The organism is Pseudomonas sp. GW821-FHT07F01 (assembly GCF_059418825.1).
The window spans coordinates 225509-281312 of record NZ_JBWKQO010000009.1 but is presented as its reverse complement, the minus strand read 5'-3'; the positions used below and the strand labels follow the sequence as shown (position 1 = coordinate 281312).

At 63.1% G+C, this 55804-nt stretch carries 52 protein-coding genes (2 of these 52 cut by a window edge); 24 read left to right on the top strand and 28 right to left on the bottom strand.

Annotation, left to right across the window (positions count from 1 at the left end; all coding sequences use genetic code 11):
- A protein-coding gene (minC, locus tag AC07R1_RS29855) for a septum site-determining protein MinC (protein ID WP_011062649.1) crosses the window boundary here: on the bottom strand, positions 1 to 384 show its 5' portion. Its footprint begins 351 nt before the window's first position; the window shows 384 of its 735 coding nt (coding positions 1-384); it begins with the start codon at positions 382 to 384; the stop codon falls past the left edge of the window.
- 122 nt (positions 385 to 506) lie between these two features.
- Here minC and AC07R1_RS29850 point away from each other — a divergent pair, with 122 nt between their 5' ends.
- The 3 genes from AC07R1_RS29850 (at position 507) to AC07R1_RS29840 (ending at position 6102) form a co-directional block, all read left to right on the top strand.
- Complete coding sequence (locus AC07R1_RS29850) at positions 507 to 1439, top strand: lipid A biosynthesis lauroyl acyltransferase (protein ID WP_015636608.1); 933 nt, start codon at positions 507 to 509, stop codon at positions 1437 to 1439.
- 50 nt (positions 1440 to 1489) lie between these two features.
- Positions 1490 to 2656 carry a patatin-like phospholipase family protein gene (locus AC07R1_RS29845; protein WP_011062647.1) on the top strand — a complete coding sequence of 389 codons (1167 nt, stop codon included), beginning with the start codon at positions 1490 to 1492 and terminating at the stop codon, positions 2654 to 2656.
- A gap of 254 nt (positions 2657 to 2910) precedes the next feature.
- Complete coding sequence (locus tag AC07R1_RS29840; protein WP_495111218.1) at positions 2911 to 6102, top strand: autotransporter family protein; 3192 nt, start codon at positions 2911 to 2913, stop codon at positions 6100 to 6102.
- A gap of 76 nt (positions 6103 to 6178) precedes the next feature.
- Here the strand turns inward: AC07R1_RS29840 and denD are convergent, their stop codons facing one another.
- Both denD and AC07R1_RS29830 read right to left on the bottom strand, forming a co-directional pair.
- Positions 6179 to 7153 (bottom strand): SDR family oxidoreductase, encoded by a 975-nt coding sequence (gene denD / locus AC07R1_RS29835; protein ID WP_495111217.1) that lies wholly within the window; start codon positions 7151 to 7153, stop codon positions 6179 to 6181.
- Positions 7154 to 7168: 15 nt separating this feature from the next.
- Positions 7169 to 8479 (bottom strand): MFS transporter, encoded by a 1311-nt coding sequence (locus AC07R1_RS29830; RefSeq protein WP_011062644.1) that lies wholly within the window; start codon positions 8477 to 8479, stop codon positions 7169 to 7171.
- Between the two features lie 160 nt (positions 8480 to 8639).
- Here AC07R1_RS29830 and AC07R1_RS29825 point away from each other — a divergent pair, with 160 nt between their 5' ends.
- Positions 8640 to 9425, top strand: coding sequence for a FadR/GntR family transcriptional regulator (locus AC07R1_RS29825; RefSeq protein WP_019093447.1), 786 nt, complete (start codon positions 8640 to 8642; stop codon positions 9423 to 9425).
- A gap of 56 nt (positions 9426 to 9481) precedes the next feature.
- Here AC07R1_RS29825 and AC07R1_RS29820 read toward each other — a convergent pair whose 3' ends face one another.
- From AC07R1_RS29820 to puuE, 7 genes are all read right to left on the bottom strand, one after another.
- On the bottom strand, positions 9482 to 10267 hold the full coding sequence (locus AC07R1_RS29820; RefSeq protein WP_011062642.1) for an outer membrane protein OmpK: 786 nt from the start codon (positions 10265 to 10267) through the stop codon (positions 9482 to 9484).
- A gap of 638 nt (positions 10268 to 10905) precedes the next feature.
- Positions 10906 to 12264, bottom strand: coding sequence for a nucleobase:cation symporter-2 family protein (locus AC07R1_RS29815; RefSeq protein ID WP_019093448.1), 1359 nt, complete (start codon positions 12262 to 12264; stop codon positions 10906 to 10908).
- A 168-nt stretch (positions 12265 to 12432) separates the two neighbouring features.
- Positions 12433 to 13755 carry a urate hydroxylase PuuD gene (locus AC07R1_RS29810; RefSeq protein ID WP_015636602.1) on the bottom strand — a complete coding sequence of 441 codons (1323 nt, stop codon included), beginning with the start codon at positions 13753 to 13755 and terminating at the stop codon, positions 12433 to 12435.
- 51 nt (positions 13756 to 13806) lie between these two features.
- Positions 13807 to 14310 carry an ureidoglycolate lyase gene (locus AC07R1_RS29805; RefSeq protein WP_011062639.1) on the bottom strand — a complete coding sequence of 168 codons (504 nt, stop codon included), beginning with the start codon at positions 14308 to 14310 and terminating at the stop codon, positions 13807 to 13809.
- 83 nt (positions 14311 to 14393) lie between these two features.
- Positions 14394 to 15389, bottom strand: a complete 996-nt coding sequence (gene alc / locus AC07R1_RS29800) for an allantoicase (RefSeq protein ID WP_053153200.1) — start codon at positions 15387 to 15389, stop codon at positions 14394 to 14396.
- A 95-nt stretch (positions 15390 to 15484) separates the two neighbouring features.
- Complete coding sequence (gene uraD / locus AC07R1_RS29795) at positions 15485 to 16000, bottom strand: 2-oxo-4-hydroxy-4-carboxy-5-ureidoimidazoline decarboxylase (RefSeq protein WP_011062637.1); 516 nt, start codon at positions 15998 to 16000, stop codon at positions 15485 to 15487.
- Entirely contained in the window at positions 15997 to 16923 is a 927-nt protein-coding gene (gene puuE / locus AC07R1_RS29790; RefSeq protein WP_011062636.1) for an allantoinase PuuE, read from the bottom strand. Before puuE ends, uraD begins: the two co-directional genes overlap by 4 nt.
- 423 nt (positions 16924 to 17346) lie before the next feature.
- On the opposite strand from puuE, the gene uraH reads away from it, so the two are divergent.
- A complete protein-coding gene (gene uraH / locus AC07R1_RS29785) occupies positions 17347 to 17700 on the top strand; it encodes a hydroxyisourate hydrolase (protein ID WP_011062635.1) in 354 nt (117 codons plus the stop codon).
- A 237-nt stretch (positions 17701 to 17937) separates the two neighbouring features.
- On the opposite strand, the gene AC07R1_RS29780 is transcribed toward uraH, so the two are convergent.
- Entirely contained in the window at positions 17938 to 19287 is a 1350-nt protein-coding gene (locus AC07R1_RS29780; protein WP_015636600.1) for an NCS2 family permease, read from the bottom strand.
- Positions 19288 to 19574: 287 nt separating this feature from the next.
- The gene (locus AC07R1_RS29775; protein WP_011062633.1) at positions 19575 to 20018 is read right to left on the bottom strand and encodes a MarR family transcriptional regulator; all 444 of its coding nucleotides are present in this window, start codon (positions 20016 to 20018) and stop codon (positions 19575 to 19577) included.
- Between the two features lie 82 nt (positions 20019 to 20100).
- Here AC07R1_RS29775 and AC07R1_RS29770 point away from each other — a divergent pair, with 82 nt between their 5' ends.
- The gene (locus AC07R1_RS29770; protein WP_495111216.1) at positions 20101 to 21267 is read left to right on the top strand and encodes an aminotransferase-like domain-containing protein; all 1167 of its coding nucleotides are present in this window, start codon (positions 20101 to 20103) and stop codon (positions 21265 to 21267) included.
- Positions 21268 to 21277: 10 nt separating this feature from the next.
- Positions 21278 to 21880, top strand: coding sequence for a glutathione S-transferase family protein (locus AC07R1_RS29765; RefSeq protein WP_161466130.1), 603 nt, complete (start codon positions 21278 to 21280; stop codon positions 21878 to 21880).
- A 60-nt stretch (positions 21881 to 21940) separates the two neighbouring features.
- Here the strand turns inward: AC07R1_RS29765 and AC07R1_RS29760 are convergent, their stop codons facing one another.
- On the bottom strand, positions 21941 to 22834 hold the full coding sequence (locus AC07R1_RS29760; protein WP_123472858.1) for a LysR family transcriptional regulator: 894 nt from the start codon (positions 22832 to 22834) through the stop codon (positions 21941 to 21943).
- Positions 22835 to 22965: 131 nt separating this feature from the next.
- Here AC07R1_RS29760 and AC07R1_RS29755 point away from each other — a divergent pair, with 131 nt between their 5' ends.
- From AC07R1_RS29755 to AC07R1_RS29745, 3 genes are read left to right on the top strand one after another with little or no spacing between them, the layout of a single operon-like run.
- A complete protein-coding gene (locus AC07R1_RS29755; RefSeq protein WP_011062629.1) occupies positions 22966 to 24261 on the top strand; it encodes a CitMHS family transporter in 1296 nt (431 codons plus the stop codon).
- 1 nt (position 24262) lies between these two features.
- A complete protein-coding gene (locus tag AC07R1_RS29750) occupies positions 24263 to 25621 on the top strand; it encodes an acyclic terpene utilization AtuA family protein (protein WP_125062989.1) in 1359 nt (452 codons plus the stop codon).
- Positions 25618 to 25944 carry an AtuA-related protein gene (locus tag AC07R1_RS29745; RefSeq protein ID WP_011062627.1) on the top strand — a complete coding sequence of 109 codons (327 nt, stop codon included), beginning with the start codon at positions 25618 to 25620 and terminating at the stop codon, positions 25942 to 25944. Before AC07R1_RS29750 ends, AC07R1_RS29745 begins: the two co-directional genes overlap by 4 nt.
- Positions 25945 to 25962: 18 nt before the next feature.
- Here the strand turns inward: AC07R1_RS29745 and AC07R1_RS29740 are convergent, their stop codons facing one another.
- The 5 genes from AC07R1_RS29740 to AC07R1_RS29720 form a co-directional block, all read right to left on the bottom strand.
- On the bottom strand, positions 25963 to 26334 hold the full coding sequence (locus tag AC07R1_RS29740) for a glutathione S-transferase N-terminal domain-containing protein (protein ID WP_065365442.1): 372 nt from the start codon (positions 26332 to 26334) through the stop codon (positions 25963 to 25965).
- A gap of 103 nt (positions 26335 to 26437) precedes the next feature.
- The gene (folE, locus tag AC07R1_RS29735) at positions 26438 to 26983 is read right to left on the bottom strand and encodes a GTP cyclohydrolase I FolE (RefSeq protein ID WP_011062625.1); all 546 of its coding nucleotides are present in this window, start codon (positions 26981 to 26983) and stop codon (positions 26438 to 26440) included.
- Between the two features lie 77 nt (positions 26984 to 27060).
- Positions 27061 to 27618: a Smr/MutS family protein gene (locus AC07R1_RS29730; RefSeq protein ID WP_011062624.1), complete on the bottom strand. Its 558-nt coding sequence runs from the start codon at positions 27616 to 27618 to the stop codon at positions 27061 to 27063.
- Between the two features lie 75 nt (positions 27619 to 27693).
- On the bottom strand, positions 27694 to 28014 hold the full coding sequence (locus AC07R1_RS29725; RefSeq protein WP_401020329.1) for a hypothetical protein: 321 nt from the start codon (positions 28012 to 28014) through the stop codon (positions 27694 to 27696).
- Positions 28015 to 28143: 129 nt separating this feature from the next.
- Complete coding sequence (locus tag AC07R1_RS29720) at positions 28144 to 28734, bottom strand: cysteine hydrolase family protein (protein WP_011062622.1); 591 nt, start codon at positions 28732 to 28734, stop codon at positions 28144 to 28146.
- A 239-nt stretch (positions 28735 to 28973) separates the two neighbouring features.
- Between AC07R1_RS29720 and prmB the strand changes: the two genes are divergently transcribed.
- Positions 28974 to 29882 carry a 50S ribosomal protein L3 N(5)-glutamine methyltransferase gene (prmB, locus tag AC07R1_RS29715; protein WP_041119437.1) on the top strand — a complete coding sequence of 303 codons (909 nt, stop codon included), beginning with the start codon at positions 28974 to 28976 and terminating at the stop codon, positions 29880 to 29882.
- Positions 29883 to 29933: 51 nt separating this feature from the next.
- Here the strand turns inward: prmB and AC07R1_RS29710 are convergent, their stop codons facing one another.
- Both AC07R1_RS29710 and AC07R1_RS29705 read right to left on the bottom strand, forming a co-directional pair.
- A complete protein-coding gene (locus AC07R1_RS29710; RefSeq protein ID WP_065365443.1) occupies positions 29934 to 30725 on the bottom strand; it encodes a hypothetical protein in 792 nt (263 codons plus the stop codon).
- 99 nt (positions 30726 to 30824) lie between these two features.
- A complete protein-coding gene (locus tag AC07R1_RS29705; RefSeq protein WP_015636592.1) occupies positions 30825 to 31778 on the bottom strand; it encodes an alpha/beta hydrolase in 954 nt (317 codons plus the stop codon).
- 141 nt (positions 31779 to 31919) lie between these two features.
- On the opposite strand from AC07R1_RS29705, the gene aroC reads away from it, so the two are divergent.
- From aroC to AC07R1_RS29690, 3 genes are read left to right on the top strand one after another with little or no spacing between them, the layout of a single operon-like run.
- Entirely contained in the window at positions 31920 to 33011 is a 1092-nt protein-coding gene (gene aroC, locus AC07R1_RS29700) for a chorismate synthase (protein ID WP_011062618.1), read from the top strand.
- Positions 33012 to 33045: 34 nt separating this feature from the next.
- Positions 33046 to 34194 (top strand): MFS transporter, encoded by a 1149-nt coding sequence (locus AC07R1_RS29695; RefSeq protein WP_065365445.1) that lies wholly within the window; start codon positions 33046 to 33048, stop codon positions 34192 to 34194.
- Positions 34194 to 34739, top strand: a complete 546-nt coding sequence (locus AC07R1_RS29690; RefSeq protein ID WP_495111215.1) for a 1,2-dihydroxy-3-keto-5-methylthiopentene dioxygenase — start codon at positions 34194 to 34196, stop codon at positions 34737 to 34739. Before AC07R1_RS29695 ends, AC07R1_RS29690 begins: the two co-directional genes overlap by 1 nt.
- A gap of 73 nt (positions 34740 to 34812) precedes the next feature.
- Here the strand turns inward: AC07R1_RS29690 and AC07R1_RS29685 are convergent, their stop codons facing one another.
- Positions 34813 to 35091 carry a DUF3509 domain-containing protein gene (locus tag AC07R1_RS29685; RefSeq protein WP_019093389.1) on the bottom strand — a complete coding sequence of 93 codons (279 nt, stop codon included), beginning with the start codon at positions 35089 to 35091 and terminating at the stop codon, positions 34813 to 34815.
- Between the two features lie 681 nt (positions 35092 to 35772).
- Between AC07R1_RS29685 and AC07R1_RS29680 the strand changes: the two genes are divergently transcribed.
- The 5 genes from AC07R1_RS29680 to AC07R1_RS29660 all read left to right on the top strand — a co-directional run bounded on the left by AC07R1_RS29680 (position 35773) and on the right by AC07R1_RS29660 (position 41549).
- Positions 35773 to 37611: a long-chain-acyl-CoA synthetase gene (locus AC07R1_RS29680; protein WP_015636587.1), complete on the top strand. Its 1839-nt coding sequence runs from the start codon at positions 35773 to 35775 to the stop codon at positions 37609 to 37611.
- A 97-nt stretch (positions 37612 to 37708) separates the two neighbouring features.
- A complete protein-coding gene (locus AC07R1_RS29675) occupies positions 37709 to 38227 on the top strand; it encodes an ankyrin repeat domain-containing protein (RefSeq protein WP_011062613.1) in 519 nt (172 codons plus the stop codon).
- Positions 38228 to 38336: 109 nt separating this feature from the next.
- Entirely contained in the window at positions 38337 to 38867 is a 531-nt protein-coding gene (locus AC07R1_RS29670) for a hypothetical protein (RefSeq protein WP_011062612.1), read from the top strand.
- An 85-nt stretch (positions 38868 to 38952) separates the two neighbouring features.
- Positions 38953 to 39144: a PLDc N-terminal domain-containing protein gene (locus AC07R1_RS29665; protein ID WP_011062611.1), complete on the top strand. Its 192-nt coding sequence runs from the start codon at positions 38953 to 38955 to the stop codon at positions 39142 to 39144.
- Between the two features lie 317 nt (positions 39145 to 39461).
- Complete coding sequence (locus AC07R1_RS29660) at positions 39462 to 41549, top strand: LTA synthase family protein (RefSeq protein WP_011062610.1); 2088 nt, start codon at positions 39462 to 39464, stop codon at positions 41547 to 41549.
- 162 nt (positions 41550 to 41711) lie between these two features.
- On the opposite strand, the gene AC07R1_RS29655 is transcribed toward AC07R1_RS29660, so the two are convergent.
- Positions 41712 to 41864, bottom strand: a complete 153-nt coding sequence (locus AC07R1_RS29655) for a DUF3309 family protein (protein ID WP_007945780.1) — start codon at positions 41862 to 41864, stop codon at positions 41712 to 41714.
- A 307-nt stretch (positions 41865 to 42171) separates the two neighbouring features.
- On the opposite strand from AC07R1_RS29655, the gene AC07R1_RS29650 reads away from it, so the two are divergent.
- Together AC07R1_RS29650 and AC07R1_RS29645 are read left to right on the top strand one after the other, a co-directional pair.
- Positions 42172 to 42987 (top strand): SDR family oxidoreductase, encoded by an 816-nt coding sequence (locus tag AC07R1_RS29650; RefSeq protein WP_125062994.1) that lies wholly within the window; start codon positions 42172 to 42174, stop codon positions 42985 to 42987.
- A 65-nt stretch (positions 42988 to 43052) separates the two neighbouring features.
- A complete protein-coding gene (locus tag AC07R1_RS29645; RefSeq protein WP_011062607.1) occupies positions 43053 to 43385 on the top strand; it encodes a YnfA family protein in 333 nt (110 codons plus the stop codon).
- A gap of 36 nt (positions 43386 to 43421) precedes the next feature.
- Here the strand turns inward: AC07R1_RS29645 and AC07R1_RS29640 are convergent, their stop codons facing one another.
- The 5 genes from AC07R1_RS29640 to mnmC all read right to left on the bottom strand — a co-directional run bounded on the left by AC07R1_RS29640 (position 43422) and on the right by mnmC (position 50746).
- Positions 43422 to 43649, bottom strand: a complete 228-nt coding sequence (locus tag AC07R1_RS29640) for a YheU family protein (RefSeq protein WP_011062606.1) — start codon at positions 43647 to 43649, stop codon at positions 43422 to 43424.
- An 84-nt stretch (positions 43650 to 43733) separates the two neighbouring features.
- Positions 43734 to 44918, bottom strand: coding sequence for an osmoprotectant NAGGN system M42 family peptidase (locus AC07R1_RS29635; protein WP_015636583.1), 1185 nt, complete (start codon positions 44916 to 44918; stop codon positions 43734 to 43736).
- A gap of 126 nt (positions 44919 to 45044) precedes the next feature.
- The gene (ngg, locus tag AC07R1_RS29630; RefSeq protein ID WP_011062604.1) at positions 45045 to 46790 is read right to left on the bottom strand and encodes an N-acetylglutaminylglutamine synthetase; all 1746 of its coding nucleotides are present in this window, start codon (positions 46788 to 46790) and stop codon (positions 45045 to 45047) included.
- A 3-nt stretch (positions 46791 to 46793) separates the two neighbouring features.
- Positions 46794 to 48566 (bottom strand): N-acetylglutaminylglutamine amidotransferase, encoded by a 1773-nt coding sequence (locus AC07R1_RS29625; RefSeq protein WP_011062603.1) that lies wholly within the window; start codon positions 48564 to 48566, stop codon positions 46794 to 46796.
- 203 nt (positions 48567 to 48769) lie between these two features.
- The gene (gene mnmC / locus AC07R1_RS29620; protein WP_495111214.1) at positions 48770 to 50746 is read right to left on the bottom strand and encodes a bifunctional tRNA (5-methylaminomethyl-2-thiouridine)(34)-methyltransferase MnmC2/FAD-dependent 5-carboxymethylaminomethyl-2-thiouridine(34) oxidoreductase MnmC1; all 1977 of its coding nucleotides are present in this window, start codon (positions 50744 to 50746) and stop codon (positions 48770 to 48772) included.
- 148 nt (positions 50747 to 50894) lie between these two features.
- On the opposite strand from mnmC, the gene pap reads away from it, so the two are divergent.
- The 3 genes from pap to AC07R1_RS29605 all read left to right on the top strand — a co-directional run bounded on the left by pap (position 50895) and on the right by AC07R1_RS29605 (position 54803).
- On the top strand, positions 50895 to 52409 hold the full coding sequence (pap, locus tag AC07R1_RS29615) for a polyphosphate:AMP phosphotransferase (protein WP_011062601.1): 1515 nt from the start codon (positions 50895 to 50897) through the stop codon (positions 52407 to 52409).
- A gap of 102 nt (positions 52410 to 52511) precedes the next feature.
- Entirely contained in the window at positions 52512 to 53696 is a 1185-nt protein-coding gene (locus tag AC07R1_RS29610) for a thiolase family protein (RefSeq protein WP_011062600.1), read from the top strand.
- A gap of 147 nt (positions 53697 to 53843) precedes the next feature.
- Entirely contained in the window at positions 53844 to 54803 is a 960-nt protein-coding gene (locus tag AC07R1_RS29605; protein ID WP_019093385.1) for a DMT family transporter, read from the top strand.
- 73 nt (positions 54804 to 54876) lie between these two features.
- Here AC07R1_RS29605 and AC07R1_RS29600 read toward each other — a convergent pair whose 3' ends face one another.
- On the bottom strand, positions 54877 to 55804 hold the 3' portion of the coding sequence (locus tag AC07R1_RS29600; protein WP_011062598.1) for a class II fumarate hydratase. 467 nt of this gene lie beyond the right edge of the window; 928 of the gene's 1395 nt are visible here — the last part of the coding sequence; its start codon lies beyond the right edge, outside the window; it ends in the stop codon at positions 54877 to 54879.

Sequence of the window (55804 nt, the reverse complement as noted above, 5' to 3'; positions counted from 1 at the left end):
TTCCGGCTTCTTGATTTCACTTTCCGGTGGCTCCAGCGGCCGCTCCCGGGCGCCGGAAGGCGGCAGCACCGGCAGGTCGACGGCAATCGCCGCGGCAATGTCTTCGATGCGGCTGGCGCGGATCGCCAGGGTCCGCAGGCCGTGCTGGCGGCAGACGCGCATCAGCCCGGGCAGATCCACCGAGCCTTCGCCAGCAGGCAGCTTGTCCAGGGCCAGTACCAGCGGGGCGTTGCTGAAGAAGTTCGGCGCCTGGGCGACTTTCGCGGCCAGTTGGCGATCGAGGCCTTCGAGGTCGTTGCGGGCCAGTTCCAGCACGGTGATGGCGAGCATGCTGCCCTTTAACTGGAACACAGGATCTTGGTCTAGCGATTCGGTTTGGCTCATGGTCTGCAGAAGGCGGCTTGTCACTAAAAGTGCCGAGACTTATAACGAGATCGCCCGCGCCCCGCAAGCCAGGTCGAACCGATGTAGAATGCGCGACCTTGTTGTCTGTCCCGGAATCTGTAATGGATCGCCCGCGTTTTCGAGCTGCATTCTTGTCTCCACGTTTCTGGCCGCTGTGGCTGGGGCTTGGTGTGTTATGGCTGATCGTCCAGTTGCCCTATGCCGCATTGCTGCACATCGGTCGCGCCCTCGGGGCGCTGATGTACCGGGTGGCCGGTGAGCGCCGGCGGATTGCCAAGCGCAACCTGGAACTGTGTTTCCCGGAAAAATCCGCCGCGGAACGCAAACGCCTGCTCAAGGAGAACTTCGCCTCCACCGGGATCGCCTTCTTCGAGATGGCCATGAGCTGGTGGTGGTCCAAGCCGCGGCTGGCTCGGCTGGCCCATGTCGAAGGGCTGGACTACCTCAAGCAGGCCCAGCGCGACGGTCATGGGGTGATTCTCATGGCCCTGCACTTCACCACCCTGGAGATCGGCGCGGCGCTGCTGGGCCAGCAACACACCATCGATGGCATGTACCGCGAACACAAGAACCCACTGTTCGACTTCATCCAGCGCCGCGGGCGCGAGCGCCACAACCTCGATTCCCTGGCGGTAGAGCGCGACGACGTGCGCGGCATGCTCAAGCTGCTGCGGTCCGGGCGGGCGATCTGGTATGCGCCGGACCAGGACTATGGCGCCAAGCAGAGCGTTTTCGTGCCGCTGTTCGGTATCCAGGCCGCGACGGTCACCGCTACCAGCAAGTTCGCCCGCCTGGGCAAGGCGCTGGTGGTGCCTTTCACCCAGGAACGCCTGGCCGATGGCAGTGGGTACCGTCTGGTGATCCATGCTCCCCTGACGGATTTTCCCGGCGCCACCGAAGAGGAGGATTGCCTGCGAATCAATCAGTGGGTGGAAACTGCCTTGCGCGCCTGCCCCGAGCAGTACCTCTGGGCTCACCGTCGCTTCAAGAGCCGGCCGCCAGGCGAGCCCAAGCTCTATAAGAAGCGCGGTTGACCCTCTGGCCTTGATGAGCGGCCCTGGTACGCCATGGATGGAGTGAAGCAATGAGTGCTGGACCGGTAACAGGTTTGATTCTTTCCGGCGGTGGTGCCCGGGCCGCTTATCAAGTCGGCGTGCTGGCGGCGATTGCCGAGTTGCTGGGCCCGGGGGCGCGCAACCCGTTCCCGGTGATCGTCGGCACTTCAGCGGGGGCCATCAATGCCGTCAGCCTGGCCAGTGGCGCCGCGGACTTTTCTGCGGCGATCCAGCGCCTCACGGCGTTCTGGCGCAACTTTCGCAGTGATCAGGTAATGCGCAGCGACTGGCCCGGGGTCATTCGCCAGGCCAGCCGCTTTGTCGGCCACAGCCTGCTGGGGCTGGGTGCCCAGGTGCCGGTGGCGCTGATCAACAACTCGCCGCTGCGCGAGCTGCTCAACGAACACATGCACCTGTCGGGCATCAACGACGCGATTGCCCAGGGCCAATTGCACGCTGTGGCGGTAACCGCGTTCGGCTACGAATCCGGCCAGGCGGTGACCTTCTATCAAGGGGGCGGGGTGATCGATCCCTGGCTGCGGCATCGACGGATCGGCATTCCCACCCATCTGACGGTGGATCACTTGCTGGCCAGTTCGGCGATCCCCTTGCTGTTCGCGCCGGTGAAGCTCGACCAGGAGTATTTCGGCGATGGGGCGGTGCGCCAGTCGGCGCCCATCAGCCCGGCCCTGCACCTGGGGGCCAGCCGTGTGCTGGTGGTGGGCGTCAGCGGCAACCCACGGGGCAACGATCCGGAGAGCGCCGGGCAGCGGACCTACACCGGTCAGGAGCCGACCCTGGCGCAGATTGGCGGGCACATGCTCAACAGCACCTTCATCGACAGCCTGGAAAGCGATATCGAATTGCTGGAGCGGCTCAATCATTTCAGCCGGTTGCTGCCCGGCAGCGCGGCCGACCGCGCCCTGGGCATTGCTCCAGTGGAAGTACTGGTGATTGCCCCCAGCCAGCCCATCGACGAGATTGCCGCTCGTCATCGGCATGAGCTGCCGGCAGCGTTGCGTGTATTCCTGCGTGGGCCCGGGGCGACCCGCACCAGCGGCGCAGGGGTCTTGAGCTATCTGCTGTTCGAAGCGGCCTACTGCAACGAGCTGATCGAGCTGGGACGCAGTGACGCCCTGGCCAAGCGCGAGGAGCTGGCGCGCTTCCTTGGGCTGGCGCGCGCGCCACGGGCCTGAATCCGCTTGGGAGCATGCACGCGCCTGCGTGCGGAACAATGCGCGCAGCCCTTCCTGCTCTCTATTGCCGGCGCTGCCGAGTGCCGGTGCAGTCTTTTAAGATCAATCTGATTACAAAGGTTCGGGATCGCTTGGATGATGGTGGAGATCAATGTCGATCATCATCGCGGTTCCTCCTGCTTTCTACGGCCATTTGCTGTCAATTGTGGACATTGTCTTGAGGAGCCTGCGACGCAAATGTGGTAGGTAGTCTCATGCAACGATTGGTCCGCTCGACGCTGTCGGGCCTTTTTACGATGTCCCTCGTGGCTGTGTCGATCCAGGTGCGAGCTGCTGAGTACGGCCAGATTGATCTCTCCAATCCGGCTGGCGGTGATTCGATGAACCTGCATCCGGGCGACTCCGTGATCTATGACGGCCCGGGGGCGGCGATCAACATTTCGGCCAAGGGCAATAACCTGAATGCCGAAGGGGTTGATATCCAGGCCGGTTCCCCGGGCGGCAACTTCACGGTCGGGGTCAGCGCCAGCGATGGTGGACAAGTGACTCTGGTGGATAGCCAGGTACTGAGCCACCGCACTTACGCGCTCGAGGCCCGTGGTCCTGGCAGTGAAATCGTCGCCACCGGCACCTCGCTCACTTCCCGGCAATCATTTGGTGCCTACGCGTACGGTGGTGGCCGTATCACGCTTGACGGTGGCAGCATTACCACCCTCGGCATCTATGGCCATGGCGTGGTCGCCTCGGATGCGGGAACGGCCCTGGACGCTCGTAACCTGAGCATCTCTACCAGTAATGCCAACGGATATGGCGCCGAGGTGTCCCAGCGCGCCTCAATGACGCTGGAGGCGGTCACCATCGATACGGCGGGCGAGAACGCTTCGGTTCTGTATGTCAGGGGGGCCGGGTCAAGCCTGGCCTTCATCGACAGCCATGGCACTTCTGCCAGTTACTCCGGCGCCCGACTTTATGGTGGCAAATTCTCGATGCTTGGCGGCAGCCTCACTGCCCACGAGGACGCAGTATTTCTGGGGTACGACTTCGACGGCGTTGGTTCGTCAGCCGATATTCGCGATGCAACGCTGAGCTCCAGCAATGGCTATGGGCTCAACCTCAATGGCGACGCCGCCAGCGCCACGTTGAATAACGTCCGCATCAGCTCCTCTGGAGCTCAAGCAGGCGGAATATGGATGTTCATGCCCGAGACGAAGCTGGTGGCCGATCGCTTCAGCATCGACACCTACGGCGCCCAGTCTGCCCACGGGCTGGATAACCGGGCCGGCCAGGCGACGCTGAGCAACGGCAGCATCACCACTCACGGTGCGAATTCGCTGGGTTTGTACCTGTACAACCAGTTCGACAGCGATGCCTGCATTGAGGCGAGCAATATCAGGATTGAAACCTTCGGCGCCGGATCCTTCGGCGCCCTGGCACAAACTACGGGGGCCGACCTGCGCCTGGCACAGTCTGAGGTCGTCACCCATGGGCAAGCGGCCCATGGTCTGTTCGTGCGGGCGGACGATGCGCGTCTGGCCGCCAGTAGCACCGAGGTCATCACCAATGGCAACGGTGCGTCTGCCCTGGCACTGGGCAATGGTGCGGTGGCAACTTTGGAGAACTCCCGGCTGGCCACTCACGGGGACCTGGCGTCTGGCGTCTGGAGTTATGTCAACAGCGGGACGGCGAGCAATAGCCTTTCGCTGACCGGCAGTCAGATCAGTACCCAGGATGGCGCAGGCTTGCTGGCCAGTGGCGGCGATCATCAGTTCACCCTGATGAACTCGAGCATTGTTGCGCGTGCCGATGGGCAGGAGGCCCAGGGCATCTTTCTGCAGACCCGCCAGGCAATGTTGAACAATGTTCCCGTCGATACCGGCCAGGTCAGTGTCGAGGCCAGCGGCTCGACGCTGGTGGGCGATGTCCTTGCCCAGAACGGCAGTGTGGACCTGAGCCTCAGCGCCGGCTCGGAATTGACGGGGGCTCTGCGGGCCGAGAGCGGGGGGCGGATCAACAGCCTGCTGCTCGATGACAGCAGCCGCTGGAACATACGCAGTGACTCGACACTGGGCACCTTGACCAACAACGGTACGCTGGTGTTCGGCGCAGCCGGTTTCCAGACCCTGACCGTTAACGACTACATCGGTAATGGCACGATGGTATTCAACACCCACCTGGGCGGAGACACGTCCCCCAGCGACCGGCTGGTCATCGATGGTGGAACGGCCAGTGGCCGAACCGCAGTGCGAGTGCTCAACGCTGGCGGTAAGGGGGGGCTGACGCAGGAAGGGATCCCCCTGGTGCAGGCGATCAATGGCGGAACCATCGCAGCCGACGCCTTCTACCTGGACACGGGCTCCAGCGGTTATCGTTGGAGCGTCGGCAGCCTTTCGATCAATGGCTATGAGTACAGCCTGGTGCAAGGTGGCATCTCGGGCAACACGAATGACTGGTACCTGACCTCAGAAGCCAGCCAGGTGGCACCGGAAGGCGGGGCATATATCGGCACCCAGCAGGCCACCAGGACAATGTTCGACCATGGCCTGCAGGACCGTGCAAGCAAGCGCAGCCTGGGGGCCGACCGCCAGGATTCGGGACTCTGGATGCGGGCCCAGGGGCGGCATGACAAGGGCATGCGCATGGCCGAAGGCAAGGTCGATATCGATTCCAGCAGCGATGTGGTGCAGATGGGCGGGGCGGTGCTGCGCCGGCCGGTGGGCGCGCAAGGTGCGCTCTATGCCGGGCTCATGGCGGGCTATGGCGACGCGCGCATCGACTCGACCTCCACATTGATGCGCCGCGACACCAATACTGCTGTTCGCGCGAAGGCCCATGGCAAGGTCTCGGGTTATTCGGCGGGCGTGTATGGCACTTTCTATGCGGATGACGTGAACCGGCTGGGCGCCTATGTCGACACCTGGTTGCAGTATGGTCGCTATACCAACCGGCTGAGCAGTGAACTGGGGTCCGCCGATTATGATTCGAACCTATGGTCGGCCTCCCTGGAGTCCGGGTATGCATTGGCGCCATTTGCCGCTGATTCTCCCTTCCGGGCCTGGGTGGTGGAGCCTCGCGGGCAGCTGATCTATAGCCGTTATACCGCCAGCGCCGCAGACTTGCGGGATACGCGGTTGCGCAATGGCACTGCCGATGCCTGGCGTTCCAGTATTGGCGTGCGGCTCTACCAGCAGCCTGGTCAGGCAGCCGATGAATCGGTGCTGCGACCCTTTGTCGAAACCAACTGGCTGCATAGCGAGGCGGTGCCGTCGGTACGGATGGGGAGTAACAGCTTCGATGCCAGGCCATCGCGGGATGCTCTGGAATTGAAGGTAGGAGCCCAGGTGCGGGTCGCTCGGGATGTGGAGCTATCCAGTCATCTATTCGGCCATTCGGGAAGCGCCAGCGAGCACGGTTACGGCGGGCAGTTGAACCTGAGCTACAGCTGGTAGTGCTTGCAGGTCTTGTGGCAAACCCAGCGAGGACGGCCTCCAGCTCAAGGAGGCCATCCTGGGGGCGGTCCGTTGTTCAACGATGCAGATAATCCCTGATGAACTGTCGGACCACGCTGGCAAAGTCCGGGTCCGCGGTGAAGCCCAGTTGGTTTGCATAAGGTGTGCTGAACGCTCCCGGCCAAGAGCCGACGATGCGTTCGATGGCTGCATCCGGCCGCAATTGAACCTGCCGGGCCACTGCGTCACCGGCCACCTCGCGCAGCGCATCGATCATCTGCTCCACTGTCTGTGACAAACCGGGCATGTTGATCACTCGGCCCTGGTTCAAGCGCTCGGCGGCCAGCTCATGACCGTGAACCAGGTTGGCAATGGCCTGTGCCGGTGACATCAGCCATAGCCGGGTGTTCAAGGGCACCGGGCAGACACTGGCCTGACCGTTGAGGGGCTCACGGATGATGCCGCTGGCAAAGCTTGATGCCGCCAGATTCGGCTTGCCCGGGCGCACGACGATGGTGGGCATGCGCAGGCTGCGGCCATCGACGAAGCCGCGACGGCTATAGTCGGCCAGCAGCAGGTCGTTCATGGCTTTCTGGGTGCCATAGGAACTCTGGGGTGACCAGACTTGATCATCGCCGACGGTGTCCGGCAGTTGCCCACCGAAGACGGCCACCGAGCTGGTCATCACCCACTTCGGGCAAGTACCCAACTGTCGCGCGCGTTCCAGCAGTCCCTGGGTGGCGCTGAAGTTGACGCGCATGCCCAGATCGAAATCGCTTTCTGCCTGGCTGGAGACCACTGCGGCCAGGTGAAAGATGCTCTGGGTGTTGGCGTCGATCAGGTTCGCCAGGACCTGGGGATCGGTGATATCCCCACCCTTGACCTGGACCCGAGGGTCGTCGAGGCCTTGCACGGGTTCACGGTCGAACGCGGTAATCCGCTGAATGGGGCGCAACTGGCCGTGACGGTCGGTGAGTGAGCCGCGCTCGAGCAGGGCCTGGATCAGGCGGCGTCCGAGAAACCCGGCGGCGCCGGTGACAAGAATATTCATGAGTAACTCCAACTATCAGCGATTGACCAGTTTTCCGGGGATCTTGAAGACCAGCAGGGCTCCGACGAACAGCGCACTGGCCATCACGTACATGCCGATGGTGGTGCTCTGGGTCAGGTCCTTGAGAAAGCCCATCAGGTAGGGCGAAACGAACCCGGCGAGGTTGCCCCAGGAGTTGATCAGGGCAATCCCGGCTGCCGCTGCGGTGCCGCCGAGAAAGGCAGTGGGCAGGCTCCAGAACAGTGGCAGGGTGCTGAAGGCGCCCATGGCCCCCAGGGTCAGGCCGATCATCGACACTGTGAAGTTGTCGCTCCAGGTGGCGGAAATCATCAGCCCCACCCCACCCAGCACCGCGGTCAGCGCCAGGTGCCAGCGACGTTCGCGCAGGCGGTCGGCACTGCGGGATATCAGCACCATGGTCAGCGCCGCTGCGGCATAGGGAATCGCGGTGAGCATGCCGACCTGGAAGACGTCGCTGACGCCTGCCTGGCGAATCAAGGAGGGCAGCCAGAAACCGACGGTGTAGAAGCCGGCGATCATGCAGAAGTAGATGGCGGTCAGCAGCCAGATCCGCGGCTGCCCGAACACTTGGCGCACGCTGTGTACCTGGTGGCCGTCGGTTTCGGCCTCGATCCTGCTCTGCAGCAGGGTCTTCTGTTCCCGGGTCAGCCAGCCGGCGTCGGCGATCCGGTCGCTGAGGCAGTAGATCACCAGGCCGCCCACCAGAATCGAGGGCAGGCCTTCGAGAAAGAACATCCACTGCCAGCCGGCGAATCCGTGATGGCCATTGAGGGCGCTCATGATCCACCCGGATAGCGGTGCGCCGATCAGCCCCGAAAGCGGCACGGCGGTAGCGAACAGTGCGTACATCTTGCCGCGGCGGTTGGAGGGGAACCAGTACGACAGGTAGAGGATCACCCCCGGGTAGAACCCGGCCTCGGCGATGCCCAGCAGAAAGCGCATGACATAGAAGGAAGTGGGGGTGCTGACGAAGGCCATGCACGAGGAAATGAGGCCCCAGCTGATCATGATGCGCGCGATCCACAGCCGCGCGCCGACTCGATGCAGGATCAGGTTGCTGGGGATCTCCACCAGAAAGTAGGCAATGAAGAAGATCCCGGCGCCCAGGCCATAGACCGCTTCGGAAAACTGCAGGTCTTCGGACATCTGCAGCTTGGCGAAGCCGACGTTGACCCGGTCCAGATAGGCCACCAGGTAGCACAGCAACAGTAGCGGCAGGATGCGCCAGGCGACTTTACGGTAGGCCAGGTCCTCGAAGGAGGCGGTGACCGGGGCCGAGGCGGTTTGCGACAGTGATTCAGGCATGTCTTTACCCATCCTTGTTTCTTGTATTTGGGTGATTTTGTTTTTATCGGACTTGCTGACATGGCTTAGATAACATAATACATCATACGAATTCAATGGCAGGCTTCGGGCAGGACGGCGTGCCTGAAATGCAGTACCGTTAGCCAATTTGACTACCGAGATGCCCATGTCCAAGCCTGATAACGCTTTCCCCGCCGCCGATTCCCTGGCGACGCTCAAGGATTCGGCCAAGGGCACGCTGGCGGACCAGGTGACTGCGGCGCTCAAGGCACACATCGCCAATGGCGAAGTCCTGCCGGGAGCGCGCCTGCCCACCGAACCGGTTCTGTGCGAGCGTTTCGGCGTCAGCCGCACCGTCATCCGCGAGGCCATATCGCGCTTGAAGTCGGCGGGCCTGGTGGAGGTGCGCCAAGGCAGCGGCACCGTGGTGTGCGAGGGCGCCCATATCAAGGCGTTCACTATCGACCTGGACGTACGTGGCTCGATCGAGGCGGTGCTCAGGGTCACCGAACTGCGTCGTGGTATCGAAGGCGAGGCGGCGGCCCTGGCGGCCCAGCGCCATACCCCTTCGCAGTTAGAGGCGATTCATCAGGCGCTGCTGGCTATCGATAGCGCCGAGCAGGCGGGTCAGGATGGGGTGGAGCAGGACCTGGCGTTCCATCTGTCGATTTCCCAGGCCACGGGTAACCCGCTGTACCCCTCCCTGCATGAATTCATTGCGCAATTCATCAAGGAAGCGATTCGTATCACCCGCTCCAATGAGGAACGGCGCAAGGATCTGGCGCGCACGGTGCGTGCCGAGCATCTGGCGGTCTATCGGGCGATTGCGGCGCGGGATGTCGAAGGGGCGAGGCAAGCGGCGCTGAGCCACATCCATAACGCGGTGGAGCGGCTCAAGAGTGCCGATCCGGCATTCTGGCGGGATTCCGGTTCACGCATTGCCTGATGGAAAACACCGCCTGCGCCCCTCCATGGAGGGGCGCAGGCGGCATCAGCCAAGCATCAGAAGTGGTACTTGACCAGCAGGCTGGCGGTGTCCTGGTTGGTCTCGAAGTTGCGCGAGTCCTCGATACCGTACTTGTTCTTCCAGTAGTCGTACTCGAAGCCGACGTACAGCTGCTTGGCGCCCCAATTCAGCGCCTTGCCCAGGTCGTACTTGATCTGCGGGTTGAAGTGCAGGTTGGCGTGGTAGGTACCCTTGGCGTTCTGGTCGTTGTCCACCACCCAGTCCATGTAGCCGTCGATCAGGATGTCCGAACGGCCCACGGGAATGGTGTAGGACCACACTGGCGTGATCTGCCAGACGTTGTCGCCCGGGCGGCTGCCCTCGGTGTGGCGCTGGTAGAAGTTCAGCTGGAAATAGTCGAAGCCAGGGACTGCCAGGTCGAAGCCCGGGCCGATCAGGTAGGACTCGTTGTCACCTTCGCCAAACTCGTAGGTGAACGCCAGGAGCACGTCCTTGATCGGGCCGAATTCAAGTTTCTGGTCGAAGATCTTGCCGAACGACAGGCGTGGCGTGAACTCGCCGTAGTAAGTGTCCGGGCCGACGTTGCCGTCTTCCTTGCCGTTATAGAAGATGCGGTCGAGGAAGAAAAAGTTATCCCCGTACTTCCAGGCATCGGCATGTTCGAAAGTGACCGTCTGTTGAATCTGCGGGTTAACTTCGAAGTTCTTGCCATACAAGTAAGTCAGGCTGTTGTTCTGCCATTGCAACAGGTCGCCAGCCACGGCCTGCCCCCCGGCCAGCAAGCTGGCGGCCAACATCAGGCTCTTGCACATCGGTTTCATTCGGTTGCTCCCAAGTAGGTAGTTCCACGTTTTTTTGACTTGGCGCTCTGGTTTGGCGCCTTTTTTCGTTGCTGCAAAAAACCATCCGATCGGTCAGCTTTGTTGCTGTTAGCAAGAGCTGAGCCAAGGCCGAAAAAAAGCAAAAAACTCCCGTCCGGCTGTAGCGATACCGCCGGGCGAGAGTGTTTTTCGCGATGTTTTCTTGCGCCTTGTTACCTGTCCAGGCCGGGATAAGTTGGCTCTTGGGTCAGGTTTTTCATCCGGGCTTTTTTTTAGACCAGACTTGCGCGGCCGCGGAGAATACTGGCTCTCACGGCAGGGCTCAAGTGCTCCGCAACGGCGCACTTGCAACCACTTTGGGGCGGGTATGCGGGCCATCTCAGGCAAGCATCCGCATTGAAGGGCAATAGAGTCCCAATGACTGGCGGCCGTCAGGGGGATTGCATGGTGCTAATGGCCGTCCAGCGGCCACCGCCAGGAAAGCCTGGGCAGGCTGCATAGGTGTTGCTCCCTGTTTGTTCTTATTTTCAAGGCGCAGCGTCTAATGGGCAGCGCTCGATCCTGAGTGGGCGAGCGCTGCGGTCAAGCATGAACGGTGAAGCAAGGTCAGGGCGCCGAACCGGCACCCTGCTGGTGACTCAGTGCTGATGGGCGTGTTGCGCATTGCTGGCCGCGCGCTCGCTGCCCCCGAGAATGTTGAACAGCAGGTTCAGCACCAGCGCACTCAAGGTCGCCATGGCGATGCCACTGTGGGTGATGGGGCTCATCCACAGGGGCAGGTGGGCGAAGAACTCGGGGCGCACCACGGGAATCAGGCCCATGCCGATGCTCACGGCCACCAGCAACTGATTGCGCCGGTCGGCGATGTCGGCTTCCTGGAGGATCTTGATCCCGGTCGCAGCCACCATGCCGAACATGGCGATGGCCGCGCCCCCCAGCACCGCCGGTGGAATCGACGCCACCAGGAACGCCGCCTTGGGCAGCAGGCTGAGGACGATCAGCAGGCCGCCGGCGACCATGGTCACGGAACGGCAGCGCACGCCGGTCATCTGCACCAGGCCGATGTTCTGGGCAAAGGAGGAGTGGGTGAAGGTGTTGAGGAAGCCAGCGAAGAACGATGCCCCGGCATCACACAGCAAGCCGCGACGCAGCATGCGTGGGGTGACCTCCTGGCCGGTGATCTTGCCCAGGGCCAGGAACATCCCGGTGGACTCGACGAAGATGATCACCACCACCAGGCACATGGAGAGGATCGGGGCCAGGTGGAACTGCGGCATGCCGAAGTGCAGCGGTGTGACCACCTGCAGCCAGGGCGCCTGGGCCATGCCGCTGAGGTCGACCATACCGATCAGGCCACAGAGGATGTAGCCCAGGCCCATGCCGATCAGTACCGAGATGTTCACCCAGAAGCCGCGCATGAAGCGGTGGATCAGCAGGATGGTACCCAGCACCAGGGCGGCGATGGTCAGGTAGATGGGCGAGCCGAACTGGGCTGCGCTGCTGCCGCCGCCTGCCCAGTTCACCGCCACGGGAAACAGCGAGAGACCGATCGAGGTGATGACCGTGCCAGTGACCAGCGGCGGGAAGAAGCGCACCACCTTGGACATGAACGGCGCGATCAGCATGCCGAAGAAACCGGCGGCGATGGTTGCGCCGAAAATTCCCTGCATGCCGATGCCGGGCATGCCGGCCATGGCCACCATGCTGCCCACCGCGGCGAAGCTGGCCCCCATCATCACCGGCATGCGAATGCCCATGGGGCCGATGCCCATTGACTGGACGATGGTGGCGATCCCGGCAACCAGCAGGTCGGCATTGATCAGGAAGGCGATTTCTTCACGACTCAGGCCAGCGGCCTGTCCGATGATCAGCGGTACCGCGATTGCACCGCCATACATCAGCAGGACGTGCTGCAGGCCGACCAGGATCAGTTGCAGGAAGGGCAAGCGCTGAATGGCGGGCGCATCGGGGACGCACTGTTCGGATGAATCGGACATGCAACACCTCGGATCTTTTTATTCTTGTGATTTAACCGCTGCGTCTTTACGCGCAACGTGTTTGCAACAGGCGAATCTTCTGACTGATGGCAAGAAAGCCCGCTCCTACAGACAATTGCGGTTCTGTAGGAGCGAGCTTGCTCGCGAATCAGCCGGGTACCAGGCTGATCAGTTGGTCTGGGCTCCCTGGGTAATCCAGGCACCGACCAGCTCGCGTTCCTGCTGGGTCATCTGGGTGATGTTGCCCAGCGGCATGATCTGGCTGGCGACGGCCTGGGCCTGGATCCGCGCGGCTTGCAGGCGGATCTGCTCAGGAGTGTCGAACATCACCCCGGCAGGTGCTGCGCTGAACAGGGGGCTGGTGGGCTTGGCCGAATGGCAGACCGCGCAACGCTCCTGGATCACGCTATGCACCTTGTCGAAGGACGGGCCGGCATTGGCCGCCTGCGCCGGGGCGCTGGCCGGAGCCGTTGCCGCAGCGGCTGGAGCGGCCGGTGCCTCTGTCGCAGCCGAGGTTGCCGGCTTGCCGCCCAGGGCGGTTTCCGGCAATGGCTGGTACTGGGTCTGGGCCTTGGCCACTTCCGGAGCGCTTGGCGCTGGGGTCGGGCCGGTCACGTAGGCCAGGCAGATCATGCCCAGTGCCGCGACGGGCAGGGTCCAGGCGAACTTGTGGCTGTCATGACGGGTGTTGAAGTAATGACGCACCAATACCGCCAGGACCGCGATCCCGGCCAGGATCAACCAGTTGTACTGGCTGCCGTAGGTGCTCGGGAAGTGGTTGCTGATCATGATGAACAGCACGGGCAGGGTGAAGTAGTTGTTGTGACGCGAGCGCAGCAGGCCCTTGGCCGGCAGGGTCGGGTCGGGGGTGCGGTTTTCCGCGATCGCTGCCACCAGCGCGCGCTGGGCCGGCATGATGATGCGGAACACGTTGCCCACCATGATGGTGCCGATGATGGCGCCCACATGCAGGTACGCGCCACGGCCACTGAACACCTTGCTGAAGCCATAGGCAGCGCCGATCAGCAGGAGGAACAGGATGAAGCCGAGCAGGGCGGGTTTCTTGCCCAGTGGCGAATCGCAGAGGAAGTCATAGACGAACCAGCCGGCGATCAACGCACCGATACCGATGGCCACGCCTTCAGGGCCGGTCAGGCCGCTGCCGGGGGCAACCAGGTAGAGCATCGGGTTGAAGTAGAACACCAGGCACAGCAGGGCAATCCCGGACATCCAGGTGAAGTAGGCTTCCCATTTGAACCAGTGCAGGTTCTCCGGCATCGAGGGCGGTGCCAGCTTGTATTTTTCCAGGTGATAGATACCACCGCCGTGAATCGCCCAGAGGTCGCCGGACAGGCCGTCCTTGGGGTTGACGCGGTTGAGGTTGTTCTCCAGCCAGACGAAATAGAACGATGCGCCGATCCAGGCCACACCAGTGATCATATGTACCCAACGCACGCTCAGGTTGAGCCATTCCAACAGATGTGCTTCCACAGTCTTTACCTCTTGCCTGCCACCCTTGTTGTCGGGTGATCAGACCTTCTCTTATTGGTGGGGGGCGAGGATCAAACGCTCATCCTCTTTGAAGAAATGCTCATCGCAGTTATTGCCAGTGCCACTGCGATCAACCACCAGGAAGTCATCCCGCTTTTCGATCGTCAGCACCGGGTGGTGCCAGACGCCGCGATGGTAATTAATGCCCTGCCTGCCATTACTGACAAAGGCACGGACCAAGCCCGATACAGGTTCATCGCCAAGTGGCGCGACCACGATCAGAAAGGGATTGCCGAGCAGCGGGATGAAAGCCTGGCTGCCCAGCGGATGGCGTTCCAGCATGCGGATGGTCAGCGGCATGTCCAGCGCGTCGGCGCGGAAGATGCTGATGATGGCCTGGTCTTCCGGCTGAGCGGTCTCGACCGTTGCCAGGCGGTGGAAGCGCATGGTCGAACCGTTGTTGATCATGAAGTGATCGCTGCCGTCGGTCTCGATTACGTCACCGAAAGGGGCGAAGGCTTCTTTGCTCAGGGGCTCAATCACTAATGTGCGCATGCTGTTCTTCTTATCTCGAGTTCGTTGTTGTCTGGTCCGTGGCTACTGCGGGCAAACCGGTCGCCCGCGCGCTGCGCGACCCTTTATTTTTTGACCTTGCCCAGCAGTCGCAGGCGGCTGACGCCACCGTCCGGGAATACATTCAGGCGCACGTGGGTAATAGCCCCCAGTGCCCTGATCTGTTCGACGAAACTGTGTTCGGCGTGCATTTCCAACTTCTGGCTGGGTAGCAGTTCACGCCAGAACAGGCTCTGGGTTTCGATCTGGCTGTCGGTGCCACCCTTGACGAAGGCGCCCTGGATCGAACAGCTGTCCGGGTAGTTGCCCTTGAAGTGCAGGGTGTCGACGATGATCTTTTCGATTTCACCGGCATGGCCCAGGGCGATGATCACCCAGTCGTTGCCGGGAGTACGGCGCCGGGCGGTTTCCCAACCGTCACCCATGTTGATGCCGCGGCCGGGGTTGAGGAGGTTGCCCATGCGCCCGAAGTGCTCGTCGGAGCAGGCCAGGGCGCGGCCGCCGTTGAGGGCGGCAGCCAGGTCGACCTGTTCGTCGTCGCCGATGGCCGACCAGTCGCGGTAGGGAATGCCGTAGACCCGCAGCCGTGCTACGCCGCCATCGGGGTAGATGTTGAAGCGCAGGTGGCTGAACGGCTGGTGGTTGTGGATCTCGTGGTAGTGGTGGCTGTTGCCCTGCAACTCCACCGCCGGCAGCACTTCGGTCCACTGGGTGCTTTCATCCGGTTCGCCTGCGGCCAGGAAGCAGGCTTCCAGGGAGGCCGAGGGCGGGAAGTTGCCGGTGAAGAATGAAGTGTCGATGTCCACGCCCTTGATCGAGCCGGCCACGCCGAGGCGGATGACCGCACTGTCGTAGCCTTCGAAGCGCTTGCGGCGTGATTCCCAGCCATCCATCCACTTGCCGTTGTCATCGAATACGCCTTCCTTCCACACCGCCGGAGTCGGTTGGAACAGGCGGTTGGCGTCGGCGAACCAGTCATCGGTGACCGAGATGATCTTGGTTCCCAGCCGGGCATCGGCCAGGTTGACGAACTTCTCGAAAGCTACGGCGTTGGTTTTCATTCTTCTTGTCTGCCTTGAATTCAGTGGCCGGGGTGCTCGCGAGGCCCTGGGAAATGCATCGATGCAGATGCTTTCTCGGGCCAGGCGGGCAATCGCTACAGGGTCAGCAAGCGGAACAGGGCGATCTTGTTGATTTCAGCCAGTGCGCATTTGAACTCGGTGTCCACCGAGTTGTGGATGCGGGTTTCGAATGCGGCGAGGATCTGGTGCCGATTGCTGCCCTTCACCGCCATGATGAAGGGAAACTTGAACTTGGCCTTGTAGGCGTCGTTGAGCTCGGTGAAGCGCTGGAACTCTTCGGCGGTGCATTGGTGAATACCAGCGCCGGCCTGCTCATTGGTACTGGCTTCGGTCAACTGGCCCTGGACGGCGGCTTTGCCGGCCAGGTCCGGGTGAGCGTTGATCAGTGCCAGCTGGCTGGCGTGATCGGCGCTCAACAGGATGTCGCTCATGCGCTGGTGCAGGGTCTCGATCTGGTCGACGGAGGCGTCGAGCCCCAGTTCGTAGGCCTTTTCGGCAACCCACGGCGAGTGTTCGTAGATGTCGGCGAAGGCCTTGACGAAATCTTCGCGGCTCAGGGTCGAGGGCTTGAGGCTCTGGAAGGCAGTCATTTCGCCGCTCCCTGGTAAGGGTGGGTCTGTTGCCAGTGACGGGCGATGTCCACCCGGCGGCTGAACCACACCTGCTCGTGGCCCTTGACGTATTCGAGGAAGCGCTTGAGCGAGGCCAGGCGCGCCGGGCGGCCTATCAGGCGGCAGTGCAGGCCGATGGAAAGCATCTTCGGCGCTTCGGCACCTTCGGCGTAGAGCACGTCGAAGGCGTCCTTCAGGTACTGGAAGAAGTCGTCGCCCTTGTTGAAGCCCTGCACCTGGGTAAAGCGCATGTCGTTGGTGTCCAGGGTGTAGGGGATCACCAGGTGCGGCTTGCCGGTGGGGTTGTTGGGTTCCCAATAGGGCAGGTCGTCGTCGTAGGTGTCGCAGTCATAGAGGAAGCCGCCTTCCTCCATCACCAGGCGCCGGGTGTTCGGGCCGGTGCGGCCGGTGTACCAGCCCAGTGGGCGTTCGCCGGTGATTTCGGTGAGGATGCGGATCGCTTCGAGCATGTGCTCGCGTTCCTGGGCCTCGTCCATGTACTGGTAGTCGATCCAGCGGTAGCCGTGGCTGCAGATCTCGTGGCCGGCTTCGACCATGGCGCGGATCACGTCCGGGTGACGCTGGGCGGCCATGGCCACGGCGAAGATGGTCAGTGGAATGTCGAATTCCTTGAACAGCTTGAGGATCCGCCAGACGCCGGCACGGCTGCCATACTCGTATAGCGATTCCATGCTCATGTTGCGCTCGCCCTGCAGCGGTTGCGCCGAGACCATTTCCGAGAGGAAGGCTTCCGATTCCTTGTCGCCATGAAGGATGTTGCGCTCGCCACCCTCTTCGTAATTGAGCACGAAGGACAGGGCGACGCGGGCATTGCCCGGCCAGTGAGGGTGAGGAGGGTTGGAGCCGTAACCGATCAGGTCGCGAGGGTAGTCAGCGCTCACTGCAGTCTTCCTTCTTATTCGTGATAACGGTGGCGTGGCGGAACCTGAAGCCGGAAAGCCAGGTGGGCGTCACTGCGATGGAATGATTGTATACAAGTTTGTCTTCACTTTGTAAGCCTGATTTTTTGCATTTTTCCGCTTTTATCGCTATGGCTGTCACCTGCAAGAAACTTGCCTGGATGGTCAGCTAATGGATGACAAGTCGTCTGTCGCTATGGCGTTCAGGCAAATCCGCTGATGCATTCGAAGCGTCGCGGGGCCGGGAATATTTGCGATTATTATTGTGTACAATTTTTTTGAAAAATGTCTTAATCTTGCTCTCGCCGCAGCTTTTCACCGGTCGAAACGCTGCGGTCTCCTTCAATTACTGACTCCGGGAGGCGCGAGGCCTGAACGCTTGAAGGCGCCAGGCACGCAGAATCAATGGGACGTTTGACTACACACGTTTTGGATGCCGCACATGGCTGCCCTGGCAGCGCTATCAAGGTCGAGCTGTATCGAGTGGAAGGGGCCCAGCTGGAATTGGTCGCCAGCACCCTGACCAACAGCGATGGCCGTTGCGATGCGCCGCTGCTGCAGGGTGATGACTACCGTTCCGGGGTGTACCAGCTGCACTTCCATGCCGGTGACTACTACCGTGCCCGTGGTGTGCAACTGCCGCAGCCGGCGTTCCTGGATGTGGTGGTACTGCGGTTCGGCATCAGCGCCGAGCAGGACCACTATCACGTACCGCTACTGATCTCGCCTTACAGCTATTCGACCTACAGAGGAAGCTAGGACTTTCCCCCCAAGAATCCTGCGCAAATAGCTTCTTTGGTCCTTGCCCGCCCACACTGCGGGCTTTTTTTCGTCTGGCATAAAGCCTTCATTGGTCGTCGGCTCCACTAGATCCCGCTGGAGCCGGCTCGCCGCCGAAAGGGCCCTGTGACCGCCCCGGACCTGCTGGCCACAGCCGATCATCGGCAACGAAAAAGCCCCATCCAGCGGGATGGGGCCTGTGTGGAGCAGGGCGTCCTAGAGGAAAATGAACTTGGCGATGAAAATCGCGCACAGCACATACAGGCTGATGGAGATTTCCTTGTACTTGCCGGTGCCGGCCTTCAGCACCACATAGGTGATGAAGCCCAGGGCAATGCCATCGGCGACGGAAAAGGTCAGGGGCATCATGATCGCGGTGACGATGGCCGGAATGCTGTCGGTGGCCTCGTCCCAGTTGATGTGGGCCATGCCGCCCATCATCAGCATCGCCACATAGATCAGCGCGCCGGCGGTGGCATAGGCGGGGATCATGCCTGCCAGGGGAGCGAAGAACATTGCGGCAATGAACAGCACGCCCACGGTGACCGCGGTCAGCCCGGTGCGGCCACCAGCGGCGACCCCGGCGGCACTTTCCACATAGCTGGTGACTGGTGGTACACCGACCACGGCACCGAACACGCTGGAGGCACTGTCCGCCTTGAGTGCGCGGGAGAGGTTCTCGATCTTGCCATCGGCGTTCACCAGGCCGGCGCGCTGGGCCACGCCCATCAGGGTGCCGGCGGTGTCGAACATGTGCACGAAGAGGAACGCCAGGACCACGCTGATCATGCTGACGTTGAACACGCCGGCGATGTCCATGGCCATCCAGGTCGGCGCCAGGCTCGGCGGAGTGGACATGATCCCGTTGTAGTGCACCAGGTCCAGGCCCCAGCCGGCCAGGGTCACGGCGATGATACTGATGAGAATCGCGCCGAAGACCCGGTGATAGCTGAGCACTGCGATCATCAAGAAGCAGACGGCCGCCAGCAGTGGGCCGGGGTCTCGCAGGTTGCCGAGCTTGATCAGGGTGGCCGGGCTGTCGACGATGATGTTGGCCGTCTTCAGGCCGATCAGGCCGAGAAACAGCCCGACCCCGGCACCCATGGCGAACCGCAGGCTCACCGGAATGCTGTTGAGCAGCCATTCACGTACCCGCGACAGGGTCAGGATCATGAACAGCACACCGGAAATGAACACCGCGCCAAGGGCAGTTTCCCAGTGGTAGCCCATGGTGCCGACCACGGTGTAGGTGAAGAAGGCGTTGAGCCCCATGCCCGGTGCGAGGCCCACCGGCCAGTTGGCGTACAGGCCCATCAACAGGCAGCCTAGGGCGGCGGCGATGCAGGTGGCGACGAAGGCTGCGCCGTGATCGATGCCGGCGTCGGCCATGATGTTGGGGTTGACGAAGATGATGTAGGCCATGGTGATGAAGGTTGTCAGACCGGCAATCAACTCGGTCTTCACCGTGGTGCCATGCAACCTGAGTTTGAAGATGCGCTCCAGCCAGCCGCTGTTCAGCGACGGCGAGAGATCGAGCGTAGAGGCTTCGGATTTGCGGCTTTCCACAGCGAGTACTCCTCAAGAGTTTTATTGTTTTTTCCAGAGCCGGACACGCAAGGGTGGGCAGCGGCTCTTTGAGGCAGGTAAGGCGTGCGGGTTTTGTTGACCTGTGGGTCAAGAACTCGTCGGGCGAATTATGCGTTTGTATACAAAGAAAGCAAATAATGTTTTTGGGGTTGTGTGCGAAAAATCCGCGAACATGGCTATATCGCGGCCCCGACGTTGCGCCGGGGTGTGCAAGGGTTTGGGGCAAGGCCGGGGCCGGCGCACCAATGAATGGCGCCCGCAGGGGCTCAGTCTTCGACGGGTTTGCCGGCCAGCGCCTGGTTCACCGCCAGCCAGCCATTGACCGCACTCTCGCCAGCTTCGCTGAAGGCCCGTTGCAGGAGTTTGACCTGCTCGCGGCGCAGGGATTGCTCGAAGCCTGTGCCATCGGCGGTCAACTGCAACAGGCGCTTACGCTTGTCGCTGTCCGGGGCGACGCTGTCCACCAGATGCATTTCCATCAATTGGCGCAAGGGTGTGTTCAATGCCTGCTTGCTCACCCCCAGCAGATTGAGCAGTTCCTTGACGCTGAGCCCGGGATAGCGGGCGATGAAAAACACGATGCGCTGGTGCACCCGGCTCAGGCCCCGGCGTTCGAGCATTTCGTCGGCCTTGGCGGTAAACGCCTGATAGCCGAAGAAGAAAGCTTCCATGGCCGCTTGCTGCGAAGCCTGGTTTTTAAGGTCAAGCATATTGACGTATCTGCAAAGGTCGGCGTAATTTCGGTCAAGCAGTTTGACGTATTTTCCTCAGCCTTCGCTAGCGGTGATCTCCATGGCCTTCTCCGAACGTGTATCGCGTCTCAAAAGCTCTCTGATCCGTGAAATCCTTGCCGCGGCCCAGCGCCCGGAAGTGATGTCGTTCGCCGGGGGCCTGCCGGCCGAAGTGATGCTGCCCAAGGTGCAATGGCAGGACATGCCGTTGGCCATGGGCCAATACGGCATGAGCGAAGGCGAGCCGCAATTGCGTGAAGCCCTGGCGGCCCAGGCGCGCCAGCTCGGGGTGCCTTGCGAGGCGAGCCAGGTGCTGGTGGTCAGTGGTTCCCAGCAGACCCTCGATCTGGCAGCCAAGCTGTACATCGACAAGGGCACCCAGATCATGCTGGAAGCGCCGACCTACCTGGCCGCCCTGCAGATTTTCCAGCTGTTCGGCGCCGACTGCCTGACCGTACCGCTGCAGGCCGATGGGCCGGACCTGGTGCAGATGCGTGCGCGCCTGGAGCAGCACCGGCCGGCGTTCATCTACCTGATCCCGACGTTCCAGAACCCCTCGGCGGTGCGCTACAGCGAAGCCAAGCGTGATGCCGTGGCGGCTTTGCTGGACGAGTTCGGCGTGACCCTGATCGAGGACGAGCCCTACCGTGAGCTGACGTTCGATGGTGGCAGTGCCACGCCTATTGTCGGCCGCCTGGAAAAAGCCAGTTGGATCTACACCGGCACCGTGTCTAAAACCCTGTTGCCGGGCCTGCGGGTGGGTTACCTGATTGCCAGCCCGGACCTGTTTCCGCACCTGCTGCGGCTGAAGCAGTCGGCGGACCTGCACACCAATCGGGTTGGCCAGTGGCAGGCCATGCAGTGGATCGGCAGCGAGCAGTATCAGACGCACCTGGATCAGTTGCGCAGTTTCTATCGCCAGCGCCGGGATGAATTCCAGCGCGCCTTGCTTACCCATTTCGCCGATCTGGCGGATTGGCAGGTGCCCCAGGGCGGATTGTTTTTCTGGCTGAGCTTGAAACAGCCCCTGGATACCCGCACTTTGCTCAAGTCGGCGTTGGAGCACGACGTCACATTCATGCCCGGTGAGCCGTTCTTTGCCGATCCGGAACGCAACCCTGGGCATCTGCGGTTGAATTTCAGCCATATCGATCCGGCGCGGCTGGACGAAGGCCTCAAGCGGCTGGCCACCGTGATACGTCAAGCACAGGCTGCACAGGCAGCCTAAGGGGAGGGCCATGTACAAGGTTTATGGCGATTACCGTTCGGGCAACTGCTACAAGATCAAGCTGATGCTCAGTCTGCTGGGGCTGCCTTATGAATGGCAGGCGGTGGATATTCTCGGGGGCGATACCCAGACCGAGGCCTTCCTGGCAAAGAACCCCAACGGCAAGATTCCGGTTCTGGAACTGGAAGACGGCACCTGCCTGTGGGAGTCCAACGCTATTCTCAACTTCCTCGCCGACGGCAGTCAGTTCCTGCCCAGCGAACCGCGCTTGCGCACCCAGGTGCTGCAATGGCAGTTCTTCGAGCAGTACAGCCATGAGCCCTACATCGCGGTGGCGCGTTTCATCCAGCTTTACGAGGGGCTGCCCGAGGAGCGCCGCGAGGAATACCTGAAGTTGCACAAGCGTGGCTACAAGGCGCTGGACGTGATGGAGAAACAATTGAGCCGCACCCCGTACCTGGTGGGCGAGCACTATTCGATCGCCGACATTGCGCTCTATGCCTACACCCACGTGGCCGATGAGGGCGGTTTCGACCTGAGCCGCTACCCGGGCATCCAGGCCTGGATGCAGCGAGTGCAAAGCCATCCGCGACACGTGCCGATGCTCGACTGAGCGGGTGCTTTTATCCCCACTGGACCGGCCTTGTGCCGGTTCAGTGCGTTGTGGGGCCCGCTAACGATGTTTGCCGGCCAGGTTCTGGCGTAGCAACTCATAACAGCGCTGCGCCGCTGGGCTCAGTTGCTGGCCACTGCGGCGGATCAGGCCGATCTCGCGGCTGACCCCCGGGTGTTTGATGGCAATCCGGCGCAGGCCCTCACGGCCGTCATCGGCGGATTCCGGCAGCAGGGTAATGCCCAGCCCCTGGCGTACCAGCGCCAGCACCGTGCTCATGTAGTTGGCTTCCATGGCTGGAAGCAGGGACAGTCGGCTGTCGTCGAACAGCGCTTCGACCTGCTCGCGCACGCTGCTGTCGCGGCCGGTGAGAATGATCGGCTGGCAGGCCAAGTCCTTCAGCGTCACTGACTGGCGCTGGGCCAGGGGATGATCGGTGGCCACGAACAGGCACAGGCGATCCTCCAGCAGAGGTTGGAAATCCAGCCCGTGGCTGAGCCGGGCGCGCCCGCCGATACCGAAATCCACCTCGCCGGCCCGGACCTGGGCATGAATGCGGTGAGCCACCAGGTCCTGCAGGCGTACCTCGATTCCGGCAAATTGCTCGCGAAACTGGCGCAAGGCCGGCGGCAGCACCCCGGCGCAGACCGACGGCAGCGCGGCGAGGGTGACCACGCCCCGACGCAGGGCGGCCAGGTCCCGGGAACCACTGACGATGTTGTCCAAGTCCAGCAGCAGTTTCTCCATCGGTCCCCGAGCCTGCAGCCCAGCAGCGGTCAGGCTGACATGGCGCGGGCTGCGATCGAGCAGGGCGACCCCCAGCCATTCCTCCAGTTGCTGGACCTGCACGGTAAGGGCTGATGGCGACAGGTGCAGCTCGGCGGCGGCTTTGCTGAAGTTGCCGCTGCGGGCCACGGCGAGGAAGGCCTGGATATGCTGGATCGAGTTCTTCATTTTGTTTTTCCGAATGCAAGGCGCCGAATATTCCAATTTACAAAGACTAGCGCGATTTCAATACTCCAGAAAAACAATAACCGTCCGCCTTCCGGCCCCGGCTTGAAGAGGCGGCACACTGGAGTTGCTCCATGCTCGCCACCCTGGGTGTCATCACCATTCTCTGCCTGCTCGCGGCCGTCATGAGCAAGCGCCTGTCGCCTCTGGTCGCGCTGATTGCGCTGCCGATCATCGCCGCGCTGATCGGCGGCTTCGGTCTGCAGACCAGCGCCTTCATCGTCACCGGCATCAAGAACGTCGCCCCCGTGGTAGGCATGTTCGTGTTCGCTATCCTGTTCTTCGGCATCATGACCGACGCCGGCATGCTCGACCCGATCATCGACCGCATCCTGCGCACCGTCGGCACCCGGCCGACGCGGATCGTGGTCGGTACGGCGCTTCTGGCGCTGCTGGTGCACCTGGACGGTTCCGGCGCGGTGACCTTCCTGGTGACGGTGCCGGCAATGCTGCCGCTGTATACCCGGCTGGGCATCGATCGACGGATTCTGGCCTGTGTCGCGGCGATGGCCGCGGGGGTCAATTTCCTGCCCTGGACCGGCCCGGTACTGCGCTCATCAGCGGCCCTGCATGTGCCGGTGGCGGATCTGTTCCAGCCGCTGATCCCGGTGCAGATCGTCGGCCTGCTGTTCGTCTTCGCCAGCGCCTGGTGGCTCGGCCGCCGGGAGGAGCGCCGCCTGGGGCTCGGTGCCGATGCCACGGCCGGTGCAGGCATCCCGACCCGGGTATTGAGCCCCGCCGAAGAGGCGCTACGCCGTCCCGGGCGCTTCTGGATCAACCTGCTGCTCACGGTGCTGGTGATGCTGGTGATGATTGCCGGCTGGGTCGATCCGGTGGTGATGTTCATGGTCGGCACGGTGCTGGCGCTGTGCATCAACTATCCGGATGTCGAGGCCCAGCGGGCACGCATCGATGCTCATGCCAAGACGGCCCTGACCATGGCCAGCATTCTCCTGGCGGCCGGTGTGTTCACCGGCATCATGCAGGGCAGCGGCATGCTCAAGGCGATTGCCGAAGTGGCGGTGGCGCAGATTCCTGCCGGTCACGGCAAGCTGATTCCGACTGTGGTGGGGTTCCTGTCCATGCCCCTGAGCATGCTGTTCGACCCCGACTCCTACTACTTCGGGGTGATGCCGGTGATTGCCGAAGTGGGCAAGGCCCTGGGTGTCGACCCGCTGCAAGTGGCCCAGGCTTCGTTGCTCGGCGTGCACACCACCGGTTTCCCGGTAAGCCCGCTGACCCCGGCGACCTTCCTGCTGGTGGGCCTGTGCAAGATCGAACTGGCCGACCACCAGCGTTTCACCATCCCCTTTCTATTCGCTGCGTCAGTGTTGATGACCCTGACCGCGCTGCTGCTGGGAGTTTTTTAAGATGAAAAGCCTACGTATCGGCTCCGGCGCCGGTTACTCCGGTGACCGTATCGAGCCCGCCATCGAGTTGGCGCAACAGGGCGACCTGGATTACCTGGTGTTCGAATGCCTGGCCGAGCGCACCATCGCCCTGGCGCAGCAGGCGCGCCTGGCCGACCCGCACAGCGGCTACGACCCGTTGCTGGGGGCACGGATGCGCGGGGTGCTGCCCTTTGTCGGCGCCACGGCCTCGGGGCGGCGTTTGCGCATCATCAGCAACATGGGGGCGGCCAATCCGTTGGCGGCGGTGGCCGAGGTGCAACGGATCGCGGCCGAGCTGGGCTTGCCAGGGCTCAAGGTGATCGCGGTGCTGGGGGACGATGTGCTCGAGACTCTGCGGGCCCGGCCGGAGTGGGTGCTGGACAACGGGCAGACCCTGGGCTCGCTGGGGCAGCGGCTGATTTCCGCCAATGCTTACCTGGGCGCCCAGGGCATCGTCGAGGCGCTGCAGGCCGATGCCGATGTAGTGATCACTGGGCGGGTGGCCGACCCCTCGTTGTTCCTGGCGCCGCAGATCTTCGAGTTCGGCTGGGCCGAGGATGACTGGCTGCGCCTGGGGCGCGGGACCCTGGTGGGGCATCTGCTGGAGTGCGCAGGGCAGGTCAGCGGCGGCTACTTTGCCGATCCGGGGGTCAAGAATGTGGCCGGTCTGGCGCGCCTGGGGTTCCCCCTGGCCGAAGTGGATGCACAGGGCGCGGCGCTGATCACCAAGGTCAAGGGCTCCGGGGGGCAGGTCAGCAGCGCTACCTGTACCGAGCAGTTGATCTACGAAGTGCATGACCCCGCGGCCTACCTGACGCCGGATGTCTGTGCCGACTTTTCCGCGGTGGGCTTTGTCGAGGAGGCACCGGACCGGGTGCGGCTGCAAGGGGCGGCAGGCAGCCCACGGCCTGAGCGGCTCAAGGTCAGCGTCGGCTACCTGGATGGCTGGATCGGCGAAGGGCAGATTTCCTATGGCGGCCCTGGGGCTGTGGCCAGGGCGCGGCTGGCCCGGGATATCGTGCTCGAACGCCTGGCCCTGACCGGGGTACAGATGCAGGAAGTGCGCGCGGAGCTGATCGGCATCGATGCCTTGCACGGTGTTGAACTGGGCCAGCGAGCGCCTGCCGAACCCTGGGAAGTGCGCCTGCGGGTGGCGGCTCGCTGCACGGACAAGGCCGAAGCGGTGCGCGTCGGCAATGAGGTGGAAACCCTCTATACCAATGGGCCCGCTGGTGGTGGCGGGGCCAGTAAAAGCCTGCGGCAGGTGGTGGCGGTGGCTTCGCTGTTACTGCCCCGGGAGGCCGTCAGGGTCACCTTGCATCAGGAGGTACGGGCATGAATGAGGTCAAATTGCGTGACTTGGCGCACTCGCGTACGGGGGACAAGGGCGACACTTCGAATATTTCGGTGATTGCCTACCGCGCCGAGGACTTTGCCTTTCTTTGCGAGCAGCTTACCGCCGAGCGCGTAGCGCAATATTTCGCCGGCTTGCTGGGGAGCGATGCGGCGCCGGTACAGCGCTATGTCCTGGAGAATGTGCGGGCCTTGAACTTTGTCTTGCCGGGCATCCTGCGCGGCGGAGTGACCCGCTCCCTGGCGCTGGATGCCCACGGCAAGTGCCTGGGCGCGGCCTTACTTGACTTGCAGTTGGCCCGGGGCTGAAGAGCCCCGGGGAGGGCGTCAGACGGTCGCGAAGCGCTGGTTCAGGTAATCGATGATCACCTTGGATTCATACATCCAGGTGGTCTGGCCGTTCTCTTCGATGCGCAGGCACGGCACCTTGATCTTGCCGCCCTGCTCCAACAGGGCCTGGCGGTCCTGCTCGTTGTTTTTTGCGTCGCGCAGGGCCACCGGCACATTCAGGCGATGCAGGGTACGGCGGGTCTTCACGCAGAACGGGCAGGCGTGAAACTGGTACAGGGTCAGGCCCTTGGCGGCTTCCACGACTTGCGCCTGAGCGGCGGCGTCCCGCTGCTGCTTGCGTGGGCGGGTGATGAAGTCGATGAAAATGATGAGTTGGCCCAGGCCGACTCGCAGCGCTTTGACGATCACGGTTATTGCCTCTTGCCCATGAATGAAGGGGCGGCAGCTTACCTGATTTTTCCCGGGCGAAAAAAAACCGGCGATCAACGCCGGTTTTTTCGCCTGCAGCCTGTTACTTGATCAGGCTGAGGAATTCGCTGCGGGTCGCGGCATTCTCGCGGAACTCGCCCAGCATCACCGAGGTGATCATCGACGAATTCTGTTTCTCCACACCGCGCATCATCATGCACATGTGCTTGGCCTCGATCACCACGGCCACCCCGAGGGCGCCGGTCACTTGTTGGACGGCGTCGGCGATCTGCCGGCTGAGGTTTTCCTGGATCTGCAGTCGGCGGGCATACATATCGACGATGCGCGCGACTTTCGACAGCCCCAGGACCTTGCCGCTGGGAATGTAGGCGACGTGGGCCTTGCCGATGAACGGCAGCAGGTGGTGTTCGCACAACGAGTAGAGCTCGATGTCCTTGACCAGGACCATTTCGCTGTTGTCGGAGCTGAACAAGGCACCGTTGGTGACCTCTTCCAGGGTTTGGGCATAACCGCGGCAGAGGTACTGCATGGCTTTGGCGGCACGCTTGGGCGTGTCGAGCAGGCCCTCGCGGGAGACGTCCTCGCCCAGTTGGCCGAGGATCGCGGTGTAATTCTGTTCCAGGGACATGAAACTACCTGTGGGATTTTACGCAAAGGGCAAGGGTACGGTGGCGGACACGACGCTGCAAGCGTGATGCAGCGGCTTTATTCGTCACGGCCTTCCATCATGGTGCGCTTGAGCATGACGTACAGCGCCCCGGTACCGCCATGCCTGGCCTGGCAGGAAGTGAAGCCCAGCACCTGCGGATGCTGGCGCAGCCAGGTGTTGACGTGGCTCTTGATCATCGGTCGCTTGCCGTCCAGGCGCACGGCCTTGCCGTGGGTGACGCGCACGCAGCGGATTTCGAACTGGGTGGCTTCAGCGAGAAAGGCCCAGAGGGTTTCCCGGGCCTTTTCCACGGTCATGCCATGCAGGTCGAGGCTGCCTTCAAAGGGGATCTGGCCGATCTTCAGCTTGCGCATCTGGCTTTCCTGAACCCCGTCGCGGGCCCACATCAGCTCATCTTCCGGCCCCACGTCGATGACGAACTGGTCGGACAGCCCGTCCACCGTGGTGGTCTCGCTGCGTACGGTGGCCGCCTGGCGCAACTTGGCGATCTGCGCCCGGTCGCTCTTGGGTTTGCCTGTATCGGCACGATCGTGCTTGATCGGCTTGACGCCGCGGATCTCGTTTTTGAACAGGGAAAAATCGTCGTCTTGCATGTCAGCCTCCGCGAAGGGCGGCTAGTTTACCCAACTCGGAACACCTTAAGGCGCGCAAATCGCGCCTCGGGAATGTCAGTCGTGTTTTTTCATCAGGTGCGGCGCCATGTTCAGCGCCAGGGGCTGGCGCATGCGCCGCCGGCAGCGCCGCCACAAGCGTACGCCGACATACAGCAGCAACAGGCCGACCACCAGGATCATCGCCGAGCCCGCCGGGCTGGCATTCATTTCCCCCAGCGCCGGGGCACGGCCCAGCAGGCTCGCAGCACCGGCCATCGCCAGCAGCACGCCAAATGCCGCCAGTAGCGCGGAGAATCCCGCACCCAGGCGCAACCGCCAGTTTCGCGGGCTTTTGGGCCGCAATCGGCGTGCGTCAAAACCATCGGATATCTTCATTCCGACCTTCCTCAATGGGTATCGGCCCTTCGACCGGAAGTTGACCGGGTGGTTCCTGAGGCTAAGGCAATTGCTGCAAAGGCGAGGGGTTTATGGATGAGCGGCCCGCCAGCCGCTCACCAGGGCTGATCAGATCAGGCTTGCGGTCTGGGCGAGGGTGGCGAAGTTGTCGGCCATGATTGCCATTTCGGTTTGCTGAACGTGCTCGGCGCTGAGGATGCCACCCTTGTAGGGCAGGTCGCGGGTGGCGCAGGCGTCTTCTACCAGGGTGCAGCGAAAGCCCAGGTTCTTGGCCGCGCGCACGGTGGTGCTGACGCTGGAGTGGCTCATGAAACCGGCGACGATCAGGTCCAGGGAACCGAGGTCCTGCAGGCGCTTTTCCAGTTCGGTGCCGTGGAACGCGCTGGGCAGCAGTTTGCCGATGATGGTTTCGTCGCCTTGGGGTTCAAGGCCGGGAATGAACTCGCCGCGCTCGCCTTGTGGGTCGAACAGGCCGCCGACGGTACCGAGGTGGCGTACGTGCACCACTGGGCGACCGGCAGCCCGGGCCGCGGCCAGCAGTTGGCGGATGTTGGCCACTGCCGCGTCCATGCCGGACAGGGCCAGCGGGCCGCTGAGGTATTCTTTCTGGGCGTCGATGATCACAAGGGTCGCGTGGCTCAAATTGGCCGCTGCATAACCACGACCGCTGAGTTGAAACATCGTCTTTGGAACGGACATTCTGGGGCTCCTGTGAGTGGGGCTTTTGCGCCATTGTCCTCTGGCGGAGCGCTTCTGTGAATCGCTACTAACGTAAGGTGCGCCGTTGCTGGCCTGCAGCCTTGTCAAGTGGGGCAAGGTATGCAGCCTTCCCGAGCAAAAAACGCTTGAACACTATTGTCCGTCGCTGGTTTTTCATTCGTCGTCGGCAAGCGTTTTGGCTGTTAGAATCGCCGGTCGTTTTGTCAGGAGTCTGTCCCGTGATCACTTCCCGCCTGCGCACCTTGCGCGACCATATCCGCTGGGCTGTCAGCCGCTTTCATGGGGAGGATCTGTTCTTCGGCCATGGTACCGACAATGCCTGGGACGAGGCCCGTCAACTGGTGCTCGGCGCCTTGCACCTGCCTTGGGAAATTGCCGACAGCTACCTTGATTGCGCGTTGGAAGACGACGAGCTGGTCCATGTGCAGCACCTGCTCAAGCGCCGTATCCAGGAGCGCGTGCCTACCGCCTACCTGCTGGGCGAGGCCTGGTTCTGCGGCATGTCGTTCATTGTCGATGAGCGCGTGCTGATTCCCCGTTCGCCGATTGGCGAGCTGATCGAAAAACGTTTCGAACCCTGGCTGGGCAGCGAGCCGGCACGGATTCTCGACCTGTGTACCGGTTCCGGCTGCATCGGTATCGCTTGTGCCTATGAATTCCGTGATGCCGAGGTGGTGTTGGCGGACCTGTCCTTCGAAGCCCTCGAAGTGGCCAACCAGAACATCGAGCGCCATGGCGTCGATGAGCGGGTGTTCACGGTCCAGGGCGACGGCTTCGATGGCCTGCCCGGGCAGCGCTTCGACCTGATCGTGTCCAACCCGCCCTATGTCGATGCCGAAGACTTCGCCGACATGCCGGATGAATACCAGCATGAGCCCGAGCTGGGCCTGGCCTGTGGCGAGGATGGCCTGAACCTGGTGCGGCGGATGCTGGCCGAGGCGGCGGACCACCTGACCGAGAAGGGCTTGCTGATTGTCGAGGTGGGCAACAGCCAGGTGCATGTCGAGGCGCTGTACCCGGAGGTCGACTTCGCCTGGCTGGACTTCGAGCGCGGTGGCCACGGTGTGTTCATGCTGACCGCGGAGCAGTGCCGCGACCATCAGGCGTTGTTCGCGTCCCGGGTCTGAGCCGATTGCCGGCCCGCGCAACGCGGGCCTCTGGCGGTCAGGCGTTGCGGCTCAGCGATGAGTCGCAATCCAGATCAGCAGCCCGGCCTGGAACACCGCAAAGGCCACCAGGCAGGTGATGGTGAAGCGCAGACCGGTGTCCTCGCGCTTGTACTTGGTGACTTTCTCTTCCTGCTTGCGCAGCTTCACTTCCAGTTCTTCAAGATTCTGTTCGGCCTGCTGGAGCATCTGCGCCGCTTCCAGAATCTCCACGAACTGCAGCTTTTCGCTATTCCACTGGCCCAGCAGTTCACCCACCTGGACATCCTTGACGCTGCCCTTGAGGTGCTGGGCATCGGCATACACCACATCGAAACCCTGGGTGCGCAGCACGTGGTCGCGACGCAGGCGCGTGTCTTCGTTGAGGGCATCCTTGTTCGCCAGGTCGAAGCCGTCGACCCGGTAGTGCGGCCACTTCTTCTGGGCCCACTGCGCTGCCTGGGCCAGCAGGAAACGGCCGATCCCGCGGTTCAACGGTTCGACCTGCAGGCCGCCTTCGGGCTCGAAGTGCACCCGGCGAGTGTCGTGCTCGACCCACACATCCAGGTGATTCTGTTCCTTGCGCACCCGTTGGCCGGGGAGGCTGATGGTCATGCGCAGCAGGCTGCGCTCTTTGTTGTTGCGTTCGGCATAACCGAACTCGACAAAGCGCAGAGGCCGTCCGCCCGTGGCGCGGTCGGTCTGCAAGGGTGCCAGGCGCAGCATCTTGTGGTGCTCGGCCTGCACATCGGCCCACGGCAGCGGCGGCGCTTCCGGGGCGGCGGCTTCCTGCTCGGTGGCGGGTGAATTCGGGGTATCAGTCATAACGGCGAGATCCTGTCCAATCGCTGCGCGCCGACAGCAATTGAACGGCCGGCAAAGGCTTATCGGCCGTTTTTTTCAGGACTGGAGGGCAAAAACAGCCTAACGGGTGTGAAGTCCGTCAATAAAATCGATGATCGCGCTGCCCAGTTCCGCTGCCAGCGGCAATTGCGGGTCCTTGTAGGAGGCCAGCTGGCGCTTGAGGTCATTGGGCACGATGCGCATCACATGGTTCATGCCTTCGATCAGGGCCAGTTGCGCATCCGGTTTGGCGGCCTTGAGGACCCTGGCGTCATCGACGCTGACCTGGATGTCGTTGCTGCCCTGGATGATCAGCGCCGGCATCTTCAGGCGGGCGAAGGCCGCCGCCGGGTCTTCGCGAAACAGGGTGATCAGGTAAGGCTGCACGCTGGGGCGAAAGATGACTTGCAGGGCAGGGGGCACATCCGGGTCGACCTTGCCGGCCTTGAGGCTGTCCAGCAGCTCATTGCTGCGCAGCATCAGCGCCGGTGGCAGGCGGTAGCTCAACTGCTGGCGCAGGATCTGGTCCACCGGGCGGGCGGTTCCGGAGATCGAGATAACGCCTGCGGCATTCAGTTGCGGTGCCGCCAGCGTGGCGATCAGTGCGCCTTCGCTATGCCCCAGGACTATCAGTTGGCCCAGGCGTGGATCGGCCTTGAGCTTGTTGCCCCAGGCCACGGCATCCGCCACATAGGCGTCCAGGGTCAGGTTGCGTTCGTCCGGGGTCGCGGCGAGGCTGGCGGCCACGCCGCGCTTGTCATAACGCACGCTGGCGATGTTGTGCTTGGCCAGTACCCAGGCCAGGCGCTTGAGGCTGTCGTTGCGCCCGCCATCGGGGTTGTTGCCGTCGCGGTCAGTGGGACCGGAGCCGGAAATGATCAGCACCACCGGCACCGGCTGCTCGGACTTGGGTAGCAGCAGCGAGCCGTACAGCTCACCGTGCCCGGTGTCCAGGCTCACGGGGCGTTGCAGGACGGCCGCATGAACCAGGCCGGTGAACAGGGAAAGGCTCAAGAGAAGAACTCGCAGCATCATCGCGCCATCATGGATAAGGTGCCGGTTTGACTCGGTAACAGGCAGAAGGTTCGAGGATGAACTAGTTGGGTAGCCTGCGTATACTGGCGCACGCGCTAATCCAGATTGAGTTATTTCGGCTGATTTCACGGAGCTCCCTGCATGTCCGGCAATACCTACGGCAAGCTGTTCACTGTCACCACCGCGGGCGAAAGCCATGGTCCGGCGTTGGTCGCCATTGTCGACGGCTGCCCGCCGGGCCTGGAACTGACGCTGGAGGACTTGCAGCGTGACCTGGACCGGCGCAAGCCTGGCACCAGCCGCCACACCACCCAGCGCCAGGAACCCGACGAGGTCGAGATCCTCTCCGGGGTGTTCGAAGGCAAGACCACCGGCTGTTCCATCGGCTTGTTGATCCGCAACACCGATCAGAAGTCCAAGGACTATTCGGCGATCAAGGACCTGTTCCGCCCGGCTCACGCCGACTACAGCTACCACCACAAGTACGGCATCCGCGACTACCGTGGTGGCGGCCGCAGCTCGGCCCGGGAAACCGCCATGCGCGTGGCGGCCGGGGCCATTGCCAAGAAGTACCTGGCCAGCCAGGGCATCGTGATTCGCGGCTACATGAGCCAGCTGGGCCCGATCGAGATTCCCTTCAAGACCTGGGATTCGGTAGAGAACAACGCCTTCTTCAGCCCCGATCCGGACAAGGTTGCGGAACTGGAAGCCTATATGGACCAGTTGCGTCGAGACCAGGATTCGGTCGGAGCGAAGATCACTGTGGTGGCCGAAGGGGTGATGCCGGGCCTGGGCGAGCCGATTTTCGATCGCCTGGACGCCGAGCTGGCCCATGCGCTGATGAGTATCAACGCGGTCAAGGGCGTGGAGATCGGCGCCGGTTTCGCCTGCGTTGCCCAGCGCGGCACCGAGCACCGTGACGAACTGACCCCGCAAGGTTTCCTCAGCAATAACGCCGGCGGCATTCTGGGCGGCATCTCCTCGGGGCAGCCGATCGTCGCTCACCTGGCGCTCAAGCCGACCTCCAGCATTACCACCCCCGGGCGCTCCATCGATATCGACGGCAACCCGGTGGACGTGATCACCAAGGGGCGCCACGACCCGTGCGTGGGCATTCGCGCCACGCCGATCGCCGAGGCGATGATGGCCATCGTGCTGATGGATCACCTGCTGCGCCACCGCGGCCAGAATGCCGACGTGCGCGTCAGCACGCCGGTGCTGGGCCAGCTGTAATGCCGGTCCTGCCAGTCGCCACGGTCTGAAGGCCGTGGCGGCACTTCCCTACTGGCGGCTTTCCAGTTTCTACCTGTTCTATTTCGCGCTGCTGGGCTCGACCGCGCCATTCCTGGCGCTGTATTTCGATCACCTGGGGTTCTCCAGTGCGCGCATCGGCGAACTGGTGGCCATTCCCATGCTCATGCGCTGCGTGGCGCCCAACCTTTGGGGCTGGCTGGGGGACTACACCGGGCGGCGCCTGGCGATCGTGCGTTTTGGTGCGTTCTGCACCCTGGTCTGTTTCTCCCTGATCTTCGTCGACAAGAGCTATGCCTGGCTGGCCATGGTCATGGCCCTGCATGCTTTTTTCTGGCACGCGGTGCTGCCGCAGTTCGAAGTGATCACCCTGGCGCACCTGCAAGGCCAGGCCTCGCGCTACAGCCAGATCCGCCTCTGGGGCTCCATCGGCTTCATTCTTACCGTGGTGGTCCTGGGGCGTTTGTTCGAGTGGTTGAGCCTGGACATCTACCCGGTAGCGCTGGTGGTGATCATGGCGGGCATCGTCCTCAGCAGCCTGTGGGTGCCTAACGCCCAGCCTCGGGTGCAGGGGCCGCGGCACGCCGGGGAGGGTTTTGTCAGGCAACTGCGCAGCCCCGGTGTGCTGGCCTTCTACCTGTGCGTGGCACTGATGCAGATGAGCCACGGCCCCTATTACACCTTCCTGACTCTGCACCTGGAGCGCCTGGGCTATACCCGCGGGGTGATCGGCATGCTCTGGGCCCTGGGTGTGGTGGCCGAAGTGTTGATGTTTCTGGCGATGAGCTGGCTCCTGGCGCGCTTTTCCGTGCGGCGGGTGCTGCTGGCGAGCTTCCTGCTGGCGGCTCTGCGCTGGTTGCTGCTGGGCAGCCTGGCGGAACACCTCGGGGTGCTGTTGTTGGCTCAGGTGCTGCACGCGGCGACCTTCGGCAGTTTCCACGCCGCCGCCATTCATTTTGTGCAGCGCAGTTTCGGTGCCCGCCAGCAAGGCCAGGGCCAGGCGTTGTACGCGGCCCTGGCGGGAACCGGGGGCGCCCTGGGGGCCCTGTATTCGGGTTATAGCTGGAATGCCCTGGGCCCCACATTGACCTTTAGTATTGCCAGCGTCGCAGCCTTGGCCGCAGCCGTTATCATTGCCACCCGCATGCAAGAGGAGTTGCCGTAATGAGCAGCCTGTCCGTCTACCACGTATCCAGTCCGGACCTGCCGAACAAGGTCCTGACCCACTTCGACGATATCGCTTCAACCCTGGCCGAGCAGGGGATTCGTTTCGACCGCTGGCCTGCCACCACGCGTGTTGCACCGGGCACCAGCCAGCAAGAAGTGATAAGCGCCTATCAGGAGCAGGTCGATCGCCTGATGACCGAGGGTGGCTACGCCAGCGTGGATGTCATCAGCCTCGATGAAGACCATCCGCAGAAGGCCGAGCTGCGCGCCAGCTTTCTCGATGAGCACCGCCTCAGTGAGGATGAAGTACGTTTCTTCGTTGCGGGCCGGGGCCTGTTCAACCTGCACATCGATGACTATGTGTACGCCGTACTGTGCGAGAGGAATGACCTGATCTCGGTGCCGGCGGGCACCGCCCATTGGTTCGACATGGGCGAGCGGCCGAACCTGGTGGCCATCCGCATGTTCAACAACCCCCAGGGCTGGAACGCCAGCCTGACCGGCGACGCGATCGCCAGCCAGTTCCCGCGCCTGGACGATTGAGCGGGGAGCACAACGTCAACGGGCCGGACCCACGCAAGGTGGGGCCGGCCCGGACAGGTGCAGCGCAAGCGGCTTACGCGGAGTGGTAAGTCGGCAGGGCAAAGCGGTTCTGGCTTTGCAGCATGGAGATCTGTGGCAACTCACTGGCCTGTTCGGCCAAGTCCCGACGAATTGCGCTGATGACCCACGACAGTTGGTCGGCGGCGTGCAACTGTGCGTAGGAGATAGAACGCTTGAACTGTTTGCCTTCGCTGTTGCGCAGGGTCAACAGGATGCCACCGTCAGGGCGTGGCTGGGTGGTCACTTCGAAGTTGGAGAACAGGGAAGAAAATTTTTCTTGGATCAGGCTCATGTCTATCAGCTCCGTTAGCTCTTGAAGGGCAAGCGTGGAGTGATAGGTGCAGCGATTGTGCCAGTATTGTTTTTTTAAAATATCCTTTAAAAACAACAACTTATAAAAATCAAAAAAGCGCCTGTTCGTGCAAATTGCATGAATGGCCATCGTGCATCCTGCATTTTGCAGGTCCGCAGGGGGTGTTGGCGGGGGCGGTGGCAGTGTTGTGACCGCGGGCCAGGGTGGAAAATTCAATCGTTGAAGCGGGGACACGTACGCTGCGTGGGGAGACCGAGGGTAGATACAAAAGTTTGCAAAAACCCCGTGTACAGCGTCGCGAGAGCTGACGTATTTTCCAGCCAGTCACGTTGGTTCAACCTGGCCTCGGCGGCCCCGCGAAAGCGGCTTGAACGGCGTTTCTGCGACATGGAATGTGTTGTGGCGCGATCTTGCGATCCCGCCCGACCAATAATAAGAACATAGGACGCTCTCCATGAACCTTTCCTGCGCCTCATCGCCGGTGCTCTTTGCAGCCCTGCGCTTGTCCTGCCTTCATCCCTTTGCGAGAGATATCCACAGCTCCCGCGTGCCGCTCGCCGCACCCTGGATCGCTACCCCCGGTTGAGCCTTGCGCCGCTGTTGCCAACGCCCGGCCGGCCAGGCCCGGGCCCAGATCCTTGCTGTGCAACCGGAGCAACCATGAACAAGCACAAGAGCGACATGATCACCTGGGGCATGATGCTGCGTAAGGTGCCCTCCATTGCCAGGGCACTGCCGCGGGTGGTGCGGGGCATGAAGGCGGGCAATATCGACAACCCGGACCAGCCCTGCGGCCTGGGCTGGAGCTTTGAGCAGGCGACCCTGCGCAACCCCGAGGGGCCGGCCTTGCTGTACGGTGATCGGGTGCTCAGTTATGCACAGGTCAATCAATGGGCCAACCGCATTGCTGCCTACCTGCAGGAGCAGGGCATCGGCAAGGGTGATGTGCTGGCGATCTTCATCGAGAACCGCCCGGAATTGCTGGTCACGGTGCTGGCGGTGGCCAAGCTCGGAGGCATTTGCGCGATGCTCAACACCGCGCAGACCCAGGGCGTGCTGGCGCACAGCCTGGCGTTGGTGAAACCGGCGGCGATCATCCTCGGCGGCGAGCTGCAGGCCGCTTACTCGGCGGTACGCGAGCAGGTGGGCATCGATCCGCAGCGCACCTGGTTCGTGGCCGATCAGGACACCTTTGCCGACCCCGGGCCGACCCCCGAGGGAATGCGCAACCTGATGGCCGAGAGCGCCGGTTACCCATCGGACAACCTGGCGCAGACCCAGCGCATCTTCCTCAACGACCCTTGCTTCTACATCTATACCTCCGGCACCACGGGGCTCCCCAAGGCCGGGATCTTCAAGCATGGGCGCTGGATGCGCACCTCTGCCGGCTTCGGCACCATTGCCCTGGATATGCAGCCCGGCGACGTGGTGTATTGCACCTTGCCGCTGTACCACGCCACCGGTCTGTGCGTGTGCTGGGGCTCAGCGATTACCGGCGCCTCGGGCTTTGCCATCCGCCGCAAATTCAGCGCCAGCCAGTTCTGGGATGACGTGCGCCGCTACAAGGCCACGACCGTGGGTTATGTCGGGGAGTTGTGCCGCTACCTGATCGACCAGCCGGCTTGCGCACGGGATACCGAGCACGGGGTCTCGAAGATGATCGGCAACGGGCTGCGCCCGGGCGTCTGGAGCGAGTTCAAGCAACGTTTCGGCGTCGGTCATATCTGTGAGTTGTATGCCGCCAGCGACGGCAATATCGGCTTCAGCAACATCCTCAACTTCGACAATACCGTGGGCTTTTCCCTGATCCCCTGGGCGCTGGTGGAATACGCCCACGATACCGGTGCGCCACTGCGCAACAGCCAGGGCTTCATGCAGAAGGTAGCCAAGGGTGGCCAGGGGCTGCTGCTGGCGAAGATCGACGACAAGGCGCCCCTGGATGGCTACACCGACCCGGAAAAGAACCTCAAGGTGATTCTCAAGGACGTATTCGAGAAGGGCGACTGCTACTTCAACACCGGCGATCTGCTGCGCGATATCGGCTTTGGCCATGTGCAGTTCGTCGACCGGCTGGGAGATACCTATCGCTGGAAGGGCGAGAACGTTTCCACCACCGAGGTGGAGAACGTCCTCCTGGGGCACCCGCAGGTTGCCGAGGTGGTGGCCTATGGGGTCGAGATCCACAACACCAACGGTCGGGCCGGGATGGTGGCGATCACTCCGGCAGAATCCCTGGCGACCCTGGATTTCAGCGAGTTGCTGCAGTTCGCCCGGCAGCAGTTGCCGGCCTACGCAGTGCCGCTGTTCCTGCGGATCAAAGTGAAGATGGACACCACCGGCACCTTCAAGTACCAGAAGAGTCGCCTCAAGGAGCAGGCATTCGATCTGCAGCAAATCGGTGACGAGCCGGTGTATGCCTGGTTGCCGGGCTCGGATACCTACGTGCGGCTGACCCCGCAGATTCTCGCGGACATTCAGGGTGGGCGCCTGCGTTATTGATTCTGCCTATGGTGGCTCTCGGGAAAAAAGGGATGACAGGCTGGCGCCGGCTTGGGGAAACTAGCGCCTTTCCGAATTGCCGAACCTGGAGTTTCCGATGACCGACAAAAGCCGCCAGATGACTGAAGAAGAGGCCGCCCAGTTTGTCGAACAGGTGTTCAACGTGGCCCGCCAGGGCGACGCACAGATGCTCGACAAGCTGGCTGCCAGTGGCCTGCCGGTCAACCTGCGCAATCACAAGGGCGACACGCTGCTGATGCTCGCCGCCTATCACGGCCATGTGGACGCGGTGCAGGTGCTGCTCAAGCACCAGGCCGACCCCGAGATCCGCAACGACAATGGCCAGAGCCCGATTGCCGGGGCTGCCTTCAAGGGCGACCTGGCGGTGGTCAAAGCGCTGGTGGAGGGGGGCGCCCAGGTGGAAGGCTCGTCCTTCGACGGACGTACCGCGCTGATGATGGCGGCGATGTTCAACCGCACGGAAATCGTCACCTACCTGATCAGCCAGGGCGCCGACCCCAAGGCTCGCGACAGCAATGGCGTGAGTGCCCTGGAAGCGGCCAAGACCATGGGCGCCATGGATACCACGGCGCAGCTGGAAAAACTCCTGGCCTGAGCCGGCGATGATCGGGGCGCGCGGGCGTCAGATGCTGCCTGGCGTGATAGCTCGGGCACTTTAGGCTATCCTTCGCGCCCCTTGATTTCCTCGCTTCCAGGATGTGCCCATGAAAACCGCCCTTATCGAACTCATTAGCAAGATCAGCTCCGGGTGCATGGGCGATGCCGAGATCCAGCAGATCGCCGAGGAGGCGAGCCAGGCCTACGCCGACCCTCAGGGATTCCTGGCAGCCAACCCGGATATCAACTACGACGACAGCTTCCCCATTCCCCTGGGGGAATGGGTGGTGGTCGGCAGCCTGCCGGAAACCGTGTTGTTTCAGGCCGATACCTATGTCGACCTGTTCGCCCAGATCGTCGCCTCGTTCGGCAAGGACGTGGCTTTCAACATCAAGCCCAAGCAGTTGGCCAAGATCGAAGCCCTGACGGCCTTGAACCGCATCCAGATCCAGATGGGCAGCATGAACCCGGAAAACGGCGGCTATGTGTTGATGAACTTCAGCCAGTTGCTGGATGACGAGTTGCAGATGGTACTGGTCTACGGCAACGACGTGCCGCGGGTGCTGGAGCTGTGCGCTGAGGTCGGGATCGCCGCAGCGCCGGCCCTGGAGGCCTTGAAGGTCGCCGTTCATGTCTGAAGCCCGAGCGGCTGTGGAATAAAACGGAACCCTGATCCAGCACGGCTATCCTAAAGAGGCACGCCATCATTTAGGGAGCGACACCATGGGTTCCACCTTCAATGGCCTGGTTGGCCTGATCATTCTGGCCCTGGATATCTGGGCCATCATCAACGTACTCAAAAGCGGCGCCGAAACCGGGATGAAGATCCTCTGGGTGCTCTTGATCATTCTCCTGCCGGTGCTGGGGCTGATCATCTGGGCGATCGCCGGGCCGCGAGGCAATGTGCGGCTCTGAAGCTGGAGACGCAGGTTGCACAGGGAAAAGGGCCGTCAGGCCCTTTTTTGTGTGACTAAACATGCGTTGAACGAAATTTTCACAAACGCTCTAAGACAATTCGCCGGCGCTTTTTCCCCGGTATAACTCTCTGCAATCTCTTGTCCCAGAGCCGTTGGCAGTGGGTTTTTCGGTGCTGCCCACTAATCAATGGCAATGCCTTGAGTGATCGTGCAACATTTGCGCACCGCGAATTCCCCCGTCGCCCTGGCGGCAACAAGAGGGCAGAACGCAGCTTTATCTTTGCAACTTAAACTTCCAATGGGTCCTAAAACCACATGGCAAACTCGGATGCCCTGAGTCAGCAGCGATCCTCGAATCGCCTGCTGCAACCGACCGTTAAATCCCATCTGGCCTACACGCTGTTGTGCGCCCTGGTCATGATGGTGATGCTTTCCCTGTTGCGCGTCGCGCTGCTGATCTACAACCGCGAGATGATTCTCGACACTCCGGCCTCGACCTTCCTCGAAGCGTTTGCCAACGGGCTGCGTTTTGACCTGCGGCTGGTGGTCTACCTCAGCGTACCGCTGCTGCTGGCGCTGTTCAGCGCCCGGGCCATGGCGGCTCGCGGGGTGTTGCGCTTCTGGCTGACAGTCACCTCCAGCATCGCGCTATTCCTCGGCCTGATGGAGATGGACTTCTACCGCGAGTTCCACCAGCGCCTCAACGGCCTGGTCTTCCAGTATGTGAAGGAAGACCCGAAAACCGTGATGAGCATGCTCTGGTACGGCTTCCCGGTGGTCCGCTACCTGCTGGCCTGGGCCGTGGGCACCTGGATCCTGAGCCTGGCATTCAAGGGGGCCGACCGCGCCACCCGGCCCCGCGGCCCGTTCAGCGGCGGCAATGTCGGCACCCGGCAGATTGCCCCCTGGTATGCGCGCATTGCGGTGTTCGTGGTGTGTCTGCTGATCTGCGTGGTTGCAGCCCGTGGCACTCTGCGCCAGGGCCCGCCGATGCGTTGGGGGGACGTCTACACCACCGAATCCAACTTCGCCAACCAGTTGGGCCTCAATGGCACGCTGCAACTGATGGCGGCGGCCAAGGATCGTCTGTCCGAGGACCGCACCAATATCTGGAAGGCCACCTTGCCTCAGCCTCTGGCGCAGCAGACCGTGCGCGACATGCTGCTGGTGCCGAGTGACAAGCTGGTGGATGCCGACATCGCCGCCGTACGCCGCACCTACACGCCGGATGGGGAAAAGACCCTGCCGATCAAGAACGTCGTGGTGATCCTGATGGAAAGCTTCGCCGGGCATTCGGTGGGCGCCCTGGGACGTCCGGGGGAGATCACTCCGTACTTCGACAAACTGTCCAAGGAAGGCCTGCTGTTCGACCGCTTCTTCTCCAACGGCACCCACACCCACCAGGGCATGTTCGCCACCATGGCGTGCTTCCCCAACCTGCCTGGCTTCGAATACCTGATGCAGACCCCGGAAGGCAGCCACAAGCTGTCCGGCCTGCCGCAATTGCTCAGTGCTCGCAACTACGATGACGTGTATGTCTACAACGGCGATTTCGCCTGGGACAACCAGTCGGGGTTCTTCAGCAACCAGGGCATGACCAACTTCATCGGCCGTAACGACTTCGTCAATCCGGTGTTCTCCGACCCGACCTGGGGCGTGTCCGACCAGGACATGTTCAACCGCGGCCTGGAAGAGTTGAAGGCCCGGGAAGGCAAGGGGCCGTTCTATGCCCTGCTGCAGACCCTGTCCAACCACACGCCGTATGCCCTGCCCACGCCTTTGCCGGTGGACAAGGTGACCGACCGCGGCAGCCTCAACGAACACCTGACGGCCATGCGCTACTCCGACTGGGCCTTGGGCCAGTTCTTCGAGAAAGCGCGCAAGGAGCCTTACTTCAAGGAAACCCTGTTCGTGGTAGTGGGCGACCATGGCTTCGGCAACGAGCAGCAGATCACCGAAATGGACCTGGGGCGCTTCAACGTGCCCATGCTGATGATCGCTCCGGGCATCCAGGAAAAGTTCGGCCAGCGTGACCACACCGTGGGCACCCAGATCGACATCGTGCCCACCATCATGGGCCGCCTGGGTGGCGACGTACTGCACCAGTGCTGGGGGCGCGACCTGCTCAACCTGCCGGAAGGCGACAAGGGCTTCGGCGTGATCAAGCCTTCGGGCAGTGACCAGACGGTAGCGCTGCTGACGGCGGACCGGGTGCTGGTACTGCCCAAGGAAATGCCGCCACGGCTGTACAAGTACGAACTGGGTTCGGCACCGGGGGGCGAACTGATCCCGGATTCTGCCGATGAGGCGCAGCTCAAGCAGAAGCTGGAATCCTTCCTGCAGACGGCGACCAAGAGCTTGCTCGACAACACCGCAGGCGTGGTCAACGGGAAACCGGACTAAACGCTGTAGCGCCGGCCCTGTCATGCGGGGTTGGCGCAAGTTGCCCGCGTGAATAAAACACCCCACAAGTGGGGTGTTTTTTATTCGGGCTAATAAAAAGGCGCCGGTGAAGACCGGCGCCTTTTTACGTTCAAACATGCTCTGGGGCGAGCAATAAGGGCGTTATATCCTGCCCAGCAGCAAGAGTACCAACAGCACCACCAGCACGACGCCAATGATTCCTGAAGGCCCATAACCCCAGCTTCTGGAGTGCGGGAATACTGGCAGGCCGCCAATCAGCAGCAGAATCAGAATAACGATCAGAATGGTGCCCATGGCTGTTTCCTTATTGGAATAGAGTTGAACAACGCAGTTATTCAAGGACAAGTTCGTTTTAGGGATAAAGCGAACCGCTTAATAAATCCGACTCTGCGCCCCTCCAGAAAATTCCAAGTATTTTTAAAGCTTTCCGCTTTCGGTCTTATTTCCTTTGCGCCTGCCCGGAGCAGGGGGGCGGATGACAGGTCGGGGGCACCGGGCCGGCGGTTTGCCCGGGGCATTCAGCACCCTGATGGTGCGTGGGTGGCGCAGGGGCCTTCGCTACACTGCGGCTCATCTTCCCCGGAACAACAAGGCAACTCTTATGCAAAATCGCATGATGATCACTGGCGCCGGCTCCGGCCTGGGTCGCGAAATCGCTTTGCGCTGGGCCCGCGAGGGCTGGCGGCTGGCCTTGTCCGATGTCAGCGAGGCGGGCCTGCAGGAAACCCTGAAACTGGTGCGTGCAGCCGGTGGTGACGGTTTTGTGCAGCGCTGCGATGTGCGTGACTACAGCCAGTTGACCGCCTTCGCTCAGGCCTGCGAGGTGAAGTTCGGCGGCATCGACATCATCGTCAACAACGCCGGCGTGGCCTCTGGCGGGTTCTTCAGCGAACTGTCGCTGGAGGATTGGGACTGGCAGATCGCGATCAACCTGATGGGGGTGGTCAAGGGCTGCAAGGCCTTCCTGCCGCTGCTGGAGCAGAGCAGGGGCAAGATCATCAATATCGCTTCCATGGCGGCCTTGATGCAGGGCCCGGCCATGAGCAACTACAACGTGGCCAAGGCCGGAGTGGTGGCGCTTTCCGAGAGCCTGTTGATCGAGCTCGCGCAGCAGGAAATCGGCGTGCATGTGGTCTGCCCGTCGTTCTTCCAGACCAACCTGCTGGACTCCTTCCGGGGACCGACGCCGGCCATGAAGGCCCAGGTGGGCAAGTTGCTGGAAAACTCGCCGATCACCGCCGCCGAGATCGCCGACTACATCCATGCCCAGGTCGATGCCGGCCAGTTCATGATCCTGCCCCACGAGCAGGGCCGCATGGCCTGGGCCCTGAAGCAGAAAAATCCCCAGGCGCTGTACGACGAAATGACCCTGATGGCCGACAAGATGCGCGCCAAGGCCAAGCAAAGCGCCAGTTGAGCTTGCCCAATCCCCCTGGGCGTCGTTAGGGTTGCCGGCATCCGACAATCCTGACGAGTTCCTGCATGCTCAATTACCTGTGGTTCTTCCTCGCCGCGCTGTTTGAAATCGCCGGCTGCTATGCGTTCTGGATGTGGCTGCGTCAGGGCAAGAGTGCCTTGTGGGTGATTCCCGCGCTGGTCAGCCTGACCCTGTTCGCCCTGTTGCTGACCAAGGTCGAGGCCACCTACGCCGGGCGCGCCTATGCCGCCTACGGAGGCATCTATATCGTCGCTTCGATTGGCTGGCTGGCGGTGGTGGAGCGGGTACGGCCCCTGGGTTCGGACTGGCTGGGGCTGGCGCTGTGCGTGATCGGGGCCAGTGTGATTCTGTTCGGCCCGCGCTTTTCCAATGGCTGAATAACCCGGCCCAGAGAAGCTGGGCCGGGGGGAGGGTCAGTCGAACAGCTCCTTGGGCACATCGTGCTTGAGCATCAGTTGGCACTGTTCGCTGTCCGGATCGAAGACGATTACCGCCTGGCCCTTGGTCAAGGCCTGGCGCACCCGCAGCACACGGGTCTCCAGGGGCGTTTCATCACCGTTGTCGGTGCCCTCGCGGGTCACGAAGTCCTCGATCAGGCGGGTCAGGGTGTCGACTTCAAGTTGGTCGTGGGGAATCAGCATGGGGGCCTCCGGCAAACAATCCGGGATCCTACTGCGCCCGGGGCCGTGCCGCCAGCCAGGGCGTGCACAAACTCCGGGGCGGGTTCAGGATTTCTGCCCCACCAGGCTGTCCACCGAGGGCACCCGGGTATCGCTTTCCATTTGTGCATCGTGCTCCAGTTGATGGCTGAAGCGGTCCAGTGAGCCCTGGGCCGGTTGCGCGTCGCTGGCAAATACCGGCGGGCTGAGGATGTAGGCCCCCAGCAGGCGGCTGAGTGCCGCCAGGCTGTCGATATGAGTGCGCTCATAGCCGTGGGTGGCGTCGCAACCGAAGGCCAGCAGCGCAGTGCGGATGTCGTGGCCGGCGGTGACCGCCGAATGGGCGTCGCTGAAGTAGTAGCGGAACAGGTCGCGACGCACCGGCAACTCGTGTTCGCCGGCCAGGCGCAGCAGGTGGCGGGACAAGTGATAGTCGTAGGGGCCGCCGGAGTCCTGCATGGCCACGCTCACCGCATGTTCGCTGGAGTGCTGGCCCGGGGCGACCGGGGCAATGTCGATGCCGACGAACTCGCTGACGTCCCAGGGCAGGGCCGCTGCCGCACCACTGCCGGTTTCTTCGGTGATGGTGAATAGCGGATGGCAGTCGATCATCAGCGGCTCGCCGCTGTCGACTATGGCCTTGAGCGCGGCCAGCAGCGCGGCGACACCGGCCTTGTCGTCCAGGTGCCGGGCGCTGATATGGCCGCTTTCGGTGAACTCGGGCAAGGGGTCGAAGGCAACAAAGTCACCCACGCCTATCCCCAGGGATTCGCAGTCGGCGCGGGTGGTGCAGTAGGCATCCAGGCGCAGCTCGATGTGGTCCCAACTGATGGGCAGTTCGTCCACCGCGGTGTTGAAGGCGTGCCCGGAGGCCATCAGCGGCAGGACGCTGCCGCGCAACACGCCGTTGTCGGTGAACAGGCTGACCCGGCTGCCCTCGGCAAAGCGGCTGGACCAGCAGCCCACCGGGGCCAGGGTCAGGCGGCCGTTGTCCTTCACCGCGCGCACGCTGGCGCCAATGGTGTCCAAGTGCGCCGAGACGGCCCGGTCCGGGCTGTTCTTCTGGCCCTTGAGGGTGGCGCGAATGGTGCCGCGACGGGTCAGCTCGAAGGGGATGCCCAGTTCTTCCAGGCGTTCGGCGACATAGCGCACGATGGTGTCGGTAAAGCCGGTGGGGCTGGGAATGGCGAGCATTTCCAGGAGGACTTTCTGCAGGTAGGCGAGGTCGGGTTCGGGAATCTTGCGGGTCATGGAAACTCCTGATGAGAAACGGCCATCGATGGTTTCGATGAGGGCATGGATGGAGGGCCAGGGGGCGCCTTCGCTGCCAAGCCAGCTCCTACCTGTGAGGGTAGGAGCCGGCTTGCCGGCGAAGGATCACGGCGCCGGTTGGCTGTGGGGAAACAGCAGGTCGACAAAACGTTCGGCGGTGGGTTGCGGTTCGTGATTGGCCAACCCGGCGCGTTCGTTGGCTTCGATGAACACGTACTCGGGCTGATCCGCCGCCGGCACCATCAGGTCCAGGCCCACCACGGGAATGTCCAGGGCACGGGCTGCGCGGATGGCGGCGTCGGCCAGGGTCGGATGAAGGATGCCGGTGACGTCTTCCAGAGTGCCGCCGGTGTGCAGGTTGGCGGTGCGCCGTACAAACAGCCGCTCCCCGGCGGCCAGTACGCTGTTGTAGTCGTAGCCGGCGGCATGCAGGGTGCGCTGGGTCTCCTGGTCCAGGGGGATTTTGCTCTCGCCGCCGGTGGCCGCCTGGCGGCGACGGCTGCGGGCTTCGATCAGCGCGCCGATGGAGTGCTGACCATCACCGATGATTTCCGCGGGACGGCGGATAGCCGCTGCCACCACTTCAAAGCCGATCACCAGGATGCGCAGGTCCAGGCCTTCGTGGAAGCTTTCCAGCAATACCCGGCTGTCAAAGCGGCGGGCGTGGTCGATGGCCTTTTGCACCTCTTCGATGGTCCGCAGGTCCACCGCCACGCCTTGCCCCTGTTCGCCATCCAGGGGCTTGACCACCACCCGCTGGTGCTCGTCGAGAAAGCCCAGGTTGTCATCGGCGTTGCCCGCCAGTTGCTGCGCCGGCAGGTTCAAGCCAGCACCCTTGAGCACCTTGTGGGTCAGGCTCTTGTCCTGGCACAGGCTCATGCTGATGGCGCTGGTGAGATCGCTCAGCGATTCCCGGCAGCGTACCCGGCGACCGCCGTGGCTGAGGGTGAACAGCCCGGCGTCGGCGTCATCCACCTGAACATCGATGCCCCGGCGATGTGCTTCCTCGACGATGATCCGCGCATAGGGGTTGAACTCCGCCTGGGGCCCGGGGCCGAGGAACAGCGGCTGGTTGATGCCGTTCTTGCGCTTGATGGCGAAGGTCGACAGGGTGCGAAACCCGAGTTTGGCGTAGAGGTTCTTGGCCTGGCGGTTGTCGTGCAGCACCGACAGGTCGAGGTAGCTCAGGCCGCGGCTCATGAAGTGTTCGATCAGGTGGCGCACCAGCACTTCGCCGACGCCCGGGCGACTGCAGTCGGGGTCCACTGCCAGGCACCAGAGGCTGCTGCCGTGTTCCGGGTCCTGGTAGGCCTTGTGGTGATTGAGGCCCATGACGCTGCCGATCACCGCGCCGCTGTCTTCGTCCTCGGCCAGCCAGTACACCGGCCCGCCCTGATGGCGCGGGGTCAGCAGTTGCGGGTCGATGGGCAGCATGCCGCGGGCCTGGTACAGCTGGTTGATGGCTTGCCAGTCGGCTTCGCTCTGGGCGCGACGGATGCGGAAACCGCGAAATACCCGAGTGGCCTGGCGGTAATCGCTGAACCACAGGCGCAGGGTATCGGAAGGGTCGAGGAACAGTTGCGCCGGTTCCAGCCCCAGCACCTGTTGCGGCGCTGCCACATACAGAGCGATGTCGCGCTCGCCAGGTCGCTCGTTGAGCAACTCCCCGGCCAGGCTGGTGGGGTCGGGAAAGGTATGGCCGATCAGCAGGCGGCCCCAACCGCAATGTACCGCGATCGGTTCGCACCCGGGTTCGCTGCCATCTTCGGCGAAGCGCGCCTGCAGGCGTTCATAGGACGGCGCCTGGCCGCGCAGCAGGCGTTGGCTGTAAGCCGTGGCGTGAGCTTTCATCGGTCAGATTCCTTGTTCGCTGAGCCACAGGTTCAATGCCGCCAGTTGCCACAGCTTGGAGCCGCGCAAGGGCGTCAACTGGCCCTGGGGATCGGTCAGCAGGCGGTCGAGCATGGCCGGCTTGAACAGGCCGCGATCCTGGCTCGGGTCCAGCAGCAGTTCGCGTACCCAGTCCAGGGTCGCGCCCTGCAAGTGCTTGAGGCCCGGCACCGGGAAGTAGCCTTTCTTGCGGTCGATCACCTCGCTGGGGATCACCAGCCGCGCAGCTTCCTTGAGCACCTGCTTGCCGCCGTCCGGCAACTTGAAGCGCGCCGGCACCCGGGCCGAAAGCTCCACCAGGCGGTAGTCGAGGAACGGCGTGCGCGCCTCCAGGCCCCAGGCCATGGTCATGTTATCCACACGCTTGACCGGGTCATCCACCAGCATCACCGTGCTGTCCAGGCGCAGGGCCTTATCCACAGCTGCGTCGGCGCCGGGCTGGGCGAAATGCTCGCGGACAAAATCCCCGGCGGCATCGTTGGCGGTCAGCCACTGCGGTTGTACGGTGGCCGCGTAGTCGTCGTAGCTGCGGTCGAAGAAGGCCGCACGGTAGGCCGCGTAGGGGTCGCTGGCGCCGTCCACCTGCGGGTACCAGTGGTAGCCGGCAAAGAGTTCGTCGGCGCCCTGGCCGCTTTGCACTACCTTGCAGTGCTTGGCCACTTCCCGGGACAGCAGGTAGAAAGCGATGCAGTCGTGGCTGACCATCGGCTCGCTCATGGCCCGAAAGGCCGCGGGCAACTGTTCGATGATTTCACGTTCATCGATGCGCAACTGGTGATGCCGGGTGCCGTAGTGCCGGGCAATCAGGTCGGAGTACTGGAACTCGTCGCCCCGCTCGCCACCGGCGTCCTCGAAGCCGATGGAGAAGGTCGACAGGTTGTCCACCCCGACCTCTCGCAGCAGGCCCACCAGCAAGCTGGAGTCGACACCGCCGGACAGCAGCACGCCCACATCCACCGCTGCCCGTTGGCGGATGGCCACCGCTTCGCGGGTGCTGTCCAGCACCCGGTCACGCCAGTCTTCCAGAGTCAGGTTGGTTTCGTCGGCACGGGGGCCGTAGGGCAGGGTCCACCAGGTCTGCTGCTCGGTGCGGCCGTCGGCCTCGATACGCATCCAGGTGGCCGGCGGCAGTTTTTCGATGCCTGCCAGCAGGGTTCGCGGTGCTGGCACCACGGCATGGAAGTTCAGGTAGTGGTTGAGCGCCACGGGGTCGAGCAACGGGTTGATGTCGCCACCTTTGAGCAACGCCGGCAGGGCCGAGGCGAAGCGCAGGCGCTGGCCGGTGCGCGACAGGTACAGCGGCTTGACCCCGAGGCGGTCGCGGGCGATGAACAGGCGCTGGGCATCGCGCTCCCAGATGGCGAAGGCGAACATGCCGTTGAGCTTGGGCAGCAGGTCCGCGCCCCAGGCGTGGTAGCCCTTGAGCAACACCTCAGTGTCGCCGCCGGAATAGAAGGCATAACCCTTGGCTTCCAGTTCGGCGCGCAGTTCGGGGAAGTTGTAGATCGCGCCATTGAAGGCCAGGGACAGGCCCAGTTGGTTGTCGACCATGGGCTGCGCCGAGCCGTCCGAAAGGTCCATGATTTTCAACCGTCGATGGCCGAGGGCAATCGGGCCCTGGCTGTGAAAGCCCCAGGCGTCCGGGCCGCGAGGGGCCAGGTGGTGGGTGATTCGTTCAACCGCTGCCAGGTCGGCAGGTTGATGATCAAAGCGTAATTCGCCAGCTAGTCCGCACATAAGTCCTTACCGGTTTTTCCGTTGGGGAGAGTCAATCTGCCGCCGTCAAAAGGGCGGCTACCTGGAAACTGACCTGTGCGTAACTCGGGAGTTTTAGATCGATCGGTTATAAGCAGTTGAGTGGGGCCGGACGGTTGGATGTAGCGCTTGGTGCTGGCCAGCGGCCATTGGCGGCGCTGGAAAGTCAGCGCCGCCGCTCTGCTTCAGGCCTTGCCGCGAATCAGGCGACGCAGGGCAAAACGGTTCGGATGGCAGGCTTCGGCCACGCTTCTGGGCAGGGGCAGGGGCTCGTTTTCCAGCCAGGCGGCCAGCAGCTCGCCGGACAGCGGCGCGGTGATCAGCCCACGGGAACCGTGGCCACTGTTGATGTACAGGCCGTCGAGCCAGGGGCAGGGCAGGTCCGGCACTTGGCGCGCATCCTTGCCCAGGGCGGCGTAGGTTTCGGCAAAGGCAAGCGGGTCCGCCAGGGGGCCGACGATGGGCAGGTAGTCCGGGGTGGTGCAGCGGAAGGCCGCGCGGCCTTGCAGGCTGTCCAGGGGCAGTTGCTCGGCACCCAGGCGGTGCAGCAGGTCGCCGGAGATTTCCCGCAGCATCTCCAGGTTGCCGGCATGCTCGGCGCTGGTGGGGGTCAGGTCCTGGCTCTTGAAGTCGAAACTGGCGCCCAGGGTGTGTTCCCCCAGGCGCGCGGGGGCGACGTAGCCTTCGGCGCAGACCACCGTGGCCAGGATCTGGCTTTGTGCGGTCTGGGGCAGGCGGGTGATCTGCCCGCGAATGCGCTTGAGGGGCAGGTCGGCGCTGGCCGGGAAGCGCTTGATCTCGGCCGCACCGGCGAGGATCACCACCGCGGCGCTGGCCAGCATCCGGTCGCCGTCCCAGGCTTGCCATTGCTCATCGACCCGGCGCAGTTCCAGGACTTCCCGGTGTGCCAGGACCTGGATCCGCGGGTGGCTGGCCTGCCATTGGCACAGGGCCGGCGGATGCACCCAGCCACCTTCGGGGTAGAACAGGCCTCCGTGCTCAAGGCCGATACCGGCCCGGGCCTGGGCTTGGGGTTGGTCCAGCAGGTGCAGCAGGTCGGCGGGAAAAGCCGCGGCCAGTTGGGCCTGGCGCTCGGCTTCCTTGGCATTGAAGGCCAGTTGCAGCACGCCGCAGCCATCCCAGTCCTGGCCGCGCTGCAAATGCTCCAGTTGGCGCCGGGTATAGCCGAAGCCGCTGAGGATCATCTGCGACAGGGCGGTGCCGTGGGCCGAGAGCTTGAGGTAGAGCACGCCCTGGGGATTGCCCGAGGCCTCTCGGGCCAGCTCTGCATGACGCTCCAGCAATTGCACCTGCCAGCCGCGGGCGGCCAGGCTGGCGGCGCTGGCACAACCGGCCAGCCCGCCGCCGATCACCAGGGCGGTCTTCTCTTGCCGCGGGGGGCGGGCGAACCAGGGCCTGGCCCTGGCCGGCGCCGGCGCATCCTCTGGCCAGCCGAGGAACTCGCCTCGCAGTACCTCCCATTTGTGGCCGATGCCCGGGGTGCGTTTCATCTTGAAGCCGGCACTGTTCAGCAGCCGGCGCACCCAGCCGGTGCTGGTGAAGGTACTGATAGTGGAACCTGGGGCGGCCAGGCGCGCCAGTTCGGCGAAGAGCTCGGCGGTCCACATGTCGGGGTTCTTGGCCGGTGCGAAACCGTCGAGAAACCAGGCATCGACCTGGGCGTCCAGTTGCGGCAGTTGCTCCAGGGCATCGCCGATCAGCAGGGTCAGGATCACCCGCCCGCCCTCCAGCACGATGCGCTGGAAGCCGCCATGCACTGCCACGTACTGCTCAAACAGCGGTACAGAGAGGCTCGCCAGTTCCGGCCACAGGGCCAGGGCCCGTTGCAGGTCGGCAGGGCTCAAGGGGTACTTTTCCACACTGACGAAATGCAGCCGGGCACCGGTCGGGGCCTGTTGCTGGAACAACTGCCAGGCGCAGAGAAAGTTCAGCCCGGTGCCGAAGCCTGTTTCACCGATAACGAAGCGTTCGCCATCGGCCAGGGCGGCAAAGCGCTGGCCCAGGCGGTTCTGTTCGATGAACACGTGGCGGGTTTCATCCAGGCCCGATTCGCTGGAGAAGTACACATCGTCGAAGACCCGCGAGCGCGGGCGTCCTTGGTCGTCCCAGTCGAGCTGGGCGTGGGGCAGTTCAGGGATCATGTTCGGCTCATGTTGCGCAAGGCGGCCATTCTAGCCGATCGCGCCGGCGGCGCTTGATCCATGGCAAGGCGCTGCAGGTTCGGGGATTTGTTTTCCCTGGCCGAGGTCGATCCGCTAGTCTTGGAAAATTCTTGGAAGGGAGCCACCCATGTTCGAATCCGCTGAAATCGGTCACGCCATCGACAAAGAAACCTACGATGCCGAGGTGCCGGCGTTGCGCGAGGCCTTGCTCGAAGCCCAGTTCGAACTGCGCCAGAAGGCGAACTTTCCGGTGATCGTGCTGATCAACGGGATCGAGGGCGCGGGCAAGGGCGAGACGGTCAAGCTGCTCAACGAATGGATGGACCCGCGGCTGATCGAGGTGCGCACCTTCGACCAGCAGACCGACGAGGAACTGTCGCGGCCACCGGCCTGGCGCTACTGGCGGATGCTTCCGGCCAAGGGGCGCATGGGGGTGTTCTTCGGCAACTGGTACAGCCAGATGCTGCAGAGCCGGGTCCATGGCGAGATCAAGGACCCACGCCTGGACCAGGCGATCAACGGCGCCGAGCGCCTGGAGAAGATGCTCTGCGATGAAGGCGCACTGATCTTCAAGTTCTGGTTCCACCTGTCCAAGAAACAGATGAAGGCCCGCCTCAAGGCGTTGCAGGACGACCCGCTGCACAGCTGGCGCATCAGCCCGCTGGACTGGCAGCAGTCAGAAACCTACGACAAGTTCGTCAAGTACGGCGAGCGCGTGCTGCGCCGCACCAGCCGCGACTATGCGCCCTGGCACGTGATCGAGGGCGTCGATCCGCATTACCGCAGCCTTACCGTGGGGCGGATTCTCCTGGAAGGGCTGCAAAGCGCGCTGAACCGCCAGCCCCTGCGAGCCACCCAGGTCAACGCGGCGCCACTGCCTCCGGCGGTGGATCAGCTCAGTCTGCTGGACAGCCTGGACATGACCCAGCACCTGGACAAGGACGACTACGAAGAACAACTGATTACCGAACAGGCGCGCCTGGCCGGCCTGCTGCGGGACAAGCGCATGCGCAAGCACGCCCTGGTGGCGGTGTTCGAAGGCAACGACGCGGCGGGCAAGGGCGGGGCCATCCGCCGGGTCGCGGCGGCCCTGGACCCGCGCCAGTACAGCATCGTGCCGATTGCCGCGCCCACGGAAGAGGAGCGCGCCCAGCCCTATCTCTGGCGTTTCTGGCGGCATATCCCTGCCCGGGGCAAGTTCACCATCTTCGATCGTTCCTGGTACGGCCGGGTGCTGGTGGAGCGCATCGAGGGCTTCTGCAGCCCCGCCGACTGGTTGCGGGCCTACAGCGAGATCAACGACTTCGAGGAGCAGTTGGCCGATGCCCGGGTGATCGTCGTCAAGTTCTGGCTGGCCATCGACAAGGACACCCAGCTGGAGCGCTTCCAGGCCCGGGAGGAGATTCCCTTCAAGCGTTTCAAGATCACCGAGGACGACTGGCGCAACCGCGACAAGTGGGACGATTACCGCGCTGCCGTCGGCGACATGGTCGACCGCACCAGCACCGAGGTGTCGCCCTGGACTCTGGTGGAGGCCAACGACAAGCGCTGGGCCCGGGTCAAGGTTCTGCGCACCATCAACCGCGCCCTGGAAGCTGCGTTCGAGCGCTCGGACAAGCACGACAAGAAAGACAAGAAGTAGGTCGATGGTCGCGCATACGCCCAGTGAATGATTGTCGCGGCGGGACAGGAGGGGGATCTATGCTCGATGCTCTTCCTGCCGCCAACAACAATGAGGTGCGTCATGCGTGAAGTGGTGATCGTCGACAGCGTACGGACTGGCCTGGCCAAGTCCTTTAGGGGCAAGTTCAACCAGACCCGTCCGGATGACATGGCCGCCCACTGCGTCAATGCGCTGCTCGCCCGCAACGGCATCGACCCGGCCAGTGTCGAGGACTGCATCGTCGGCGCCGGCTCCAATGAAGGGGCCCAGGGTTTCAACATAGGGCGCAACGTCGCGGTGCTCTCGGCCCTGGGCACTGGTACCGCGGGGATGACCCTCAACCGCTTCTGTTCCTCGGGCCTGCAGGCGATCGCCATCGCCGCCAACCAGATCGCCTCCGGCTGCAGCGACATCATCGTGGCCGGTGGCGTCGAATCCATCAGCCTGACCATGAAGAGCGTCAACACCGAAAACCTGGTCAACCCGCTGCTCAAGGAGCAGGTACCGGGCATCTACTTCCCCATGGGCCAGACCGCCGAAGTGGTGGCCCGGCGCTACGGTGTCAGCCGCGAAGCCCAGGACCGCTACTCCCTGCAAAGCCAGCAGCGTACCGCCCAGGCCCAGGCCGCCGGCCTTTTCAGCGACGAGATCGTGCCGATGACGGTCAAGTACAAGGTCGAGGACAAGAACACCGGTGAGGTGCAGATCCTTGATGGCGTGGTGGACCGCGACGATTGCAACCGCCCCGACACCACCCTGGAAAACCTAGCGGCGTTGAAGCCGGTGTTTGCCGACGACGGTTCGGTGACGGCGGGCAATTCCTCGCAGCTGTCCGACGGTGCTTCGATGACCCTGGTGATGAGCCTGGAGCGGGCCCTGGCCCTGGGGCTCAAGCCCAAGGCATTCTTCCGCGGCTTTACCGTGGCCGGCTGCGAGCCGGACGAGATGGGTATCGGCCCGGTGTTCTCGGTGCCCAAGCTGCTCAAGGCCAAGGGCCTGAGCGTGGCTGACATCGATCTTTGGGAGCTCAATGAAGCGTTCGCTTCCCAGTGCCTGTATGCCCGCGACCGCCTGGAGATCGACAACGCCCGTTACAACGTCAATGGCGGCTCGATCTCCATCGGCCACCCGTTCGGCATGACCGGTTCGCGTCAGGTCGGGCATCTGGTGCGCGAGCTGCAGCGGCGCAACCTGCGCTATGGCATCGTCACCATGTGCGTGGGTGGCGGCATGGGGGCCACGGGGTTGTTCGAGGCGGTACGCTAGGTTTCGCTTCGTCGGCAAGCCGGCTCCCGTGGGGCCGGTTTGCGACCTGCACAATCCTGTTTGCGCTTTGTCGCCAACTGTCTCTGTGTCGGCTGCCGGCGCGGGCCTAGTATGTGAGCCTTGCTCGTAAGGCCTTGTGGGGTTCGCATGCACGTCTCGTCCGGTCGCTGGGTCTATGGTCTGTTCCTGGCCTTACTGACCGCGCTGTTGTGGGGCATCCTGCCCATCAAGCTCAAGCAGGTACTGCAAGTGATGGACCCGGTCACCGTGACCTGGTTTCGCCTGACGGTGTCCGGTGGCTGCCTGCTGGCCTACCTGGCGGCGGTGGGGCGCCTGCCACGCTGGCGAGTGCTGGGGCCCAAGGGTATCTGGCTGGTGCCGATCTCGGTCTGTGGCCTGGTAGGCAATTACGTGCTGTACCTCATGGGCCTCAATCTGTTGAGCCCGGGCACCGCGCAACTGGTGGTGCAGATGGGGCCTATCCTGCTATTGATCGCCAGCCTGTTCGTATTCAAGGAGCGGTTCAGTCTCGGCCAGGGCCTGGGGCTTCTGGTGCTGCTGATCGGCTTTGGGCTGTTCTTCAATCAGCGCCTGAGCGAACTGCTGACTTCCCTGAGCGACTACACCGCGGGGGTCCTGACCATTCTTGCCGCTTCCGCGGTCTGGACCTTCTACGCCCTGGGCCAGAAGCAACTGCTGAGCGTGTGGAATTCCCTGCAGGTAATGATGGTGATCTACCTGTTCTGCGCCTTGTTGCTCACCCCTTGGGCTCATCCGCTGGAGGCGCTGGAATTGAACCCGTTGCAGGGTTGGCTGTTGCTGGCGTGCTGCCTCAATACCCTGATTGCCTATGGCGCCTTTGCCGAGGCTCTGGCCCATTGGGAAGCGTCGCGGGTCAGCGCGACCCTGGCCATTACGCCGCTGGTGACCTTTGTCGCGGTGGCTTGGGCCGCCTGGCTCTGGCCCGAGTATGTGCAAGCCGAGCAAATCAATGGGCTGGGCTATGGCGGGGCGCTGCTGGTGGTGCTGGGGTCGGCGCTGACGGCGCTGGGCCCGTCGTTGATGGCGGGGTTGCGAGCGCGGCGGCAGCGGATCGCGGCGGGCTGAGCTTCGCTGGCGAGCCAGCTCCTGCAGTCGGGTTGTGGCAGGAGCTGGCTCGCTAGCGAAGGCGACTGCGGTCTTACCCCTGCTTCCCGGCCTCCAGCATGTTTTCCGGGCGGACCCAGGCATCGAACTGTTCATCGGTCAGGTACCCGAGTTCCAGCGCCGCCTCGCGCAGGGTCAGGTTCTCGGCATAGGCCTTCTTGGCGATCTCGGCGGCCTTGTCGTAGCCGATATGGGTATTGAGCGCGGTCACCAGCATCAGCCCGCGCTCCAGGTGCGCGGCCATCTGTTGCGGGTCAGGTTCCAGCCCGGCGATGCAATGGTGCTGGAAGTTGCTGCAGCCATCGGCCAGCAGGCGGATCGATTGCAGCAGGTTGTGGATGATCACCGGCTTGAACACGTTCAGTTGCAAGTGGCCCTGGCTGGCGGCAAAGCCGATGGTCACATCGTTGCCCATGACCTGGCAGGCCAGCATCGACAGGGCTTCGCACTGGGTCGGGTTGACCTTGCCGGGCATGATCGAGCTGCCGGGCTCGTTGGCGGGGAGCTTGACCTCGGCCAGGCCTGCCCGTGGCCCCGAGCCCAGCAGGCGCAGGTCGTTGGCGATTTTCATCAGGCACACGGCGAGGGTTTTCAGGGCACCGGAAAGGCTGGTCAGCGGTTCATGGCCGGCCAGGGCGGCGAACTTGTTCGATGCCGTGACGAAGGGCAGGCCCGAGAGCGCCGCCAACTCGGCGGCGATGGCCTCGCCGAAACCGTGGGGTGAGTTGAGCCCGGTGCCTACCGCGGTGCCGCCCTGGGCCAGTTCGCAGACGGCCGGCAAAGCGCTGCGGATGGCGCGCTCGGCGTACCCCAGTTGGGCGATGAAGGCCGAGATTTCCTGGCCGAAGGTAATGGGGGTGGCGTCCATCATGTGGGTGCGACCGGTCTTCACCAGCTTCATGTGCCGCGCCGACAGCTCGGCCAGGCCGCCGGAGAGCTCGGTGATCGCTGGCAGCAACTGG

Excerpts from the sequence above, each read along its gene's own strand:
- AC07R1_RS29765 (WP_161466130.1), top strand. The coding sequence starts at position 21,278 with ATGTACAAGGTTTATGGCGATTACCGTTCGGGCAACTGCTACAAGATC.
- AC07R1_RS29705 (WP_015636592.1), bottom strand. The coding sequence starts at position 31,778 with ATGATGCTGCGAGTTCTTCTCTTGAGCCTTTCCCTGTTCACCGGCCTG.
- AC07R1_RS29830 (WP_011062644.1), bottom strand. The coding sequence starts at position 8,479 with ATGCCTGAATCACTGTCGCAAACCGCCTCGGCCCCGGTCACCGCCTCC.
- AC07R1_RS29725 (WP_401020329.1), bottom strand. The coding sequence starts at position 28,014 with ATGAAGATATCCGATGGTTTTGACGCACGCCGATTGCGGCCCAAAAGC.
- AC07R1_RS29770 (WP_495111216.1), top strand. The coding sequence starts at position 20,101 with ATGGCCTTCTCCGAACGTGTATCGCGTCTCAAAAGCTCTCTGATCCGT.
- ngg (WP_011062604.1), bottom strand. The coding sequence starts at position 46,790 with ATGAAAGCTCACGCCACGGCTTACAGCCAACGCCTGCTGCGCGGCCAG.
- AC07R1_RS29745 (WP_011062627.1), top strand. The coding sequence starts at position 25,618 with ATGAATGAGGTCAAATTGCGTGACTTGGCGCACTCGCGTACGGGGGAC.
- AC07R1_RS29635 (WP_015636583.1), bottom strand. The coding sequence starts at position 44,918 with ATGACCCGCAAGATTCCCGAACCCGACCTCGCCTACCTGCAGAAAGTC.
- AC07R1_RS29815 (WP_019093448.1), bottom strand. The coding sequence starts at position 12,264 with ATGTCCGATTCATCCGAACAGTGCGTCCCCGATGCGCCCGCCATTCAG.
- AC07R1_RS29610 (WP_011062600.1), top strand. The coding sequence starts at position 52,512 with ATGCGTGAAGTGGTGATCGTCGACAGCGTACGGACTGGCCTGGCCAAG.
- AC07R1_RS29755 (WP_011062629.1), top strand. The coding sequence starts at position 22,966 with ATGCTCGCCACCCTGGGTGTCATCACCATTCTCTGCCTGCTCGCGGCC.
- uraH (WP_011062635.1), top strand. The coding sequence starts at position 17,347 with ATGGGACGTTTGACTACACACGTTTTGGATGCCGCACATGGCTGCCCT.
- AC07R1_RS29650 (WP_125062994.1), top strand. The coding sequence starts at position 42,172 with ATGCAAAATCGCATGATGATCACTGGCGCCGGCTCCGGCCTGGGTCGC.
- AC07R1_RS29680 (WP_015636587.1), top strand. The coding sequence starts at position 35,773 with ATGAACAAGCACAAGAGCGACATGATCACCTGGGGCATGATGCTGCGT.
- AC07R1_RS29820 (WP_011062642.1), bottom strand. The coding sequence starts at position 10,267 with ATGAAACCGATGTGCAAGAGCCTGATGTTGGCCGCCAGCTTGCTGGCC.
- AC07R1_RS29605 (WP_019093385.1), top strand. The coding sequence starts at position 53,844 with ATGCACGTCTCGTCCGGTCGCTGGGTCTATGGTCTGTTCCTGGCCTTA.
- AC07R1_RS29845 (WP_011062647.1), top strand. The coding sequence starts at position 1,490 with ATGAGTGCTGGACCGGTAACAGGTTTGATTCTTTCCGGCGGTGGTGCC.
- AC07R1_RS29665 (WP_011062611.1), top strand. The coding sequence starts at position 38,953 with ATGGGTTCCACCTTCAATGGCCTGGTTGGCCTGATCATTCTGGCCCTG.
- AC07R1_RS29750 (WP_125062989.1), top strand. The coding sequence starts at position 24,263 with ATGAAAAGCCTACGTATCGGCTCCGGCGCCGGTTACTCCGGTGACCGT.
- AC07R1_RS29690 (WP_495111215.1), top strand. The coding sequence starts at position 34,194 with ATGAGCAGCCTGTCCGTCTACCACGTATCCAGTCCGGACCTGCCGAAC.
- AC07R1_RS29720 (WP_011062622.1), bottom strand. The coding sequence starts at position 28,734 with ATGTCCGTTCCAAAGACGATGTTTCAACTCAGCGGTCGTGGTTATGCA.
- AC07R1_RS29730 (WP_011062624.1), bottom strand. The coding sequence starts at position 27,618 with ATGCAAGACGACGATTTTTCCCTGTTCAAAAACGAGATCCGCGGCGTC.
- folE (WP_011062625.1), bottom strand. The coding sequence starts at position 26,983 with ATGTCCCTGGAACAGAATTACACCGCGATCCTCGGCCAACTGGGCGAG.
- denD (WP_495111217.1), bottom strand. The coding sequence starts at position 7,153 with ATGAATATTCTTGTCACCGGCGCCGCCGGGTTTCTCGGACGCCGCCTG.
- alc (WP_053153200.1), bottom strand. The coding sequence starts at position 15,389 with ATGAAAACCAACGCCGTAGCTTTCGAGAAGTTCGTCAACCTGGCCGAT.
- AC07R1_RS29840 (WP_495111218.1), top strand. The coding sequence starts at position 2,911 with ATGCAACGATTGGTCCGCTCGACGCTGTCGGGCCTTTTTACGATGTCC.
- AC07R1_RS29760 (WP_123472858.1), bottom strand. The coding sequence starts at position 22,834 with ATGAAGAACTCGATCCAGCATATCCAGGCCTTCCTCGCCGTGGCCCGC.
- AC07R1_RS29710 (WP_065365443.1), bottom strand. The coding sequence starts at position 30,725 with ATGACTGATACCCCGAATTCACCCGCCACCGAGCAGGAAGCCGCCGCC.
- AC07R1_RS29805 (WP_011062639.1), bottom strand. The coding sequence starts at position 14,310 with ATGCGCACATTAGTGATTGAGCCCCTGAGCAAAGAAGCCTTCGCCCCT.
- AC07R1_RS29825 (WP_019093447.1), top strand. The coding sequence starts at position 8,640 with ATGCCCATGTCCAAGCCTGATAACGCTTTCCCCGCCGCCGATTCCCTG.
- pap (WP_011062601.1), top strand. The coding sequence starts at position 50,895 with ATGTTCGAATCCGCTGAAATCGGTCACGCCATCGACAAAGAAACCTAC.
- AC07R1_RS29675 (WP_011062613.1), top strand. The coding sequence starts at position 37,709 with ATGACCGACAAAAGCCGCCAGATGACTGAAGAAGAGGCCGCCCAGTTT.
- AC07R1_RS29640 (WP_011062606.1), bottom strand. The coding sequence starts at position 43,649 with ATGCTGATTCCCCACGACCAACTTGAAGTCGACACCCTGACCCGCCTG.
- uraD (WP_011062637.1), bottom strand. The coding sequence starts at position 16,000 with ATGACTGCCTTCCAGAGCCTCAAGCCCTCGACCCTGAGCCGCGAAGAT.
- AC07R1_RS29625 (WP_011062603.1), bottom strand. The coding sequence starts at position 48,566 with ATGTGCGGACTAGCTGGCGAATTACGCTTTGATCATCAACCTGCCGAC.
- AC07R1_RS29775 (WP_011062633.1), bottom strand. The coding sequence starts at position 20,018 with ATGCTTGACCTTAAAAACCAGGCTTCGCAGCAAGCGGCCATGGAAGCT.
- AC07R1_RS29660 (WP_011062610.1), top strand. The coding sequence starts at position 39,462 with ATGGCAAACTCGGATGCCCTGAGTCAGCAGCGATCCTCGAATCGCCTG.
- AC07R1_RS29645 (WP_011062607.1), top strand. The coding sequence starts at position 43,053 with ATGCTCAATTACCTGTGGTTCTTCCTCGCCGCGCTGTTTGAAATCGCC.
- mnmC (WP_495111214.1), bottom strand. The coding sequence starts at position 50,746 with ATGATCCCTGAACTGCCCCACGCCCAGCTCGACTGGGACGACCAAGGA.
- AC07R1_RS29685 (WP_019093389.1), bottom strand. The coding sequence starts at position 35,091 with ATGAGCCTGATCCAAGAAAAATTTTCTTCCCTGTTCTCCAACTTCGAA.
- AC07R1_RS29670 (WP_011062612.1), top strand. The coding sequence starts at position 38,337 with ATGAAAACCGCCCTTATCGAACTCATTAGCAAGATCAGCTCCGGGTGC.
- AC07R1_RS29655 (WP_007945780.1), bottom strand. The coding sequence starts at position 41,864 with ATGGGCACCATTCTGATCGTTATTCTGATTCTGCTGCTGATTGGCGGC.
- AC07R1_RS29850 (WP_015636608.1), top strand. The coding sequence starts at position 507 with ATGGATCGCCCGCGTTTTCGAGCTGCATTCTTGTCTCCACGTTTCTGG.
- aroC (WP_011062618.1), top strand. The coding sequence starts at position 31,920 with ATGTCCGGCAATACCTACGGCAAGCTGTTCACTGTCACCACCGCGGGC.